This is a genomic window from Streptomyces sp. NBC_01622 (assembly GCF_045209635.1).
Lineage (GTDB): Bacteria > Actinomycetota > Actinomycetes > Streptomycetales > Streptomycetaceae > Streptomyces.
Map to the genome: position 1 here is coordinate 9,661,561 of NZ_CP109293.1, position 57,529 is coordinate 9,719,089.

The window sequence follows — 57,529 nt, forward strand, 5'->3', positions numbered from 1 at the left end:
CGCCGCATCCTCGCGGGCGAGGTCAGCCCCTCGGGCGGCATCGGCCTGTCCAACGTCGACGACCGGCTCCGGCAGGTCTACGGCGACGACTACGGCCTCGTCATCGAGACCGCCGTAGGAGCGGGCATGAAGATCACCGCCCGGCTGCCGAAGTACCAGCCGGGCGTGCACTCGGCGAGCCGCCGCAGTGAGCAGTAGCGGCACGCGCGTAGTGAGCGGCAGCGCGCCTCAGGTGCTGCGCGTGGCCACCATCCCCAGGGTGATGAGCCCCAGCACGACCCAGCCGAACCACAGCCAGCCGTTGCTGCCGAGCGCCACCGTGTAGGCCGTCACCACCACCAGCCCGCCGACGGTGATCACCCCCATGGTCTTCGTGGAACCGGGCATCGCGACACCCTCCTCATGGTTCGTCCCCCTCCATGGTGCCTCCGTTCTGCTTCCGCACGGCGCACACGACGAAATGAGTGCCCGACTTCCACGGTCCCTCACTGGTCCAGGAGGCGGCCTGGTAGACCGACGGATCGAAGCCGTAGTCGGCCGGCGGGACGTCCCGCGCGCACGCGGCGTCCGAGCGCGTGCGGGCCTGGGCCAGCGTGACGTCCGCGCCCAACCGGGTGAACCCGACCACTTCCTGATCGTGCTTGCCGGCGCAGGAGACCAGACTCGCCGCCCGGTTCGAGGGCACGTCCAGACAGTCCCGCTTCTGCATGGTCGACGTGTCCGCGAACGCCGACCCGAGGGTGCGGTGGCCGCCGAGCGGCCCGTAGACCGGCCCGTGCGCGCCCAGCACCAGACAGGCGGTGCGGTGTCCGGCCGCGTCGAAACCGGCGTCGGTCGGTACGACGGCGTAGCCCCGCACGTCCGCGAGCTTCTCCCGGATCTCCTGCGTCCGCTGCGCACACCGGTCGGCGCCGACCTTCCGCGCCTCGGCCGCGGACGCGGTGGACACGAACGCCATCACCTGTCCGTCCGGCACCGAGTTCCGGCAGCCGGCGTCCACGGCGAGCCGCGGCGTCCCCTGGGAGAGGTGCCCGCCCGGCCAGTCGGCGGTGACACAGTCGCCGTCCTTGAGCGGCGCGGAGAGCCCGACGGCCGTGCCGTACGGCGGGCTGTTCGTGCCGGTGTCCTTGCCGGGCGGCTGGTGGGCCATCGCGTACCAGACACCGCCCAGGGCGAGAGCGAGCCCGAGCAGCCCCGCCAGGACGGACTGCAGGACCCGGGGGCGAGGCCGCCGACGCCGACCGGCGGGGGAGGGCTGGAACGCCGGGACCCCGTAGCCGTACGGCGGCGAGGCCTGCGTCGGCACCGCCACCGGCACCGGCGCGGGCCGGCCCTCCCAGGGGGACTCCGAACCCAGGTCCGTCTGGGTCCGGGCGTACGCCTCCGCCTCGGTCTGCGGCGTCACGATCCGCGACAGCGCCGCCTCCGCCTCCGCCGCCGGAATCCGCCGTAGCGGATCCTTCTCCAGCATCGCGTGGATCACCGGTGCCAGCGCGCCCGCGCGGGCCGGTGGCAGCGGGTCCTCCATGACCACGGCGGTGACCTCCGCGAGCGGCGACTCGCGGGTGAAGGGGCCGTGGCCCTCGACCGCGTGGTACAGCGTGCAGCCCAGCGAGAACAGGTCGGCGGCGGCCGTCGGCGGCCCGCCCGTGGCCCGCTCCGGCGCCAGATAGCCCGCAGTGCCGACGAGCACGGACGTCAGCGTGTACCGCGTCTCCCCGGCGTCCGGCTGCACCGAGATGCCGTAGTCGGTGAGCAGGACCCGCGCGTACGGCGAACCCGTGCGGTCCGGCGCGAGCAGGATGTTCGCCGGTTTCACGTCCCGGTGCATGACGCCCCGTTCGTGTCCGGCGGTCAGCGCGTCGAGTACGGCGAGACCGACGCGGGCGCACTCCGCCGGGGCGAGCGGGCCCTGCCGGCCGACCAGGTCGCGCAGGTCGACGGCGTCCGCCACGTACTCCATGACGATCCACGGCAGTCCGTCGTGCTCCAGCACGTCATGGACGGTCACCACATGGGGGTGGCCGCGCAGCCCCGCCGCGTGCCGGGCCTCGGCCTGGGCGCGCGCGACCCGGGCCTCCCGCTCGGCGTCGGCGAAGGCCGGGTTGCTGAACACGATCTCCTTGAGCGCGACTTCGCAGACCAGCCGCTGGTCATGTGCGAGCCACACATGTCCCATGCCTCCACTGCCCAGCCGGTTCAGCAGGAGATAGCGGCCGGCGATGACCCGGCCCACGCCCGACGTCGGCGATCCCTGAGGCATCCGGTGTCCCCCTCCCGGTTCCGCGTCATGTCTCGGTCGTGGTGGGGGTGCCGGTCACGGGGTCTCTGGTGACCGGTTCGCTCGTGCCCGGCACGCTGCTCGTCACGGGGGCGCTGCTGGTGACGGGCGCGCTACTGGTCACCGGGACGCTTGTCACGGGCGCCGCGCTGGTGGTGACCGGCGGGCTTGTCACGGGCGAACTGGTCACCACCGAGGGCGAACCGGTCGTAGGAGAACTGCTCGGCGGCGAACTGCTCGACGGCGGCGGCTCGCTCGTGGGTGAGGACGGAGGCGGCGACGAGGACGGTGAGGCAGGCGGAGAGGAGGTCGTGGGCGGTGCTGTCGGGGACGTGGAGGGTGGTGCCGTGGACGTTGGCGGGCCCAGTGTCGGCCCGGAGGTCGTCGGAGACGGGGGAGTGGACGTCGCCCCTCCGCTCGTCCCGCCGGACACGGTCAGCGTCACGTACTGCCCGAACCGCAGCTCGGTCCCCGCCGGCGGATCAGACGCGGTGACCCGCGCCTCGTCGGACGGCGCCGCGCTCCCTCCGTACCCCACGGCCAGCCCACCGCTCACCAGTTGCCGCCGCGCCTCCCCGAACGTCGCCCCCATGAGGTTCGGCACCGCGTGCTGCCGCCGGGTGTCGAAGGTGGTGTCGTGCCTGCCCGTCGTACCGACCGGACGTGTGATGCCGACGTCGGGATCGTCGACGTCCACGAGGGCCAGCCGCTCCATCGTCCGGGGCGCCGGACGCACGGCCACCACCGAGGACGGCTCATATCCGTGCCACTTCTTGTTGCCGTCCGCGAACTTGACGGAAATCCTCCCCGCGTCGCCCTTGAACGGGCGCAGCGGATTTCCGCACGAGCACTTCGCGGCGGGTTCCCCCTGCTCGTCGACGAGAATCGCGATTCCCGACTGGAGAAGGGAGTTGTAGGGCGTGGCCTTTCCCTTTTTGTAGTCGTGGTTCTGTACGAGAGTGTCGTGACGCAGGAGTACGGGTGTGAGCCGGTCGAGATAGCCCGGGATCTCGTCCGTGCTGATACCGGGCACGGACGACCACGCCACCGCCTTCTGGTGGTTCGCGGGATCGGTCAGGAACCTCTTGAGCTTCGCCACGTCACAGATGGTCGGCTGCCTGGTGCCCCCGTACAGGCCGGGTGTGTCCCCCTGCTGCAAGGTGCCCCGCACCGGCAGCGAGCGGACCTCGGCGTCGTGGCCCAGTCCCTGTTTCTCGTCGAAGAAAGGCGCGAGCGACGGAACTCCGACGGCGACCGCCTTTACGACGAACGTATGTGCGCCCCCGCCGCATCCACTCACGACCAGGACGCAGACGAGCAGCGCGGCGATCCTGCGGATCACCGCAATTCCGGTCCTTTGCACAACCGCGCGACATGTCATTACCGCTCCCCCCGGTCGCGGTTCCCCCATCGCGCTTTATGCTACTGAACGAAATTCCCGTTCAGTGAGCCGCGTGCGTTCAATTGCCTCGTGTGTTCAATGAGGCCAAATAGGCGTTGTACGCCTCGAGTTCCTTGTCGCCGTCCCGGTCGGCGGCCCGGTCCTGCCGCTTGGCCTGCCGCTGCTCCGAGCCGTACCACTGGAACAGCAGGGCGATCAGCACCAGGACGGAGGGGATCTCGCTGAACGCCCAGGCGATACCGCCGGCCGCGTTCTGGTCGGAGAGCGCGTCGATGCCGAGCGAGGCGGCCGGGTGCTTGAACGTCTCGACCATCGGCTCCGACGCCATCATCAGCGCGATGCCGAAGAACGCGTGGAACGGCATCCCGGCGAACAGCTCCAGCATCCGCATCAGATAACCGGGCCGGTTCGGCCCCGGGTCCACGCCCATGATCGGCCAGAAGAACACCACACCCACGGCGAGGAAGTGCACCATCATCGCGATGTGCCCGGTCTTCGAGCCCATCAGGAAGTCGAAGATCGGCGTGAAGTACAGCGCGTACAGGCTCGCGATGAACAGCGGGATCGTGAACGCGGGATGCGTGATGATCTTCATGTACCGGCTGTGCAGGAACATCAGCAGCAGCTCGCGCGGCCCCTTGCGCCCCCTGGCTGCCGGCGGCAGCGCCCGCAGTGCGAGCGTGACCGGGGCGCCGAGCAGCAGCAGGATCGGCGACAGCATGCTGATGATCATGTGCTGCACCATGTGCACGCTGAACATGACCATGCCGTAGTCGTTGAGCTTGGTGCACATCACGAGCCCGACGGTCAGCACACCGATGACGTACGAGATCGTCCGCCCCACGGGCCACGAGTCCCCTCGCTGCCGCAGCCGCACGACTCCCCAGCCGTACAGCCCCAGCCCGACCAGACAGGCCGTGAGGAAGAACGGGTCGGCCGACCAGTCGAGCCCGCGCCCCAACGTGAACGGCGGCAGATCCATCGTCATGCCGTGCCCGCCGTGATCCATCGGACGGCTCCTGATTCGTGGGGGTTGTGCAAGTCTGTCCGCACACAGACTAGAACTGCCCCCGGTCAGGATCATGACCGGGGGCAGTTTCGCTCAGGTACGGGCTACAGCACGCACTCAGCCTCTTCGTACCGATCAGCAGGCACGGTCTTCAGAGTCTCGACCGCGTCCGCCAACGGCACCATCACGATGTCCGTCCCCTGAAGCGCGGTCATCTTTCCGAACTCCCCGCGATGCGCGGCCTCCACCGCATGCCACCCGAACCGGGTCGCGAGGACACGGTCGTAGGCGGTCGGGGTACCACCACGCTGAACGTGCCCGAGGATCACCGGCCGCGCCTCCTTGCCGAGCCGCTCCTCCAGTTCGAGGGACAGCTGCCGCGCGATCCCCGCGAAGCGCTCATGGCCGTAGACGTCCTTCTTGCCCTCGTCGAACTCCATGGAGCCCACGCGCGGCTTCGCGCCCTCCGCCGCGACGACGATCGCGAACCGCTTGCCCGCCTCGAAGCGTTCGCCGACGCGTGCGGCCAACTCCTCGATGTCGAAGGGGCGTTCAGGTACGACGATGGCGTGTGCGCCGGCCGCCATGCCGGAGTGCAGTGCGATCCAGCCGGTGTGGCGGCCCATGACCTCCACGACGAGGACGCGCTGGTGGGACTCGGCGGTCGTCTTGAGCCGGTCGAGCGCCTCGGTCGCGACACCGACGGCCGTGTCGAAGCCGAAGGTGACGTCCGTGACGGCGATGTCGTTGTCGATGGTCTTGGGGACGCCGACGATCGGGAGTCCGGCGTCGTACATCAGCTTGGCGGCCTTGAGTGTGCCCTCGCCACCTATCGGGATGATCGCGTCGAGGCCGAGCTCCTCGACATGGCCCCGGGCCCGTTCCACGCCGTCCCGCAGATGGGAGGGCTGGACACGGGAGGAACCGAGGATGGTGCCGCCGCGAGCAAGGATGCCGCTCACCGCGTCGAGGTCGAGCTTGAGGTAGTCGCACTCCAGGAGGCCCTTCCAGCCGTCCCGGAAGCCGATGACCTCGTCGCCGTGGTCCACGACGGCGCGGTGCACGACGGACCGGATGACGGCGTTCAGGCCGGGGCAGTCGCCGCCGGACGTGAGGACACCAATGCGCATAGCCCGAAAGAACCTTCTCAACGTGGACCGAAACCGGACCACGCTGTCCGGTACGAACCCCGCCACCCTAACGGCAGAAGGGGGCGGGTTCGTAGCGTGCGTCCGCCTGCTGGACGACCCCGCTCACCTGCGCGGACGAGCCGTCAGACGGGCTGGTTTCCGGCACCCGAAGAGGAGGTGTACCGCGGGTTCAGGCGGGCTGCTGAGCTGCGGCGATGCGCTCGTTGCGGAGCGCCTCGTACCAGCGGTCGTCGATCGGGGGCAGCGCGTTGACGTCGAGGGCCAGCTTCAGCAGCAGGTCCGCGATCAGCGGGTTGCGGGCGAGCACGGGCCCGTGCATGTAGGTGCCGAACACCGTGTCGTTGTACGCGCCCTCGGTGCCGTCGCCCGTGCCGTTGCCCTTGCCGAGCCGCACCTGCGCGAACGGGCGCGCGGAGGGGCCGAGACGGGTGACGCCCTGGTGGTTCTCGAAACCGGTCAGCGGGGGCAGGCCCAGGCGCGGGTCGATGTCGCCGAGGACGTCGCCGACACAGCGCTCGCCCTCGCCGCGCACCGACACCACGTCGAGCAGACCGAGACCGGGCTCGCGCTGGCCGAGGTCGTTGATGAACTCGTGGCCGAGGATCTGGTAGCCGGCACAGACCGAGAAGACGATCGCGCCGTTGCCGATCGCCCGGTGCAGGCCGCCGTCCCGGCGCAGCCGCTCGGCCGCGAGCCGCTGCGGGCGGTCCTCGCCGCCGCCGATGAGATAGATGTCGCCCGAGGTCGGGATCGGCTGGTCGCTGCGCACGTCCAGCCGGGCCACGTCGAGGCCGCGCTGCCGCGCCCGGCGTTCCACGACAAGGGCGTTGCCCTGGTCGCCGTAGGTGCTCAGCAGGTCGGGGTAGATCCACACCAGACGGAGCTGGTTGTCGCTCATGGTCATTCGTCCTCTGGGGGTTCTGGGTCTCAGTTGCCGACGCGGCGGCGCAGGTCCTGGAACGCGGTGTAGTTCGCGATGACCTCGATCCGGCCGGGCGGGGCCTGCTGCACGGCCTGGTCGAGGTTGTCGCAGACCTGGAAGTGCTGGTTGGCCACTTCCAGTCGGACCGCGAGGTCCAGCTTGCGGTCGCCGACGACGAAGATGGGGTGACCGGTCAGCCGGGTGTAGTCGACGTCCCACAGCCAGGAGGTGTCGGTGCCGTCGGCGCCGCGCGCGTTCACCGAGAGGATCACCGGGGTCGGCGGCGGATCGATCAGGCTGAACGTTTCGAGCCAGCCCGCCGGGTTCTTCGCCAGCAGCAGCCGCAGGTCGCGCTGCATGAACTGGACGACGTCATAGCGCCCGGCGACGGCCTGCACGCGGTACATGCGCTCCAGGGCGACCTGCGGCGGCACCCCGAACACGGCGGCGACGGCGGCGGAGGACGCGGCGTTGGCCTTGTTGGCGCGTCCCGGGAGCTGGAGGTGGATCGGCCAGGCGGACCCGTGCGGGTCAAGCACATGATCCCCGGAGAGAGCCCAACTCGGCGTAGGCCGCCGGAAGCCGCACTCACCGCAGAACCAGTCGTCACCGGGCCGCTGCATCACGCCACCGCACGAGGGGCACGACCAGGCGTCGTCCTTCCACATCTGACCGGCGGCGACCCAGATCACGTTGGGGGAGGAGGACGCGGCCCACACGACCAGCGGGTCGTCGGCGTTGGCGACGACAACGGCCTTCGAACCGGCAAGCCCCTCACGCCAGTTCTCGGCGAGCATGCGGGTCTCGGCCGCGCGGTCCAGCTGGTCGCGGGAGAGGTTGAGCAGCGCGATGCACTTGGGGTCGGTGTCACGGGCGACGCCGGCGAGGTACTTCTCGTCGACCTCGATGACACCGAACTTGGCGTCCGAGCCGCCGGCCAGCGCCGAGGTGATACCGGCGGGCATGTTGGCACCGAGCGCGTTGGACACGACCGGTCCGGCAGCCCCGAGGGCTTCGGCGATCAATCGCGTGGTCGTGGTCTTGCCGTTGGTGGCCGAGACCAGAGTCACATCCAGACTCTGTGCGAGCCGGGCGAGGAGGTCGGGGTCGAGTTTGAGTGCCACTCGGCCGCCGATCACCGATCCGCTGCCCCGCCCCGCGGCACGCGATGCCGCCGCGACCGCCTTGCCCGCCGTCACGGCCAGCTTGGCCCGCGGCGTGAGCGGGTCCGAGTTGCCTGCCATCAGTTCTCGATCCTCCTTGCGTACGCGCCGCGCCTCTGCCTCCGGCAACGTGGTGTGGACCTCAGCCTATCGAGATCCTTATCGGTGCCCGAACCGCGGCACCGCGAACGCCTCGCGGCGGGCGTGCGCCGTAGAGAACCGTACCCTTGCGCCCATGCGATACGGCTCCATCCCGGGCGCCCACGGGCGAGTCCGTCCCCTCACCCTGCTCGGCGACCCCCTCCTGCATGCCCCGTGCGAGGAGGTGACGAACTTCGGCCCCGAACTCGCCCGCCTCGTAGAGGACTTGTTCGCGACGATGTACGCGGCCCAGGGCGTGGGCCTCGCCGCGAACCAAGTGGGCGAATCCTTGCGGGTGTTCGTCTACGACTGCCCCGACGACGAGGAGACCCGCCACCTCGGCCATGTGGTGAACCCACGCCTGGTCGAGACGGACGGTGTGGTCCTGAGGGGCCCGGAGGGCTGTCTGTCATTGCCTGGCCTGGAGGCGGGAACGGAGCGCTACGACCACGCCGTGGTCGAGGGCTTCACGGTGACCGGTGAGCCGATCACCGTGCACGGGACGGGTTGGTTCGCCCGCTGCCTACAGCACGAGTGCGACCACGTGGAGGGGAAGGTGTACGCGGACCGCGTGACGGGCTGGCGCCACAGCCGCCTGATGAGACAGGTGGGCCGAGCTTCATGGCACCGCTGAGGTGAGCTGCTCAGGGGCGCGGGGCTGTATCGATTTGCGGCTCCGCCGCGTGGGCGCGACCAGCCCCCCCACGCATCTGCACTTTGAATACGACCGTCAGAACCCCGGACCGCCCACTCTGTCCCCGGCGGCAGCCAGACGGCCCCACAACAGATCAGCCAAACTCCGCACCAACTCGGCCCGGGAACAAGGCCGTTCACCAAGCCACCAGTCACCCGCCGCGTGCATCATCCCGACAATCCCATGCCCCCACACCCGAGCGAGCTGCTGACTGTTGGGCCCGAGATCCACCCGCTCCTCGATGACCTGAGCGAGTTCCTCCCCCATCCGCCGAAGCAGCGGAACGGAGTGATTCCCCGTGTCGAACCCTTGGTCCGCGGTCTGCCCACCCTCAACGGGATGCATCAGGAACCGGTACACCTGAGGCAGCGCCTCGATCGCGGCGAGGTAGGTGTCGAGCGTGGCCTCGACCCGTTCCCGCCGCTCGGCGGGTGCGTCCAGCGCGGCCCGCAGCGAGGACAGCAGTGCGTCCGTGTGCCGCTTGGCGAGCGCCGCGTACAGTCCCCCCTTGTCACCGAAGTGCCGGTACAGGATCGGCTTGGTGATGCCGGCCTCCGCCGCGATCGCGTTCATCGAGGCCTGTGGGCCGTCACGCAGCACCACTCTGTCCGCGGCCTCCAACAGCTCGCGCCGTCGGCGGTCGGCGGACCGTTGCTGATCGGTCCGCTGCGTGGTGTCCATGGTCTCTCCCCACCCGTGCTGAATCGGTAACGCCTGCGCAAACTAACACTCAACGTGCCACACACCTCGAACGGGCTGCCGAGACGTCATCGGGAGTTGACTTTTCCTACCCGTCGGTAACAGACTCTGTCGTTACCGCAAGTAACATGCTAGTGCGCTGCTGGAGGAGTCATGGCCGAGTTCACCATGGAACTCAACGACGAACAGAAGGAGGTGCGGGACTGGCTGCACGGCTTCGCCGCCGACGTCATCCGCCCCGCCGCCGCCGAATGGGACGAGCGTGAAGAGACTCCCTGGCCGGTAATCCAGGAAGCCGCGAAGGTCGGCATCTACTCCCTGGACTTCTACGCCCAGCAGTACTTCGACCCCACCGGCCTCGGCATCCCGATGGCCATGGAGGAACTGTTCTGGGGCGATGCGGGCATAGCCCTCTCCATAGTCGGCACCGGCCTGGCCGCCGTCGGCGTCCTCGCCAACGGCACCGAGGAGCAGATCGGCACCTGGATTCCCCAGATGTACGGCGACGCCAACGATGTGAAGGTCGCCGCCTTCTGCTCCTCCGAGCCCGACGCCGGTTCCGACGTGGCCTCCATGCGCACGCGTGCCGTCTACGACGAGGCCAAGGACGAGTGGATCCTCAACGGCACCAAGACCTGGGCGACCAACGGCGGCATCGCCAACGTCCACGTCGTCGTCGCGGTCGTCGACGCGGACCTCGGCTCCAAGGGCCACGCATCCTTCATCGTCCCGGCCGGAACGCCGGGTCTGTCCCAGGGGCAGAAGTTCAAGAAGCACGGCATCCGCGCCTCGCACACCGCCGAGGTGGTCCTGGAGAACGCTCGCGTCCCCGGTTCCTGCCTGCTCGGCGGCAAGGAGAAGCTGGACGAGCGCCTCGCCCGTGCCCGTGAGCGCGCCAAGGCGGGCGGCGGCGAGCGGGTGAAGAACGCCGCGATGGCCACGTTCGAGGCGTCCCGCCCAGCGGTCGGTGCCATGGCGGTGGGCACGGCCCGCGCCGCCTACGAGGTCGCCCTCGACTACGCGAAGACCCGCGAGCAGTTCGGCCGCCCGATCATCGACAACCAGGGCGTCGCCTTCCAGATCGCCGACATGCGTACGTCCATCGACGCGGCCCGGCTGCTGGTGTGGCGCGCGTCCTGGATGGCGGTCAACGGCAAGCAGTTCACGGCGGCCGAGGGTTCGATGTCGAAGCTGTTCGCCAGCGAGACGGCGAAGAAGGTGACCGGGCAGGCGATCCAGATCCTCGGTGGGAACGGGTACACGCGTGAGTATCCGGTCGAGCGGATGCACCGGGATGCGGCGATCTACACGATCTTCGAGGGCACTAGTGAGATTCAGCGGCTGGTGATCGCGAGGACGTTGTCGGGAATGCCGATTCGTTGAGTTTCGGGTGCGGCCCGGTAGACGAACAACTACCGGTGTTTCAAAGGCGTCAACTGCTCGATGTCATAACGAGCCCTCAGTTCCTCGATCGCCGCGTGATCCGGCGGCCCCCCACCCCCGAGGATCTCCAACAGCTCCTCGAAATACCGCTCGTGATCGGGCGGCGGAGACGCCTGGAAGAACATCTTCGCGGGCGTCTCCGTGGGGTTGGCGAACGCGTGCGGACAACCGGGCGGTACGACGATCACCGTGCCCGGTGTCGCCCGTACCACCCGGGTGCCCGAACTCGACTCCCAGCGCTGCCAGTTGTCCGGTGTCCGGATGCGCGGCTCGAAGGCGAGCACGTCCAGCTCGCCTTCGAGCACGTAGAACAACTCCTCGCTGCGCGTGTGCACATGGGCCCCGACGTCGAACCCCGGCGGCACCACCACCTCGAAGGTGGACGCCGTCCGCGAGTGCGAGCCGGTCACCTTGAACGTCACGTGCTGCGCGGGTGTCTGTACGATCCGGCCGTGCCCCGGCGGCACGAGCAGCCCCTCCGTCGCCGTCATCGGCACCTCACCACGTCACGGGCAGTGCCTCGGGACCGCGGATCAACGCGCCCTTCTTGAACGGCACTTGATTGGCCGGAACCGCGAGCCGCAGCCCCGGCAACCGGTCAAGGAGCGCGTCCACCAGCAGCTCGGACTCCATCCGCGCCAGCATGTTGCCGGGACAGAAGTGCGGGCCGAAGCCGAAGGAGACATGCGGGTTCGGGCTGCGCGAGAAGTCGATCTTCTCGGGGTCGGGGAAGACGTCCGGGTCACGGTTGGCGGCCAGGTACGACACGTACACCGGGTCGCCCGCCCGCATCCGCACGCCTCTGATCTCCACGTCCTCCATGGCGATCCGGGACAGCCCGACCGCGTTGCGGTGCGGGATGTAGCGCAGCAGTTCGTCGATGGCCTGGGGCCTCGACTCCGGCTCGGCGCGCAGCCGTTCGACGAGATCGGGACGGGTCAGCAGCAGATAGAACATCTGCCCGCTGTTGTTGGTGACCGCCTCGCCGCCGATCTGCAGCAGCACCGCGAGCCCGACCGCCTCCTCCAGTGTGATCTCCTCCCGGCCCACGGCGGCACCGAGCAGCGAGGCGGCGTCCTCGCCGTCGCTGCCCTCCCGCAGGCCGATGAGATCGCCGAAGTAGGCGCCCATCTCCTCCTTGGCCTGCTCGCTGACCTCGGCGCCGTGCGAGGAGGACAGGATGAGCTGGGTCCAGGTGTGCATGCCGTGCCGGTCGGCCGCCGGCACGCCCATCAGCTCGCAGATCACCGCGATCGGGAACGGACTCAGCACGGTCTCGGTGAGATCGGCCGGCGGTCCGTCCTGGAGCAGTTCGTCGACCAACTCGTCGAGCTGCAGCCGGGATTGCTCCCGCACCCGCTCCACCCCGCGCGCCGTGAACGCCTGGGCGACCGAGCGCCGCAGCCGCGTGTGGTCCGGCGGGTCGAGGAACCCGACCGCGCCACGGGCCGGGATGAAGTGCGGGGCGAGCCGGGTCACCGGCTGGTCCATCACCGCCTCGCGGCTGAACCGGGGGTCATTGGTGACCATCCGCACGTCGTCGTGCCGGGTGAGCAGCCACGCCCAGCCCTCACCGTTGGGCAGCTTGATCCGGTTGACCGGACCCTCCCGCATCAGCTTGGTGAGGACCGGGTCGAAGTCCACCCCGGTCAGGTCGAGGGCCGGCCACGGCCTGACCGGGGGCAGGGTCTCGGTGAGCGTCTCGTCAGTCATGCCGTACTCAAGCCGTCTCTCGGTTGTCGTTGTGCCAGCGGCCCAGGGCCATCTCGGCGGTGATACCGGGTCCGAACCCGGCGAGCAGTCCGCGCGCCCGGTGTTCGGCGCCGCCCTCGTCGAAGAGCCGGCGCAGCGCGTCCAGGACGACGGCGCTGGCGATGTTGCCGTACTCGGTGAGGGTGGCCCGGCTGAACCGGAACGCGTGCGGGTCGACCTGGAGGAACTTGCTCAGGTCGTCGAGTATTCGGGGCCCGCCCGCGTGGACTATGTAGAAGTCCAGGTCGGCCGCGTCCCAGCCGTGCAGTCCCGCGAGGCCCTGGAGCGCCGGTGCGAGGGGCTCCATGGTGGCCGGCACCCGCTTGTCCAGCAGGAAGTGGAAGCCGGTGGCCCGGACGTCGTACATGATCCACTCTTCGGTCTTGGGGATCAGGTACGACCCGTTGCGCTCCAGCTGGATGCCCGTGCCGCCCCGCCCGCGCACCACGGCCGCGGCGATGCCGTCGCCGAACAGCCCGTTGGAGAGCAGGGAGCCGATGCTGAGGTCGGTCGGCTGGTAGCACAGCGAGCAGAACTCGCAGGCCACGATGAGCGCGTTGGCCTCCGGGTACGCCGTGCAGAAGTCGTGCGCCCGGTTGATCGCCGCACCGCCGGCCGCGCAGCCGAGCTGGGCGATGGGGATCTGCCGGGTGGTGGACTCGAAGGCCATCTCGTTGATCAGCCAGGCCGTGAGCGAGGGCATCATGAAGCCCGTGCACGAGACGTAGATGATCAGGTCGATGTCGGTGGTGAGGAGCTCGGCCTCGTCGAGCGCCTGCTGCACCACCGCCGGGACCCGGGCCTTCGCCTCGGCCGCGTAGATCTTGTTGCGGTCCTCGAACCCGGGGTGCTTGAGGGTCTCCTCGATGGGCTGCACGATGTGCCGGGTCCGTACACCGGTGTTCTCGATCAGCCGGAGGGCCAGCGGCAGGTTGGGGTGGTCCGCGTGACGGGAGCGCGCCAACTCCAGCGTCTCCTCCATCGTGATCACGTGCTCGGGAACCGACACCGAGGGTTTGCACAAAGTCGCCATGAACCGTCCCTGCTTTCGCCTTCCGGAAGGCCTTCGCCCGCCCGGTCAGAAGGTGGTTCACCTCAGAGGGTGGTGCACCCACGATCACCCTTGAAGGCGACGATCTCTCGGCGGACTACTCCAATTCAGGGACCCTGTGTAAAGGTCGGATCAGTATCCGGACCCCGGCCGATGAAGGACGCGATGACCACCAACCCTCTGGTAGCCCGGATCGAGACCGGCGCCGCACCCCGGGAAACCCTCGCAATCCTGGCTCTGGAACAACACCGGGTGATCCCGGCCGACCGCCGCGCTTTCCTGCATCTGGCGCAACGCGAGACGGCCACTCCGGAGGCGGCCGACTTCTTCGAGTTCCTGGCGGAGGGCGAGGCGATGGCAGGGGAGCGGCTCATCGCCTTCGCGGAGGCGTGCGGTGTGGACGAGGCACGGTTGCGCTGCGCCGGCACTATGGCTTCACGGAGGAGGCCTGCGGCTTCTTCGATTTCTTCGCCGAGCCATCCCCGGAATTGGATGAGAAGGCGGCGAGGGCGAGGGTGGGAGAGACCAATGAGGGGCTGGTGAACACCTACAGCACCCTGCTCAAGCACTACGAGGCGATGTTCTGGAACACGCTGGGCGCAACCCCCTAGGGGCGCGGGGCTGTGTCAATGTGCGGCTCCGCCGCGTGGGCGCGCGCAGCCACAACGAACCCGCACCCGCCCGACTACGACGACCCCCCACTGCTATGGGCGATGCAAGCCACGTCAATCCGATCAGCCAACTTCGCCAACTCGATGGTCAACGCGGCCACCGTGTCCTCATCAAGCCCCTCCTCGCCGGCCTCGACAAGATGCAGCCAGCGACCACCCACTGTGCGGAGCAGCTTGCTGACATCCGCCGCAGCCACCTGCAAGGTCCCGCGGTCGTCGACGATCAGGGGCAGAGTCACTTCGCGGTTCACACAGGGGATCGTAGCCGCGGAACGCTCACGCTCCGTGCCATACCGTGGTGATGTTGCAGAACTCCCGGATTCCGTGCCCCGACAGTTCCCGCCCGTACCCGGACCGCTTCACCCCGCCGAACGGGAACGCCGGATGGGACGCGGTCATCCCGTTGACGAACACCCCACCGGCCTCCAGATCCCGTACGAACCGGTCGACCTCGCCCTCGTCCCGCGTCCACACGTTGGAACTCAGCCCGAACGGCGTGTCGTTGGCGACGAGGACGGCCTCGTCGAGGTCGGCCACCCGGTACAGCGTGGCGACGGGCCCGAACGTCTCCTCGCGGTGGATGCGCATCTCGCGGGTGATGTCGGCGAGGACGGTCGGCGGGTAGTACCAGCCGTCTCCGTCGGGCCGCTCGCCGCCGCACAGCACGGTCGCGCCGCTCTCCACGGCGTCGTCGACGAGTTCCTCCAGATCGCTGCGGCCCTGTTCGCTCGCGAGCGGTCCGACCTCGGTCTCCTCCGCCAGCGGATCACCGACAGTGAGCGCCTTCATGCCGGCCACGAACCGTTCGGCGAACGCGTCGAAGACGTCCGTGTGCACGATGAACCGCTTGGCGGCGATGCACGACTGCCCGTTGTTCTGCACCCGCGCCGTCACCGCGATCCTCGCGGCCCGGTCGATGTCGGCGGACGGCATGACGACGTACGGGTCGCTGCCGCCCAGTTCCAGCACCGTCTTCTTGACCATGTCCCCGGCGACGGACGCGACCGCCCGCCCGGCGGGTTCGCTGCCGGTGAGGGTGGCCGCCTTCACCCGCTCGTCGCGCAGGATGTCCTCGACCGCGCCGGAGCCGATCAGGAGGGTCTGGAAGGCGCCCTCGGGGAAGCCCGCCCGGTGGAACAGGTCCTCCAGGTAGAGCGCGGTCTGCGGGACGTTCGAGGCGTGCTTGAGGAGGCCGACGTTGCCTGCCATCAGCGCGGGCGCGGCGAAGCGGATGACCTGCCACAGCGGGAAGTTCCACGGCATCACCGCGAGCACCGGGCCGAGCGGCCGGTAGCGGACCAGTGCCCGGGAGGCACCGGAGTCCTTCACGTCGGAGGCGGCGGGCTCCTCGTCGGCGAGCAGTTCCTGTGCGTGGTCGGCGTACCAGCGCATCGACTTCGCGCACTTGACGGCCTCCGCGCGGGCCTGCTTGACCGGCTTGCCCATCTCGGTCGTCATGATCCGTCCGATGTCCTGCTGGTCCTCTTCGAGCAGGTCGGCGGCCCGGTGCATGAGCCGGGCGCGCTCGGCGAAGGCCGACGTCCGGTAGGTGCGGAAGGTGGCATCCGCGAGCCGGAGCCGGCGTTCGATCTCCTCGTCACCCATGGCCTCGTACGTCTTGAGTGTCTCGCCGTTGGCCGGGTTGACCGTCGCGATGGGCATGGCTGACCTCCTGGAGCGGGCTGTGCTTCGACCTTCCCGCGTGGCGGGGACGGCCGCAACGCGTACGGGCTTGCTCAGTCCGAGTGCTCCGCCAGCCGGTCGAGAAACGTGGCCTGTGCCTTGACGATGGCGGCCCGTGCCCGTTCGAGGTCCATCCACTCGACCCGGTCCAGCTCGGGGAACTCCTGGACCTGCCCGGACCTCGGCGGCCACTCCATCCGGAAGGTGCCGGGCACCACAGTCGCCGGATCCAGGTCCGCCTCGATCGCCCACGCGGTGACGACCTTCCCGTTGGTCTGCCGCACCTCGCCCAGCCCGATCGCCTCACCTTCGGGCGGCGCGAGCCCCAGCTCCTCCTGGAACTCGCGCCGCGCCGCGTCCCAGGCGGTCTCGTCGGGCTCGTACTCACCCTTGGGCACACTCCACGCCCCCGCGTCCCGTCGCGCGAAGAACGGGCCGCCCATATGCCCGAGCAACACCTCCAGACCGTGATCGGTGTGCCGGAACAACAGCAGCCCGGCGCTCCGCTTCCCCGTCCCGCTCACGGCTTCACCTCCGGGTGCGCGGCCAGCAGTGTCTCCACGGTGTCGGCCTCCTCGGGTCGTTTGTCCTCGCGGTAGCGCACGACCCGGGCGAAACGGAGCGTGACACCGGCCGGGTATCGGGTCGACCTCTGCAGTCCGTCGTACGCGATCTCTACGACGAGTTCGGGCCGTACGGTCACCACGTGGCCGTCGCTCTCCACGGCCAGCTCCTGGAGGCGCTCGGTCTGCCAGGTCAGCACGGCGTCGGTCATGCCCTTGAAGGTCTTGCCGAGCATCGCGAAGGAGCCGTCGGGGGTGCGGGCGCCGAGGTGGAGGTTGGAGAGCTTGCCGGTGCGGCGGCCGTGGCCCCACTCGGCGGCCAGCACGACCAGGTCGAGGGTGTGGACGGGCTTCACCTTCAGCCAGGAGGCACCCCGGCGGCCCGCGCTGTAGGGGGCGTCGAGGCCTTTGACGACGACTCCCTCGTGGCCGCGCTTGAGGGTCTCGGTGAGGAAGGCCTCCGCCGCGGGGATGTCCTCCGGACCGGAGACGAGCGTGCGGCGGACGCGCATCGGTTCCGGCACCAACTGGGCCAGTTCCGCGTGCCGTTCGACGAACGGCAGGTCGAGCAGGTCGCGGCCGTCGACGGACAGCGCGTCGAAGAACACGGGGGAGACGGGGACGGTCTCGGCGGCCGTGGCCACGTCCACCCGGGAGCCGACCCGGCCCGCCGTCTCCTGGAAGGAACGGGGCCGCCCGTCCTCGTCGAAGGAGATGACCTCGCCGTCGAGGATGAACTGCTTGCCGTTCAACTCCAGGGCGGCAGCGGTGAGTTCGGGGAGGCGGTCGGTGATGTCGTCGAGGGTGCGGGTGTAGAGCCGTACGGTCTCGCCGTCGCGGTGGACCTGGACGCGGATGCCGTCGAGCTTCTCCTCGACCGCGCACTCGCCCAGCTTCTCGACGGCTTCGGCGACCGAGGAGGCGGGGTGCGCGAGCATCGGCAGGACCGGGCGGCCCACGGTCAGCCGGAAGCGGTCGAGCGAGGCCGGGCCCTCGGCGAGCAGGGCCTCCGCCACGGTCTGGAGCGAACCGGCCAGCATCACCGCCCGCCGTACGTCCGCCGGAGGTGTGCCGGTCGCCTCCGCCAGGCCCTCCGCGGCGACCGCGTCCAGCGCGCCCTGCCGGACCTCGCCGGTGATCAGACCGAACAGGAAGCGCTGCTCGTCGGCGGTGGCCGCGCCCATCAACTCGCCGACCAGGCGTGCCCGTTCGGCTTGCGAGCCGGCGCCCGACACCTTGCCGAGAGCGGTGAGGCGGGCGTCCACCCCGCGCACGGTCAGGGTGGGTTCCGATGCTGGATCGACAGGTTGGCTCAGCACCTTCCAGCCGACGCCGAGCCGGCCCTGTGGCAGGCGGCCCGCCAGATACGGGATGACGATCGGGACGTCGTCGGCCTCCGCGTCCCGGAAGAGCTCCGCGAGCAGGGCGATCTTCCGGGACCGCGCCGAGGTGGCGGCGACCTCCTGGGACACATGCGCGAGCCGGGTCAGCAGCATGCAGCCATCGTGCAACGGAGGCGGGCGGTCTACACCCGGACGGCGGCGTCGAGGTCGGTCATCAGTAGCTCCCCGTTGATCGTGGCACCCGCGCGGTAGCCGGCGGAGGCCGCGTTCACGACCTGTTCGCCGAAGCCCATCGCGTTGCCGACCGCCCACACCCCGGGCACGGTCGTCAGGCCCGTCGGGTCGACCACGGGGTACGCGCCGAACGGGGTCTCCTGCATTTCGGCGCCCAGCTTCTCCAGGAGGCCGGTCTGCGGGATCGCGCGGGGTGCGACGAACACGGCCTCGCGGGGGTGCGTGGTGCCTCCCCCAGAGGGGGTACCCCCAGTGAGGCGGACGCCGGTGAGCCGGTCGTCCTCGACGGTCAGTTCTGCGACCTCGCCGGGGACTACGGCGACCCGGGCAGCCGCCAGCCTGCGCAGGTCGTCGTCCGTCAGCTCGGACTCGGCGACCGTGTGCAGGAACAGGGTCACGTCCTTGGACCACTGCGAGACCATCAGCGCCTGGTGCACCCCCATCGGCGACGTCGCGAGCACGCCCAACGCCTGGTCGCGGACCTCCCAGCCGTGGCAGTACGGGCAGTGGATCACATCGCGGCCGAAGCGCTCGGCGACTCCGGGGACGGCCGGCAGCTCGTCCTTGAGACCGGTGGCGATCACCAGCCGCCGGGCGCGGACGGTCTCCCCGCCGGCCCGCGTGACCGCGAAGCCACTGGTGACGTCCACCACCCGGTCCCGGACCAGCTCGACGCCGTAGCGCGCGATCTCCTCGCGGCCCCGGGCCAGGAACTCGGCGGGGGACATGCCGTCCCGGGTCGGATAGCCCTGCATGTGCGCGGCGGGCGCGTTGCGCGGCTCGCCCGCGTCGACGACCAGCGTGCGACGCCGGGACCTGCCCAGGACCAGCGCGGCGGAGAGCCCGGCCGCGCCGCCGCCGATGACGACCACTTCGTATGTGTCGGTCATGGTGACCACCTCCACCCCCGAAGGTCGCCCCATCCCTGCCGTATTGACAAACGTGTTTGCCGAAACTGCAATATCGGTCATGAGCGACGACACGGACGAGGTTCTGGCGGAGGTCGGCCCGCGGCTGCGGCGGATCCGGAAGGAGCGGGGCGCGACCCTCGCCGGGCTGTCGGAGACAACCGGCATCTCGGTGAGCACGCTGTCCCGGCTGGAGTCCGGGCTGCGCAGGCCCAGCCTGGAACTGCTGCTGCCGATCGCGCGGGCCCACCAGGTGCCGTTGGACGAACTCGTGGGGACACCGCGGGTGAGCGATCCCCGGGTGCGGGCCGAGCCGATCCAGCGGCACGGCCGCACCTACTGGCCGCTCACCCGCCAGCCGGGCGGACTCCAGGCCTTCAAGGTGCTGGTGCCCCAGCGGCAGGAGGAACCCGATCTGCGGACGCACGAGGGCTACGAGTGGCTGTACGTGATGTCCGGACGGCTGCGGCTCGTGCTCGCCGAGCACGACGTGGTGCTCGCGACGGGGGAGGCCGTCGAGTTCGACACGCGGGTGCCGCACTGGTTCGGGTCCACGGGAGAGGGGCCCGCGGAGTTCCTGAGTCTGTTCGGGCCGCAGGGGGAGCGGATGCATGTGCGGGCGAAGCCGCGGCGGGCGTGAGGTGTCGCTACGGTTCGTGACACACGCGACTGTTCCCTGATCGGCAAGCGACCGCTTAGTATGCGATCGAGCCCGGTAAGACAGAGCAGTCCGTGGAGGCCCCGCATGCAGGCATGGCAAGTGCACCAGAACGGTGAGCCGAGTGAGGCGATGCGCCTTGAGGAGGTGCAGCAGCCGACACCCGGTGCGGGCCAGGTCCTGCTGAAGGTGCGTGCCGCGAACATCAACTTCCCGGACGTGCTGATGTGCCGGGGCCACTACCAGGTCAGGCCACCGCTGCCGTTCACCCCGGGCGTGGAGATCTGCGGCGAGACCGAGGACGGCCGCCGCGTGATCGCCAACCCCGCGCTGCCGTACGGCGGTTTCGCCGAGTACGCCGTCGCGGACGCCGCCGGACTGCTGCCCGCGCCCGACTCGCTGGACGACGCGGAGACGGCCGCGCTCCACATCGGCTACCAGACGGGCTGGTTCGGCCTCCACCGGCGCGCCCACCTGGAGGCCGGCGAGACCCTGCTCGTGCACGCCGCCGCCGGCGGGGTCGGCAGCGCCGCCGTACAGCTCGGCAAGGCCGCCGGTGCCACCGTCATCGGCGTCGTCGGAAGTGCCGACAAGGCCGCCGTGGCACGGGAGTTGGGCTGCGACGTCGTGATCGACCGGCGTACCGAGGACGTCGTCGCGGCCGTCAAGGAGGCCACCGGCGGGCGCGGTGCCGACGTGGTCTACGACCCGGTCGGCGGCGACGCCTACACGCAGTCCACGAAGGTCGTCGCCTTCGAGGGCCGGATCGTGGTCGTGGGCTTCGCGAGCGGCACCATCCCGAGCCCGTCGCTCAACCACGCCCTGGTGAAGAACTACTCGATCCTGGGCCTGCATTGGGGCCTGTACGCCACCAAGAACCCGAAGCTGATCCTCCACTGCCACGAGCAGCTCACCGACCTGGCCGCCCGGGGTGTCATCAAGCCCCTGGTGAGCGAGCGCGTGCCGCTGAGCGGCGCCGCGGCCGCCGTGCAGCGGGTCGCCGACGGTGTCACGACCGGCCGGGTCACCATCCTGCCGTCGCTGAAGGACACTTCGTCGGAGAACGGAGCCGCCGCATGACCATCGACGCAGCCGAACTCAGGCGTCTCACGGCCGAGTTGCTGGCCGCGCACCCACCCCTGGAGACCGACCGCCTCGACTTCCTCAAGGCCCGTTTCGACGCGGGACTGGCCTGGGTCCACTACCCCGAGGGCCTCGGTGGCCTCGGTGCCCCGCGGGCTCTCCAGGCCGTCGTGGACGCCGAGTTGGAGCCCGCGGGCGCCCCCGACAACGACCCGCGCAGGATCGGCATCGGCCTCGGCATGGCCGCTCCGACGATCCTGAAGTACGGCACGGAGGAGCAGAAGCAGCAGTTCCTACGGCCCCTCTGGGTCGGCGAGGAGGTCTGGTGCCAGCTGTTCAGCGAACCCGGCGCCGGGTCCGACCTGGCCGCGCTCGGCACGCGGGCCGTACGGGAGGGAGACGGCTGGATCGTCAACGGGCAGAAGGTGTGGACGTCCAGCGCCCACCTCGCCCGCTGGGCCATCCTCATCGCGCGCACCGACCCGGACGTGCCCAAGCACGCGGGCATCACCTACTTCGTCTGTGACATGACCGACCCCGGAGTCGAGGTCCGGCCGCTGCGCCAGATCACCGGCGAGGCCGAGTTCAACGAGGTCTTCCTCACCGACGTCCGCATCCCCGACGCCCACCGCCTCGGCGAGGTCGGCGACGGCTGGCGGGTCGCGCAGACCACGCTGATGAACGAGCGCGTCTCCATCGGCGGCATGCGCATCCCCCGCGAGGGCGGCATGATCGGCCCGATCAGCCAGACCTGGCGCGAGCGCCCGGAGTTGCGCACCCACGACCTCCACCAGCGCCTCCTCAAGCTCTGGGTCGAGGCCGAGGTCGCCCGGCTCTCCGGTGAGAGGCTGCGCCAGCAGTTGGTGGCGGGCCAGCCCGGTCACGAGGGCGCCGGCATGAAGCTCTCCTTCGCCCGCCTCAACCAGGAGATCAGCGGCCTGGAGGTCGAACTCCGGGGCGAGGAAGGCCTGTTGTACGACGACTGGACCATGCGCCGCCCGGAACTCGTGGACTTCACCGGCCGCGACGCCGGCTACCGCTACCTCCGCTCCAAGGGCAACAGCATCGAGGGCGGGACCAGCGAGGTCCTGCTGAACATCGTCGCCGAACGCGTCCTGGGCCTCCCGGCCGAGCCGCGCACCGACAAGGACGTCGCCTGGAAGGACCTGGCCCGATGACAGATCTTCTCTACTCGGAGGAGGAAGAGGCGCTGCGCGCCGTCGTCCGGGACCTGCTCACCGACCACAGCGACGCGGCGAGCGTCATCGCGCGCACCGAGTCGGACGCCCCGCACGACCTGTCCCTGTGGAAGTCCCTCGCCGACGGCATGGGCCTGGCCGGCCTCCTGGTGCCCGAGGCACAGGGCGGCCAGGGTGCCACCCACCGCGAAGTCGCCGTCGTACTGGAGGAGTTGGGCCGCGCGGTCGCCCCCGTCCCGTACCTCACGAGCGCGGTCGTCGCCACCGAGGCACTGTTGGAGTGCGGGGCCGAGGACCTCCTCGCCGAGCTGGCGTCGGGGCGCAGGATCGGTGTTCTCGCTGTCTCCCTGAGCGTCGCACCGGGCGCCGCCCACAAGGCCGCACGGCTCGAAAACGGCACCTTGCACGGTGAGTTGACCGGGATCGCGGACGCGGGCGCCGCCGATGTGCTGCTGGTGCCGGGCGAGGACGGCGGACTGTACGCCGTCGAGGCGGGCGCCGTGACCGTCGTACCGCAGGTGTCCCTGGACCTGACCCGGCCGCTGGCGCGCGTGATGTTCGACGGGGCCGCGGGGCGCCGGATCGGTGACGCGGCGCCTGCCGTGCGGCGTGCGCTGCGGGCGGGGGCCGGGCTGCTCGCGTCCGAGCAACTGGGCGTCGCGGACTGGACGTTGACGGAGACGGTCCGGTATCTCAAGGAGCGCAAGCAGTTCAACCGGCCGGTCGGCGGGTTCCAGGCGCTCAAGCACCGGCTCGCGCAGCTGTGGCTGGAGGTCGTCAGCCTGCGGGCCGCCGCACGGAACGCGGCCGACGCCCTCACGACCGGTGACGACACGGACGTGGCGGTGGCGGTCGCGCAGGCGTACGCGGCGTCCGTCGCCGTCCACGCGGCCGAGGAGGCCGTGCAGTTGCACGGCGGCATCGGTATGACGTGGGAGCACCCCGCCCACCTCTACCTGAAGCGGGCCAAGGCCGACTCCATCGCCTACGGCACGGCGGGCGCCCATCGCGAGGCACTGGCGGAACTGGTCGACCTGCAAGCCCCCTGAGCGCCATGAGGTGAAGTCTGCGGAAAGCCCGTCCCACCTGGGGCGGGCTTTTCCGTGCGCTCCCGCCGAAGGAGTGAACAAGCGTGGGCGGTCCGGCCAACTCCTGGCATGTACAGGTTCGTTGGGGGCCGTACAGCCCCATACTCCCTGTGGTTCGAACCCGCCCCACAGGGAGGAACACCATGGCCCTCATCACCCGTCGCAGAGCCCTCACCGCGTTCGGCGCCACCCTCGCGGTCGTGCTCGCCCCGCCCGCCGGCAGCGCGTTCGCCGCCGAACAAGGGCACCGCCGACGCCCGTTGTGGCGCGCCCACGCCCACAACGACTACGAGCACCCCCGGCCCCTCTTCGACGCCCTCGACCACCGTTTCGGCAGCGTCGAGGCCGATATCTTCCTCGTCGGCGACCAACTCCTCATCGGGCACGACGCATCCGAACTCGACCCGAGCCGCACCCTCGAATCCCTCTACCTGGACCCCCTCTCCGCCCTCGTGAAGGCCAACCACGACTCCGTGTACCGGGGTTGGCGCAAGCCGCTGCAGCTCCTGATCGACATCAAGACCGAGGGCTCCTCGACGTACCTCGAACTCGACCGTCATCTCCAGCGCTACAAGCACCTGTTCACCACCTACGCCCACGGACGCGTCCACCAGGGCGCGGTCACCAACGTCATCTCCGGCGACCGCGCGGCCCGCATCCCCATGGAGGCGCAGACCGTGCGCCGCGCCTTCTACGACGGCCGGCTCACCGACCTCGGCACCTCGGCGCCCGCCTCCTTCATCTCGCTCATCAGCGACAACTGGCAGACCAACTTCACCTGGCTCGGCGACGGCGTCTTCCCCGACGCCGAGCGGCAGAAGCTGCGCGACATCGTGCGGCAGGCGCACGCGGCCGGGCAGACCGTGCGGTTCTGGAACACCCCTGACGTGGCGGGCCCCGCCCGTGAAGCGCTGTGGGAGGAGCTGTTCGCCGCCGGTGTGGACTTCCTCAACACCGACGACCTCGCCGGCTTGGAAGCCTTCCTGGACGCCCACCGCACGGCGTGACACCACATGTGGTCACATGACATGGGGTGACACCACACGTTCGGGGGACACGTCGGTAGCCCGGACGATCCCTCCGCTACGCCACACTTGCCGCCGAACGCCGCGAACCAGACACGGCGGCGTGGCGGAGGAGGGTGACGATGGCCATTTCCATCTCTGTGGTGCTGCTGCTCCTGATCCTTGCGGTGATCTTCCTGCGCAGCGGCGGGCTGAAGCTCTCCCATGCGCTGGTCTGCGCACTGCTCGGGTTCTTCATGGCCAGCACCAGCATGGCGCCCACGATCCACAGTGGCCTGACGGCCACCGCGGATCTGGTGAGCGGACTCCATCCATGAGGTCAGCGGGTTGAGAAGACCCCGACGCCGTTCGGTACGGGCCGCTCGGCGCCTCCGCTGGGGTGGTTCCGTACCGTGACGGCGCTCGCGCCGGGTGCGCGGGCGACCAGCGTCGTCGAGCCGCCGCCGTCCAGACCGAAGGCGTCGACCGAGCCCAACTTCCGCATTTCGGCGGCGACTTCGGCGTTCGTCAGACCGCTGCGGTACGCGACCGCGCCGTCCGTCGCGAACAGCAGCAGACGGTGGCCGTGGTTCGCGATCCCGACGGCCGTGCGCACGGCCGAGGTCGAGTTGTCGAGGCCGGACAACGGCTGCCCGCCCCGCAGCACCGGGTAGCCGCCCAGGGCGAAGCGGTACGGGATCCCGGACCTCGACGCCACCAGCCGGTGCAGCACCTGCACCGGCTCCCCCACGGACAGCTTCCGCAGCTGCTGCGCACCCGCCTCACGACCGACGAGTACGGTGGTGCCCGCGGCGATGGCACCACCGCCGGGAGTGTGGGACGCCGACACCACTCGCGCGTGGCGAATGGTGACTTCGTAGGTGTCCTTGCTGCACGCGGCGGCCCGGTTCGTGTCCGTGCCACATGTGGCACGCACCCGGGAGACGCTGCCCCACTGTGTGGTGAACGCACCGATGGAGTTCACCGGCAGCGCGTACTGATTGAACCCGCCGAGCGGCATCCGGCCCTGCGGGGTCCCGACCGTCCCCTTGAGGGTGAGGCTGTCCAGCCGGGCCACGCGGTCGATACCCACGCCGAGCACGTTCCGCGTGTTCGTGCCGGGCGGCAGCGCGGGTCCGAAGCGCTGACCGTCCGGCACGGCCCCCTTGAGCGCGACACCGCTCGCGATGGCAGGTCCGTCGGTGGAACCCGTGGCCGCGACGCCCGGGTGCTGGGTCTCGCTGATGTTGAAGAAGTCGCCGTTGACGCCCGCGACGGCGCCCGCCGAGCCGGCCAGCTCGGAGACGGGCTCCCGGGCCGCCACCGCGCCCGGGTACAGCAGGTTGACGCGCACATGGGTGTCGCGCAGGTCCACCACGACCACATGGGCGTGGGTCACACCCCTGGCCGCCCTGATGTCGAACTGCCGGTAGGTGACACCCGGCGCGAGCCGCGTGGTGCCCGGCACGGCGCCGGCCGGTGCCGCCCCCACCAGGGCCGCACCGGCCAGCGCACCGAATGCCGCGAGAAACGCGAGTGCCGACTCGCATGTTCTGAAACGTTCGGCTCTGAAACGTGCTGCTCTGGAACGCTCTTGACGGCGCGTCACAGTGCCCCCTGATGTCTCGTCAACTCATCCAGGACTCAGGGGAAGTGCATCAGAAGACCATGGCCGGCGGGGCTCCTAGGCGCCGACTACACGGGAACGGGTGAGAAAACGCACCCCCTCGGGTGCTTCCAGCGAGAAACCGCTGCCGCGACCCGCTACGACGTCCACGATCAGCCGCGTGTGGCTCCAGACCTCGTACTGGCTGCGCGAGATCCAGAACGTCACGGGTTCCGGCACGCCCTCGACCTCCAACTCGGCGAGCAGTACGTCCGAGCCGCCCGTACGGAACTCGCCCTCCGGGTAACACATGGGCGCACTGCCGTCGCAGCAACCACCCGACTGATGGAACATCAGCGGGCCGTGCTGGGCGTGCAGTTGGCGCAGCAGGTCCTCCGCGGCGGGGGTGAGTTCGACGCGCGGGGTGTTGTCGTCCATGTCTGCCGTCCCCAGTAGCCGGATGCGATGGCACATCGCAGCACACGCGAGGTTGCGAGAAGGTTGCGGGCTCATTCGGCTCGGAGTGCGGTCGCCGTGCGGACGCGTGCCGCCCAGCCGGCCGGCAACAGGGAGCCGAGGACGGCGACGGCGACTCCGGCGAGCCCGAGCAGGACCAGGTCCCCGGCGCCGTAGACCTCGACGACGAGGTCGGGCAGCCGCAGCCCCGCCGCCCGGCCCATCGCCGGGATCACCGCGTGGTGCACGGCCAGGCCCAGCGGTACGCCGAGGGCGCCGCCGGCCAGTCCGGGCAGGACGACCGAGGCGACGACCATCGTGACCGTGTGGCGGGGTGTCATGCCGAGCGCCTTGTGGATGCCCAGGTCGTGGACGCGCTCGTGGGTGTCGAGCACGACCCCGCCCAGCACACCGAGCCCGGCGACACAGACCAGCAGCACGGTGAGCAGCGCGGTGACATACGCGTCCGTGTCGGTGCCGGGTTTCAGATCGACGTACTCGGTCGTGGACTTGAGGCCGGGTGCGGCGGTCCTGAGTGTGGCGGCGTCGGTGAAGACCCGACGGCCGTCGTTGCCGGTGTCGAACACCTCGCCGGCGATCCGGACCACAGCTGGCTTGCCCTGCACGGTGATTGCGATGGTGTCGCCGACTTTCGTGCCCGTGGCGGTGAGAATCGTGCTCGGCACCACGGCCTCACCCGGCCCGGTGAACCACCGCCCGCCGACCATCGTGAAACCGCCCCAGGAGGCGTCACCGTCGAACGCCGTCAAGGTGACGGGTCCGATCGTCCCCGACACGGCCGCGTCGAGGGAGGCGCTGCCGTAGTAGGCCCGGGTGCCGGGTTGGGCCGCGATGGCGGCGGTGACCGAAGGGGGGAGCGCGGGCGGATCGGCGCTCGCCGCCGGCGCCAGCGGCTTCCTCCTCAAAGACGTCACGCCGGAACACCTCGTGGCCGCCGTCCGCACGGTCCGGGCCGGCGACGCGCTGCTAGCCCCCGCCATCACCCGCCGCCCGGTCGAGCGATTCGCCCGCCGCAGCACGGAACCGCCCTCCCTGCACCGTGACTTGGCCGCTTTCACACCCCGCGAACTGGACGTCCTGCGCCTCCTCGCCCAGGGCCTGAGCAACGCCGAACTGGCCACCGGACTCCACCTGTCCGAGGCCACGGTGAAGACCCATGTCTCCCACATCCTCGGCAAACTCGCCCTCCGCGACCGCGCCCAGGCAGTCGTCGTCGCTACGAGACGGGCCTCGTCAGCCCCGGGTCGTACGACAACGGTGACGGCACGGAGCCGCGTGGGTGGTCGCGCGACGCGTAGGTGTTGTCACCGCGCGTCGCGGAGCCGAAGCAGGTATCCGGCAGTCAGTGCGACGGCGCGGTCCTCGTCCTGTGACAGTTCCACGAGGGCACGGGATGCCGTCGGCCCCGGGATGTCCGCCAGCGCCTGGGTCAGGCGCCCGCGTGCGGGTGCCTCGGTGGTGTCGTCGGCAAGGCGGTCGACGAGCCTGGTCGCGATCCGATCAGCTGTCGCGGTGTCGCCCGCGAGCACGCTCAGCGCATCGGCTGCGTCGGTGTCGTTCCTTCCCGCCACGATCAAGTCGATGAGCGCCGGGACCGCGTCGGCCACACCACGTGCACCGAGCGTCAGAGCCGCATGGCCGCGGACCACGGCGTCGGGGTTCGCGAGGGCATCCCGCAGCCGCGCGGCGGCTTCATCGCCGGGCAGCTCGACGAGGGCTTGAACGGCACGTTCCCGCACCGCGGCCACCGGTGACCCGAGGGCCTCCGCCAGCAGCACCAGGGCGCCGCCGTCCTCCGATCGCGCGAGCGCCCATCGCAGGGCGCCCGCGACGTTCGGCTCCGTCTCGCCGAGTGCCGCCTCGACCAGAGCCTCCGCAGGCACCTCGTCGCCCGAGGAGAGGACCGCGCGCTGACGCGCGTCGGCGCTCTTCGAGCCCAGTGCCTGGAGGAGCGCGACGATCTGGAGCACGTCCTCCCAGCCGGCGGGGTCCGCGGCACGGATCCGGCCGAGCCGTGTGAGCAGCTCGGTCTCGGCCGCGATGCGGTCGCGCGTCTGCCGGATGAGGTCGCCGACGAGCGCCGAGGGCGTGAAACCGGGATCGTCGAGCGCGCGCCCGATGTCACGCAGCGACAGGCCCAGCGACCGTAGGCTCTCGATGTGGAAGATCCGCCGGATGTCCTCCGGGGAGTACTCCCGATAACCGGATCCCGTACGGCCCGAAGGCCGTACCAGGCCGAGGGATTCGTAGTGCCGGAGCATGCGGGCACTGACCCCGGACCGTCTCGCCACCTCACCGATCAGCACGGTTCTCATCGTCCGTCCTGGGCGCGCCGGTGAGGGCCACGACGCGCTTGGCCTCCTCGATCGCCGACTCGAACCCGGCGTCCGGGTCGCGCAGCAGCCTTTGGGTAGCGAGCGCGTGCGCACGTACACGCGGGTCGGAGACTGTCGTCGCAGCGTGCAGAGCCGGCACGATCACCTCACCCAGCGCGACCAGCGCCTGGCTCAGACTCAGCTGTGTCTCCCGCTCACCGCGCCCGAGCTGCGTCGCCAGCACCGTGCCCAGGGCGGACTCCCCGCCTTCCGGCACGAGCACGACCGCGGCCCGCCAGGCGCTCCGCGCCACCTCGTCGTCGGCGTCGGACAACAGCGCCCGGGTGATCGCCGGCCATGCCTGCCGGTCCCCGATCTTGGACAGCGTGTGCAGCGCCTGGCCGCGTGCCTGCGCACGCTCCGAGCGGACTTCGCGGAACAGTTCGGGGAGCGTCAGGGACACCGGGTGGCGGGTGAGCGCCCAGGTCAGCATGTCCCGGACGAAGAACTCGGGCTCGATCGCGCATCGCTCGACGAGCTTGCCGACGAAGCACGGGTCAGGCACCGTCCCGACCGCCAGAGCCGCCCGCAGCCGCACGGACGAACTCGTGTCCTCCAGCGCCTGGAGCGCGCGTATCGCATCCGTGTCCTGTCTCGTCATGGTCATCGGGACCACCTCCTTGGGCAGCAGTGAAGACCTTGCCACCGTGTCAAGGTCAAACGGCACCACCCGCAGAGCCTCCTGGACTCGCTCCCGCGAGCGGGTAGGCGCGCACGGGTGTCAGGCCGGGGAGGACGCCGGGCCAGACGGTGATCACGCCGGTCTCACCAGCGCGAGCCCGTCCGCGTCGAAGCGCCGGACCTGTTCCCAGCCGGCGCTCAGCAGGCGGATCTCGTCCTCGTCCAGGGCGATGTCCCGTTTCTCGGCAGGGGTGTTCGCCGCGAGCGGGGTGATCACTACGATCGCGCCGTCCTCACGCAGCCGACTCCCGAGGTCGTGCAGGACGCGGATGCGGTCGCCGAGGAAGGCGTACGTGAGGCGGAGCGTGATCAGGTCGTACGTGTTCTCCTCCAGGGGTGTGAGGTCGTCTCGCTCGATGTCCAGGCGTAGCCGGCGCACGTCGGCCCGGCCCGGACTGCCGGCGCGGGCGTGTTCGAGGGCGGTTTCGGACCAGTCCACGGCGTCGACGGTGTAGCCCGTCGACGCCAACTCGCCCAGGCCGCAGCCGATTTCGAGGGCTCTGCTGCCGTTGCCGGGGGACGGTACGTGCTCGGCCGGCAGCGTCCGTTCCGCGTTCCCGAGGGAGCGGAAGCGTCGCCCCTGCGCGTGGTGGGTGTTCCATTCGCCCGGCTGCAGGTATCCCAACGGGGTTGCTCCCTCTCGCCGTTCGGGCGGCGGGTGGGTCAGCGGTCGGTGGACAGGGCGAGGAGGTCGGCGAACAGGCCGCCTCCGGCGGCGAGTTGGTCGTGGGTTCCCTGTTCGGCGATTCGGCCGTGGTCCAGGACGAGGATCCGGTCGGCGATCTTGGTGTTGACGAGCTGGTGGGTCACCACGATCGTGATGCAGTCGCCGGAGAGCGCCTTGATCTTCCGGAGGATGGTGTGCTCGCCACGGGCGTCCATCTCCGAGGTCGGCTCGTCCAGGATCAGCAGTCCGGCCCTTCGGTAGAGGGCGCGTGCGCAGGCCAGGCGCTGCCACTGGCCGCCGGAGAATTCGCTGCCGCCCCAGACGTCCCGGGCCAGCAACGTGTCCATTCCGGCCGGGAGTTGGTGCACGGCCTCGGTCAGGCCGACCGCGTCGATCGCCTCCCACACCAGGGCGTCGCCGTCCTCGCGCGGCTGGCCGAGGGTGACGTTGTCCCGTACCGAGAGCGGCCACTGCGCGAAGGACTGAGGCACCAGCCCGGACCGGACCCACAGGCTGTCGGGGTCGAGGCGGGTGACGTCCTCGCCGTTCCAGGAGACCGTGCCCTTGTCGGCCAGGAAGATACCGGCGAGCAGCCGGACCAGGGTGGACTTCCCGGACCCGTTCTCACCCACCAGCGCGAGGATCTCCCCCTGGCGCACGGTCAGCGACACTCCGGCGACGGCGGGGGCCTCCTTGCCCGGATACCGGTACGCGGCCTGCTCCACCCGGATCTCCGTGACCGGCCCGGTCACCGTCAACTCACCTCGTTTCGGGGCGTGTTGGTCGGCGTAGTCGAGGAAGGAGTCCATGTCGGCGAGGTAGAGCGAGGTGTGGAACATGGCCGCGCCGTAGATGACGACCTGGGAGAGCGCACCGAGGGTGGTCTGCACGGCGACGACCGCGGTCCCGGCGATCGCCGGCTCGATCCTTCCGGTGCTCACCAGCCACGCCAGCGCCGCCCAGGTCGCGACGAGGAAGGTCCCGCCGATCGCCGAGCTCGCGAGCACGATCCTCAGCATCCGGGGAGCGGCGGTCAGCGTGCGGGCGTCGATCCGCTCGGAGATCGTCCGGTACCAGAAGTTGAGATAGCCGGTCATCGTGTTGGCGCGGATCTCGTCGGTGAACTTCGCGCTGGTGGCCCAACCCCGCAGGTTCTGGCGGACGTTGCGGTCGCCGACGTTCGCGTAGTGCGTCTCGTAGGTGACCCGGGCGTGCAGCACCGCGCCGACGCCGGCGGGGACCACGGCGAGCAGCAGCAGGGGCAGCAGCAGTGGGTGCAGCACCGTCAGCACCCCGCTCGCGGTGACCATCCGGATGACGGCGGCGGTGAGACGGGTGGCGTCCTGGACCATGACGTGGCTGCGGACCACGCCCATCTCCGCGGCCTCCTGCCGGTCCGCGCACCCGTCCTCGGCGCGCGCGGCGGCCTCGATGCGGCACACCGCCGCCACCAGGGAGCTGTCCGCCTCCGTGGTCAGCACCGGTGTGATCCGGCCGTCGGCGTACGAAGACAGCGCGGTCGCCGTCCTGCTGATGATCGCGGCCACTGTGATGACGAGGAGGGCGGGCAGGGCCTGGTGGAGGCGGTCGGGTACCGGGCCGGTGCCGAAGACCGCGCGCATCGCGTGCGCGGTGGCCGTCAGCTGGACCGCGGCGCCGGCGCCGACGGCCAACTGGCAGCCGACGAGCAGCAGTACGGCCTGCCTGTCGATCGCCCAGGCCATCCGCGCGGTCCGCGACAGCACCGACGGCAGCCGCCGCACCATCGCCGCGAACGCGGCCTCCTCCAACGGGTTCTTGCTGTACTTGCCGCCGTAGCGCAGCTCGGCGGGCGGCGGCGGAGCGACCCGCCCCGCCCCTACGGGCATCGTCGGCCGGGACGCGGCGCTCACCGGGCCGCTCCCCGTGCCTCGCCCGGGCAGCACACGGATGCCCGGCTGGACGGGACGGCGTTCGGGCCGGGCCTCACACGCCCACCTCGCTCTTGAGCCGGTCCAGTGCCGTCCGGGCCGCCGCCCGGTCTCCGCACGTCAAACCTTCCGCCAGTGACCGCACCGCGTGCAGCCCCGTCAGACAGCGCAGGGCCTGTTGCTCCTCGGCGCCCAGGGCGCGGCCGTAGCCGTCGAAGAACGCGGTCCGCAGCAGCGGCCGTTCGGCCCACAGCCCGTAGGCGAGGTGGACGAAGTCGACGGCGACCGGGGCGAAACGCGCCCGGTCGAAGTCCTGGAGGGCCGGCCGCGCAGCACCGGACCAGCGGAGGCCGGCTTCGATGCCGCCTCCGTGGATGAAGCCCAGGGGCAGCCGGTCCAGGACACGCAGGTGGTCGGCGAGTGCCATGACGAACTTCCGTTCCGTCAGCGACAGTTGGTCACCGACCGCGTCGGCATGGTGTGCGGCCGCGTCGGCGAGACGGGACACGAACGCGGATGCCTCACGGCGCGCGGCGGGGGTGGGCCGTCCGGCCTGGTGCAGCTCGGCGACCAGCGTTCCGGCCCGCCGGTGGACCGTCTGCAGCGCGGCCTCCGTCAACCGCGCCTGCGACAGGGGCGTGCCGGGCAGGGCGGTCAGGATCATCGCCAGGTGCCGGGCCGAAGTGGCCACCAGGCGCGGGGCGTTGCCGGGACCGAGGGCGGGCACGGCGTGCCGGTAGGCGAACGTCTCCCGGGTGAAGGCCCGAGGCGACGGCGCGGTCTTGAGCTGGAAACGGGCGTCGTCCGACCCGCGGACCACATGCCATACGGCCGCGGGCGACGAGCCGGGCGGGAGACGGCGTAGGCCGGTGAGCGGGCCCAGGGTCTTCTCGGCCCAGGAACGGAGCGGGGACGCAAGGAAGTTCGGGTCGGTCATGCCCCCCACCTCGGTGTCGGGCGTGACATATCAGCGACGGGCGATACGGCGGCACTGGCACCGGACGTCGTAACGGCGGCACCGGCACCGAAGGCCGTACGGGGACCGGCAGCCGCCCGAGTGGCCTCGGGCCGTCCGGGGACGGGATGGGCGCAGACGACGGGGGTGGGGTTCATGGTTCCTCCAGTGGTCGGTCAGGTGGGCGAACGAAGCGTGGACCGGTGGCGGTGCGTACGGCGGCCACCGGCATTCGTCACCAACAGGGCTGCGTACAGGCCGGTTTGGGGACGACTGATGATGACCGGGACAACGAGCCCGCCGCTGGTTTCGAACACGCGTGTTTGAGTCGCTTCCTCGCCGCGTGGTTGCGGGGTGCCTCGGTCGGCCATCCCCGAATTGCGGGGCGCACGGGGGTACCGGTCGTGGCCGAATCGCCGCCCTGCCTTTCTATCGACCCGAAGACTCGATGGACTCCCACGCGCGAGATAGAGTCTCATTCGCGAGGCGGCGCCTCAATCATTGGCCGGATGTGGCGCACGCCGAGTCGGCATCGAACACGCCTTCCAAGGAGCAACGCGCAAAGGTGCAGCGGTACGGACTCCTCGATTAAGTCTTGTTTATGAGTCACGGTCACACAAAGGAAACGTGATACCATTTGATCATGGTTACCCCTCCGGACGAGCCCGTGCTGTCGCTGCGGGAGCGCACGCGGCTGGCGGTCAAGGCGCAGGTCGCCGAGATCGCGCTGGAGATGTTTCTGTCGCGCGGCTTCGAGCAGACCACGATCGAGCAGATCGCCAAGGCCGCGGGTATGTCCCGGGCGACGTTCTTCCGCTACTTCCCCACCAAGGAAGACGTCCTCCTGGTCATGACGGAGGACCACGCCCGGCACGCGCAGGACGCCCTCGAGCAGCGGCCGGACGACGAACCGGTCTGGACGGCACTGCGGCACGCCCTGGAGCCCGCCGTTCGGCAGGGCAAGGACAGTGCCGCCGCACTCCAGACGGCCCGGGCGATCGTCCAGTCGCCCTCGGTGCGCAGCCGCTACCAGGAGCGCTACCTGCAGATGCGGGAACTGCTGCGCCCCGAGGTGGTCCGCCGGACCGGCACAGCGGCCGACCCGGCCGCGTCGGCTCTCATCGCCGGCGCCCTCGGCTGCCTCGACGCGGCCATCGAGACCTGGGTCGAGCGCGACGGCACCGTCCCCCTGCCCCAGCTTCTCGACCAGGCCATGGGCGCGGTTCACCCGCTCGCCCCGTAGCCCTGCCCCACCTGTCGCGCGCCCCGGTGTCCGGGGCTCCCGAGCGCTGCCCGCCCCCGGCCTCGACCCACTCGACCACCGGTAACAACCCGGAAACCTGGACCTTGCAAGTTGCGTTGCTCGCAACCTAGTGCGTATGGCGATACCCGTATTAGCATGCCTCGCGTATCTACGGCGCGAGCGAGACGAGAGATCATGGCTCCCCTGCAATACGACTTCGTCATCGTCGGCGGTGGATCGGCCGGCAGCGCACTGGCGAACCGGCTCTCCGCGGACCCGGGCAACCAGGTGCTCGTCCTGGAGGCCGGCCGGCCCGACTACCCGTGGGACGTCTTCATCCACATGCCCGCCGCGCTGACCTACCCGATCGGCAGCCGGTTCTACGACTGGAAGTACGAGTCGGAACCCGAGCCGCACATGGGCGACCGGCGCGTCTACCACGCCCGCGGCAAGGTGCTGGGCGGCTCCAGCAGCATCAACGGCATGATCTTCCAGCGCGGCAACCCCATGGACTACGAGCGCTGGGCAGCCGACGCCGGCATGGAGAGCTGGGACTACGCGCACTGTCTGCCGTACTTCCGGCGGATGGAGAACTGCCTGGCGGCCGAGCCCGACGACGAGTTCCGCGGCCACGACGGCCCGCTCGTCCTCGAACGCGGCCCCGCCACCAACCCGTTGTTCGGCGCCTTCCTCAACGCCGTGCAGGAAGCGGGCTATCCGCGCACCGACGACGTCAACGGCTATCAGCAGGAGGGCTTCGCACCCTTCGACCGCAACGTCAGCCGGGGCCGCAGACTCTCCGCCTCCAAGGCCTACCTGAAGCCCGTACGGAAGCGGCCCAACCTCACCGTCACCACCCGCGCGATGGTCAACCGCGTCCTCTTCGAGGGCAAGAAGGCCGTCGGCGTCGAGTACCGGCACCGCGGCAAGATCCACCAGGTGCGCGCCCGCGAGGTCATCCTCTGCGGCGGCGCCATCAACTCCCCGCAGCTGCTTCAGCTTTCGGGCGTCGGCAACGCGGAGGAGCTGAGCGCGCTCGGCATCGACGTCGTCCACGACCTGCCGGGCGTCGGCGAGAACATGCAGGACCACCTGGAGGTGTACATCCAGTACGCCTGCAAGCAACCCGTCTCCATGCAGCCGTACATGGCGAAGTGGCGCGCCCCCTTCATCGGCCTGCAGTGGCTCTTCCGCAAGGGACCCGCCGCCACGAACCACTTCGAGGCCGGCGGTTTCGCCCGCAGCAACGACGACGTCGACTACCCCAACCTGATGTTCCACTTCCTGCCGATCGCGGTCCGCTACGACGGCTCCTCGCCGGCCGGCGGTCATGGCTACCAGGTGCACGTCGGGCCCATGTACTCCGACGCCATCGGCTCGGTGAAGATCAAGAGCAAGGACCCGCTGGAGCACCCTGCGCTGCGCTTCAACTACCTCTCCACGGAACAGGACCGGCGCGAGTGGGTCGAGTCGGTCCGGGTCGCCCGCAAGCTGCTCAACCAGCCCGCGCTGGCCCCGTACAACGACGGGGAGATCTCGCCCGGCCCGTCCGTGGAGAGCGACGAGGAGATCCTCGCCTGGGTCGCCAAGGAGGGCGAGACCGCCCTGCACCCCTCCTGCACCTGCAAGATGGGCACCGACGAGATGTCCGTAGTGGACCCGACCAGCATGCGGGTGCACGGCGTCGAGGGGCTGCGGGTCGTCGACGCGTCGGTGATGCCGTACGTCACCAACGGCAACATCTACGCGCCCGTCATGATGATCGCCGAAAAGGCGGCCGACCTGATCCTGGGGAAGGAGCCGCTGGCTCCCTCCAAGGCCGTGTACTACCGCCACAGCGACGCCCAGAAGCAGGCCGGGTAGGCCGGGTTGGGCGGTGAAGGTCTCAAGGCGCTGCTGTCGAGCGTCCGTTACGAGGTGCTGCCCGCGAAGGCGACCGAGGAGAAGGTCCTCGCCCATGTACCGCGCGATGTCGTCGTCACCGTGACGGCGTCGCCGGTCAAGGGCCTGGAGCCGACCCTCGACCTCGTCGGACGGCTCGCGGCACACGGTTACCGCGTGGTCCCGCACGTGCCCGCGCGGCTGCTGCGGGACGACGCGCACCTCAAGGACGTCGTCGACCGGCTCCGAGAGGCCGGTGTCGACGACGTGTTCGTCCCGGCCGGCGACGCCGATCCGCCGGTTGGGGTCTACGACGGGGCGCTGCCGGTGCTGCGCAGGCTCGGCGAACTGGACAGCCGGTTCGCCCGCGTCGGCATCACCGGCTACCCCGAGAGCCACCCCCTCATCCACGACGACCTCACCATCCAGGCCATGTGGGACAAGCGCGCGCACGCCACGTACATCGTGAGCAACCTGTGCTTCGACGCGCGCGTGCTGGGGGAGTGGGTCGGCCGGATCCGCCGCCGTGACGTCACGCTGCCGCTGTACGTGGGAGTCGCGGGGCCGGTGCAGCGTGCGAAGCTGTTGGCCATGGCGACGAAGATCGGGGTGGGGGAGTCGACCCGCTTCCTCACGAAGCACGCGTCCTGGTTCCTGCGGTTCGCGACGCCCGGCGGCTACTCGCCCGACCGGTTGCTCGCGCGCAGCGCGGAGGCGCTGACCGCTCCAGGGACGGAGGTGGCGGGGCTGCACGTCTTCACGTTCAACCAGCTCGCGGAGACGGAGCGGTGGCGCCGGGCCGCGTTGGAGCGGTTGGGCGACTAGCCGACGGAGTCGGCCAGTTCCCGTATACGACCGTCGATCACCGGAACACCACCGTACGATTCCCGTCCACCATCACCCTGCTCTCGCTGTGCCACTTCACCGCGTGCGCCAGCACCTGCGCCTCCACGTCCCGCCCCACCGTCACCAGCTCCTCCGCGTCGAGCGAGTGGTCGACGCGGACCACGTCCTGGTCGATGATCTGGCCCTCGTCCAGCTCCGGCGTCACATAGTGCGCGGTCGCGCCCACGAGCTTCACCCCGCGGTCGTACGCCTGCTGGTAGGGGCGGGCGCCCTTGAAACTGGGGAGGAAGGAGTGGTGGATGTTGATGGCGTGACCTTCGAGCTGCTTGCAGAGGTCGTCGGAGAGGATCTGCATATAGCGGGCCAGCACCACCAGGTCGATGTCCAACTCCCGTACCAGTTCCAGGAGTCGGGCCTCGGCCTCGGCCTTCGTGTCCCGGGTGACCGGGATGTGGTGGAAGGGAATGCCGTAGGTGTCCGCGAGGCCCTCGAAGTCCCGGTGGTTGGAGACGATCGCCGGGATCTCGATGTTGAGGGCACCGGTGCGCTTGCGGAAGAGCAGGTCGTTCAGGCAGTGGCCGAATCTGGACACCATGATCAGGGTCCGGGTCGGCGTCGAGGCGTCCCGGAGGGTCCAGGAGATGCGGTAGGCCTCGGCGACCGGACCGAATCGGTAACGCAGTGTTTTCAGGTCGGCGTTTGGATCGGAAACATCGAAGTGGACCCTCATGAAGAAGCGGCCCTTGAGCCGATCATCGAATTGCCGGCTCTCCAGGATGTTGCCGGAGTTCCGGACGAGGAAGCCGCTCACGGCATGGACCAGTCCGGTGGTGTCCGGGCACGAGAGGGTGAGGACGAATTCGCGGCCAGGGTGCGGTCGAGGGGACATGGACGGCCTCCGTCGGTGCGTGTTGCGCAACATGGTGAGCGATACGCAACATGGTTGGGCCGGGCGCCGCCCGCGGTCAAGAGGTGGCCGGGCAATGGGCCGCATGGCGAAATCGTCATCCGCCAACCCCTTGACGTATGTCTGCACATTCGCCAGGGTGTTCCACCACAAGCAATACGGTGCACAATGCGCAACGGAATTCGCTCGAAGGGCTCCACACGTGGCAGACCTGTATGTGGACGGAGAATGGCGCGACGCGGTGGCCGGCGGTCACCGTGAGATCCGCTGTCCCGCCGACGGCACGCTCACAGCGACCGTGTCCGAGGGAACACGTCCCGACACCGAGGCCGCGATCGCCGCCGCCCGCCGCGCCTTCGACGAGGGACTCTGGCCGCGCACCCCCGAGCGGGAACGCGCCGCCCTGCTGCTGCGCACCGCCGACATCCTTGAGCGCGACGCCAAGGAGTTCGCCCGCGCCGAGTCGCTGGACACCGGCAAGCGGCTGGTGGAGAGCGAGTACGACATCGCCGACGTCGTCTCGTGCTTCCGCTACTACGGCGGGATCGGCGGCACCGACGCCGGGCGGGTCATCGACACCGGGCGCGATGACGCCGTAAGTCGGGTCGTCTACGAGCCCGTCGGTGTGTGCGGGCTGATCACGCCCTGGAACTACCCGCTGCTGCAAGCCAGTTGGAAGGTCGCTCCGGCGCTCCTCGCGGGCAACACGATCGTCCTCAAGCCCAGCGAGCTGACGCCCTCCACCTCCATCCTCCTGATGAAGGCGCTGGAGGAGGCGGGGCTGCCCGCCGGTGCCGCCAACCTCGTCCTCGGCACCGGGCCCGAGGTGGGCGCACCGCTCTCCGAGCTCCCCGCCGTCGACATGGTCTCCTTCACCGGCGGGCTGGAGACCGGCAAACGCATCATGGCCACCGCCGCCGCGACCGTGAAAAAGGTGGCGCTGGAGTTGGGCGGCAAGAACCCCAACGTCATCTTCGCCGACGCCGACTTCGAGACGGCCGTGGACTTCGCGCTCACGGCCGTCTTCCTGCACTCCGGCCAAGTCTGCTCGGCCGGCGCCCGGTTGATCGTCGAGGACTCGCTGCACGACCGCTTCGTCGACGAACTCGTGCGCCGCGCCCGGCAGATCAGGCTCGGCGGGCCCTTCGACCCCGAGGCCGAGACCGGGGCGCTGATCTCCGCACAGCACCGGGAGAAGGTCGAGGCGTATGTCGCGGCCGGGATCGCCGAGGGTGCCGTACTGCGCTGCGGCGGTGAACGGCCGACCGAACCCGCCCTCGCCGAAGGGCACTTCTACCCGCCGACGGTCCTCGACGGCTGCACGCAGGACATGCGGGTGGTGCACGAGGAGTCCTTCGGACCCGTGCTGACCGTCGAGCGCTTCACCGACGAGGACGACGCTGTACGCATCGCCAACGACACCGAGTACGGACTCGCCGGCGCCGTCTGGACCCAGGACGCGGGCAAGGCCCAGCGGGTCGCCCGGCGGCTGCGGCACGGCACGGTGTGGATCAACGACTACCACCCCTATGTGCCGCAGGCGGAATGGGGTGGCTTCGGACACTCGGGCGTGGGACGGGAGTTGGGACCGACCGGCCTGAACGAGTACCGAGAGCCCAAGCACATCTGGCAGAACATCCACCCCCGGCCGCAGCACTGGTTCCGCGGCTGAACGCCGAAAAGAGGTCGATCGTGACCCCAGCACAGACCGAGGTGCCGCAGCGGCGCGGCACGCTCCAGGACTCGGGCCCCACCCCGGTCATATCCGTGCGCAAGCTGTGGAAGGTGTTCGGGCCGAAGGCGGACCAGGTACCCGACTCAGAGGAACTGTGCGGGCTCACCCGCCGTGAGCTGATGGACCGCACCGGCTGCACCGCCGCCGTACGCGATGTGAACTTCGAGGTCTCGCCCGGCGAGGTCTTCGTCGTCATGGGGCTGTCCGGCTCCGGGAAGTCCACCCTGGTGCGATGTCTGACCCGGCTGATCGAACCCACCGCGGGTGAGATCGTCTTCGAGGGCGAGGACATCCGGGACGCGGACGCCAAGCGGCTGCGCGAGCTGCGGCGCCGTAAGTTCTCCATGGTCTTCCAGCACTTCGGGCTGCTGCCGCACCGCCGGGTCGTCGACAACGTCTCCTTCGGCCTGGAGATCCGCGGTATGAGCAAGGCCGAGCGCACCCAACGGGCCCTGGAAGTCGTCGAGTTGGTGGGCCTGTCGGGATACGAGAACTCCTACCCCGACCAGCTCTCCGGCGGTATGCAGCAACGCGTCGGTCTGGCCCGGGCGTTGGCGGGTGACCCGGACGTCCTGCTCTTCGACGAACCGTTCTCCGCGCTCGACCCGCTGATCCGCCGCGACATGCAGAACGAGGTCATCCGGCTGCACCACGAGGTCGGCAAGACCATGGTGTTCATCACCCACGACCTCTCCGAGGCGCTGAAGTTGGGCGACCGCATCCTCATCATGCGCGACGGCAAGATGGTCCAGTGCGGCACCGGTGACGAGCTGGTCGGCGCGCCCGCCGACGACTACGTGCGCGAGTTCGTGAAGGACGTGCCGCGCGGTGACGTCCTCACCCTGCGCTGGATCATGCGTCCCGCCGTCGACGGAGACGCCCTGGACGGCCCCGAGCTGGGCCCGGACGTCGTCGTACGCGAGGCCACCCGTGCCGTCCTGGCCGCCGACAAGCCGGTCAAGGTCGTGGAGAACGGCAAGCTGCTCGGCATCGTCGGCGACGAGGAGATCCTCGCGGTCGTCGCCGGGCAGGAAGGCGACGCGTGATGACCGTCGCCGTGGAGAAACCGGAGCCCGCACAGCAAGTCGCGGACGCCGCACCGGACTTGAAGGGCCCGCGACGCAAGGTCACCCGGCCCATGATGGTCGGCGCCATCCTCGTCGTCTGGCTGGTGCTGTTCGCCGTGCTGCGCGGGAAGCAGACACTGACGCTCGCGGCGGCCGATCTCACCGGACTGCACCGCTGGTTCAACGACCTCAACGACTCGGTCGGCGCCAACCGCAACTCCAACCCGCTCTTCCTCTACTTCTTCAACGAGATCCGCCTGGTCATCGACAACCTGGTGACCTTCGTCCAGGACCTGATCTCGCAGCCGAGCGGTGACCGCCCGCTGCCGCAGATCGGCTGGCTCGGGGTCGTCGGCATCACCGGCTTCGTGTCCTGGGCCCTCGGCAACTGGCGGGTCGCGCTCCTCGCCATGGCCGGCTTCGCCTTCTTCGGGCTCCAGGGCCTGTGGCAGGAGAGCATGGACACCCTGGCGCTCACCCTCTCCGCCGTGCTCGTGGCGCTGGTGTTCGCGATCCCGCTGGGGGTGTGGGCGGGCCTGTCCGACCGGTTCAACCGGATCATCACGCCCTTCCTCGACTTCATGCAGACGATGCCGACCTTCGTCTACCTGGCCCCGCTGACCCTGATCTTCCTCATCGGCCCGGCCTCCGCCGTGATCGCCACGGTGATCTACGCGGCCCCGCCCGCGATCCGCATCACCGCGCACGGCATCCGCAACGTGCCGGAGACCACCGTCGAGGCGGCCGACTCGATGGGTTCGACCCGCTGGCAGTCACTGCTCAAGGTGCTGCTGCCGATGGCCAAGCGGACCGTGGTGATGGGCGTCAACCAGACCATCATGGCCGCCCTCGCGATGGTCACCATCGCCGCCCTGATCGACGCGCCCGGCCTCGGCAAGACCGTCATGCAGGCCCTGGAGTCGCTCGACGTCGGTACGGCGTTCAACGCGGGCCTGGCCATCGTGATCATGGCCATCGTCCTCGACCGGGTCACCACCGCGTCCAGCACCCGGGCGGAACAGGCCCGGAACTCGTCGGGCCGCTTCCTCAAGTGGCGCCGCCCGCTGCTCGGTTCGGGCGCCGTGGGTGTCGTAGTCCTGGTCTATCTGTCGCACACGTACCTCTGGGCGGCGCAGTTCCCCGGCGACGGCACCACCGGCAGCCATATCGCCAACGCGGCGGACAGCGTGACGACTTGGGCGCAGGACAACCTCTCCGGTGTCACCAACGCCTTCCGGGACGCGATCACCAACGGTCTGCTCAACCCGTTCCAGTCGCTGCTCACCGACTCCCCGTGGTGGCTCGTCGGCGCGGCTCTGATCGGGTTCGGCGTGGTGCTCGGCGGCTGGCGCGCCGGGGTCACCACCGCCGTGTGCGTGGGCCTTCTGGTGGGCACGGGCGTGTGGTCGGACAGCATGACGACGCTGGCCTCGACCGTCGTGGCGACCGTGCTGGTGATGGTGTTCGGCATCGTCTTCGGTGTGTGGATGGGGCGCAGCATGCTGGTGGACCGGCTGCTGCGGCCCACTCTGGACGCTGCGCAGGTCATGCCGCCGTTTGTCTATCTTGTGCCGTTCCTCGCACTGTTCGGCCCGACACGCTTCACGGCCATCGTCGCCGCGGTCGTCTACGCGGCGCCGGTCGCCATGAAGATCATCGCGGACGGGGTGCGGGCTGTGCCCGAGACCACCGTCGAGGCGGCCACCGCTGCCGGGTGCAACACCTGGCAGCTCATCACCAAGGTTCAACTGCCGATGTCACGCGGTGCCCTGACTCTTGCGACCAACCAGGGCCTGATCTACGTGCTGTCGATGGTTGTTGTGGGCGGTCTGGTGGGAGCCGGCGCCCTCGGCTACGACGTCGTGGCCGGATTCGAGCAGGGACAGCTGGTCGGCAAGGGGCTGGCGGCGGGGCTCGCCATCGTACTGCTCGGAGTCATGTTCGACCGGATCACTCAGGCGGCGGCGCGCCGAACCAGCGCTTAAAGGAGCACGACACCATGGCAAGACACTGGCGAACCGGCGCGGCCGGAGTGGCCGTCCTCGGCCTCACCCTCACCGCCTGCGGCGGGGCGAAGGTCGGCGACACCTCTTCGGGATCGAGCAGCAGCTCGGGCAAGTGCGGCACCTTCAACCTCGCGGTCAACCCGTGGGTGGGTTACGAGGCGGACGCGGCGGTCGTCGCGTACGTCGCGCAGCACGACCTCGGCTGTACGGTCAAGAAGAAGGACCTGAAGGAACAGATCGCCTGGCAGGGCTTCGGCACGGGCGAGGTCGACGCGATCCTGGAGAACTGGGGCCACGACGACCTGAAGAAGAAGTACATCACCGGGCAGAAGACGGCTGTGGAGGCGGGGCAGACCGGCAACAAAGGCCTCATCGGCTGGTACGTGCCACCGTGGCTGGCCAAGGCCCACCCCGACGTCCTCAAGTGGCAGAACCTGAACAAGTACGCGTCCCAGTTCAAGACCTCGGAGTCGGGCGGCAAGGGCCAGCTCCTCGACGGCGACCCGTCGTATGTCACCAACGACGCGGCGCTGGTGACCAATCTGAAGTTGAACTTCAAGGTGGTGTACGCGGGCAGCGAGACCGCGCTCATCCAGGCCTTCCGCACCGCCGAGAAGAACAAGCAGTGGGTCATCGGTTACTTCTACGAGCCGCAGTGGTTCCTGTCCGAGGTGGCGCTGAAGAAGGTCGCGCTGCCGGCGTACACGACGGGGTGTGACGCCGTCGCCACGAAGGTCGCCTGCGACTATCCCGTGTACAACCTGGACAAGGTCGTCAGCGCCGGATTCGCCAAGTCCGGCAGCCCCGCGTACAACCTGGTGAAGAACTTCAACTGGACGAACGACGACCAGAACACCGTGGCCAAGTACATAGCCCAGGACAAGCTGTCCGACGACGCCGCGGCGAAGAAATGGGTCGACGCCAACCCCGACAAGGTCAAGGCCTGGCTCAAGTAGCACCGACATCCTTCCCTGAGTGGTCTTGGGGCCCGGCTGCGTGGCGCGTGGTCACGTGGCCGGGATTCTTGTGCGGCTCCGAAATCGGCGCGGCGAAGTTTGATGAATGGTCAAACTGCGGCAAAGGGATTTCTGAGGCAAGTGGTGAACGTGCCTCCACGGTAAGATCCATCCTGGAATGGAACGCGGTAGGAAGATACCCGAATCCATTCATTCACGGGGAGGATTGTGTCATGGCACGTATTTTTGAAATCGGTTCCCGGCCCGCCCGTAAGGCGGCTGTCTTCGCGGCTGCGGCCGCGATTGCCTTGGGTGTGGCCAGTCCCGCCCACGCGGCGGCAAGTAATCGCCTGCCCAATGGAAGCAAGCTGAAGGCGGGGCAGTGCATCACTGATGGTCCTTCATCCAGGAAGGCCAAGTTCTGTGTCGGGAAGTACTACAACATCTACATGACCTACAAGTCCTTGACCTGTACGGTGTACGCGGCCAATGGGCACCTCAGCGGCCCGTCCGCGTACGTGCGGGTCGCAAAGAGCGGTGATGTGGAGTTCTATCAGTACTCCGGTGGCCGACGCCTGTGGCACTCCAAGACCACGGAGTTCAAGGGCGCGGATCTCGTCATCGGCAGTTCGAGGCCTGGAGAGCAGGCGAAACTTGGTGTGGATCAGCCCGGAAAGGCGTTCTTCATCATCAAGGACTGCCCGTTCCATGACTGATCCTGGATTCACCGGGTGATGATCGGCCGGTGAACGGGAGAACGGCAGGAGGCGCCTGCTGGTCTGCGACACATGGGAGTTCACATGCTTCCGGAAGTCGTACCCAGTAAGGCGCCTCTTTGGTGAGAGTTTCCCGCAGGACTGCAACGCTGTTGTCTGCGGAGGTCCCGTTCACCGCATTCACCGGTGAGAAGAAAGTGTTTCCGCCGCCCGGTTTATGGTGCGGGCGTGTCCACAGTGCCGCTCCCGCCGATCGCTCCGCGAAACCGTCCCAGGTCACGTGACCGCGCGCCATGCAGCCGGGTCCCGGGACCAACTCGACGGAAGCGGCGTCACACCAGCAGTCCGGAGTTGCGACTCGGTCGAACATGTCCGGCGGGCGGTGCGCATCCTTGCGCGCCGCCCGCCGGAATCGCTGTGTTCCGGGGTGTGTTTCGGGCTGTTTTCCGACGTCACGGACCCCTTGACACCCGCTCCTCGCGCCGGGCACATTGAGTTGCGCAACCTGAAGCATGTTGCGCAGACAGCAACCGGATTGCTTTCTAGCCGGAGGTGCGGCGATGGCGGGACCCCGAGTGGTCATCATCGGAGCGGGTGTCGTGGGGGCGGCGCTCGCGGACGAGATCTCCGCGCGAGGCTGGACCGAAGTGACCGTGGTCGACCAGGGCCCGCTGCCCGCCACCGGCGGCTCGTCCTCGCACGCTCCCGGGCTGGTCTTCCAGACCAACTCCTCGAAGACCATGACCGAGTTGGCCCGCTACACCGTCGAGAAGTTCTGCTCCCTCGACGTCGACGGCAAGCCCTGCTTCCTCCAGGTCGGCGGCCTCGAAGTCGCCACCACCCCCGAGCGCGTCGCCGAACTCCACCGCCGCCACGGCTGGATCACCGCCTGGGGCATCGAGGCCCGCCTGCTCACCCCCGAGGAGTGCGTCGCACGGCACCCGCTCCTCAACCCCGACAAGGTGCTCGGCGGCCTCCTGGTCCCCACCGACGGCCTCGCGAAGGCCGTCCTCGCCGTGGAGGCCCAGATCCGCCGGGCCACGGAACGCGGCGTGGCCTTCCTCGCCCGCCATGAGGTCCTGGACGTACAGCGGGCCGACGGCCGCGTCACCGGCGTCCTCACCGACCAGGGCGAGATCCCCGCCGACATCGTCGTGTGCTGCGCCGGCATCTGGGGCCCGAAGATCGCCCGCATGGTCGGCATGAACCTCCCGCTGACCCCGCTCGGCCACCAGCTCGCCTGGACCGGACCGGTGCCCGCCCTCGCCGGCCAGACCGAGGAGGCCGTCCGCCCGATCCTGCGCCACCAGGACGCCGACCTCTACTACCGCGACCGCTTCGACGCCATCGGCATCGGCTACTACGGCCACCGCCCGATGCCCATCTCGGCCGACGGCATCCTCTCCGTCGACGAGGCCGACGACATGCCGTCCGTCCTCAAGTTCACCGAGGACGACTTCGCGGACGCCTGGACGGAGACCCAGTCCCTGCTCCCCGCGACGAAGGACGCGAAGGTCGAGGAGGGTATCAACGGCCTCTTCTCCTTCACCACCGACAACTTCCCGCTTCTCGGCGAGTCCCCTGAGGTCAAGGGCTTCTGGGTCGCCGAGGCGGTCTGGGTCACGCACTCGGCGGGCGTCGGCCGCGCGATGGCCGAGTGGCTGGTCGACGGATACTGCTCGTCCTTCGACCTCCACGAGTGCGACGTCAACCGCTTCGAGCAGCACCAACTGGCCCCGGAATACGTCCTGGCCCGCGACTGTCAGAACTTCGTCGAGGTCTACGACATCCTCCACCCCCTCCAGCCGTCCGGGAAGCCGCGCCCGATCCGCACCAGCCCCTTCCACACCCGCCAGCAGGAACACGGCGCGTTCTTCCTGGAGGCGAACGGCTGGGAGCGCCCGCAGTGGTACGAGGCCAACTCGGGCCTGGTGGAAGGCCGTTCGATCCCCACCCCGAACGACTGGGCGGCCCAGTACTGGTCGCCCGTCGTCGGCGCCGAGGCCCAGGCCACCCGCGAGACGGTCGCGATGTACGACATGACGGCCCTCAAACGCCTCGAAGTGACCGGCCCGGGTGCCGCCGACTTCCTGGAGGGCCTGGTCACCGGCAAGGTCGCCAAGTCGGTCGGCTCGGTGACGTACACCCTGCTCCTCGACCAGGACGGCGGCATCCGCAGCGACATCACCGTCGCGCGCCTGTCCCGCGACCTCTTCCAGGTCGGCGCCAACGGCAACCTCGACCTCGACTGGTTCACCCGCCACCTCCCGGCCGACGGCACGGTCCAGGTCCGCGACATCACCCCCGGCACCTGCTGCATAGGCCTGTGGGGCCCATTGGCCCGCAAGGTCCTCCAGCCCCTGACGGACGAGGACTTCACCAACGAAGGCCTCAAGTACTTCCGCGCCAAGAAGGCCTACATCGGTACGGTCCCCGTCACCGCGATGCGCCTGTCCTACGTCGGCGAACTCGGCTGGGAGCTGTACACCACCGCCGACCAGGGCCAGAAACTCTGGGACACCCTGTGGCAGGCCGCGCAGCCGCTCGGCGGAGTCATCGCAGGACGCGGCGCCTTCAACAGCCTCCGCCTGGAGAAGGGTTACCGCTCCTTCGGCACCGACATGACCTACGAGCACGACCCCTACGAGGCCGGCGTCGGCTTCGCCGTCAAGCTCGACAAGGGCGACTTCGTAGGCAAGGCGGCCCTGGAACGCCGAAAGGCCGATGTACAAAGGCAGTTGACCTGCCTGACCATCGACGACCCCCGCTCGGTCGTCATGGGCAAGGAGCCGGTCTACGACGGCGAGCGCGCCGTCGGCTACGTCACCAGCGCCGCCTACGGCTACACGATCGGCAAGGGCATCGCGTACGCCTGGCTGCCGACCGAACTCGCCACCCCCGGAACGACGTTGCACATCGGCTACTTCGGCGAGCGCGTCGAGGCGGTCGTCGCGGCGGAGCCACTGTTCGACCCGACGATGTCCCGCCTCCGCGGTTAGCCGGAAGGACGAGAACGCCGAATGAACGCGCTGAACACCCCCCTGGCGGAACTGGACCCCGAGGTCCACGCCGCGCTCCGTGCCGAACTGCACCGCCAGCAGTCCACGTTGGAGATGATCGCCTCCGAGAACTTCGCCCCCTCCGCCGTACTGGAGGCACAGGGCTCGGTCCTCACCAACAAGTACGCGGAGGGCTACCCCGGCCGCCGCTACTACGGCGGCTGCGAACACGTCGACGTCACCGAGCGGTTGGCCATCGAGCGCGTCAAGTCCCTCTTCGGCGCTGGCTTCGCCAACGTGCAGCCGCACTCGGGCGCACAGGCCAACACGGCGGTCTTCTTCGCCCTGTTGAAGCCCGGCGACACGATCCTCGGCCTCGACCTCGCGCACGGCGGACACCTCACGCACGGCATGCGCCTCAACTACAGCGGCAAGATGCTGAACGTGGTGCCGTACCACGTCTCCGAGACCGACAACCTGGTCGACATGGACGAGGTGGAGCGCCTCGCCAAGGAACACGGCCCCAAGATGATCATCGCGGGCTGGTCGGCGTACCCACGGCAGTTGGACTTCGCGGCCTTCCGGCGGATCGCCGACGAGGTGGGCGCCCTGCTGATGGTCGACATGGCGCACTTCGCGGGCCTGGTAGCCGCGGGCCTGCACCCCAACCCCGTCCCGCACGCCCACGTGACCACGACGACAACGCACAAGACCCTCGGCGGCCCGCGCGGCGGAGTCATCCTCACCAACGAGGCCGACCTCGCCAAGAAGATCAACTCTGCGGTGTTCCCCGGCATGCAGGGCGGCCCCCTGGAGCACGTCATCGCCGCGAAGGCCGTGTCGTTCAAGGTCGCGGCCTCACCCGAGTTCGCCGAACGCCAGGCCCGCACACTCGCCGGCTCCCGCCTCCTCGCCGAACGCCTCACCCGAGCCGACGCGTCGGCCGCAGGGGTGAAGGTCCTCACGGGCGGCACGGACGTCCACCTGGTCCTGGTCGACCTGCGCGACTCCGACCTGGACGGCAGGCAGGCGGAGGACCTCCTCCACGAGATCGGCATCACCGTCAACCGCAACGCCGTGCCCTTCGACCCGCGCCCGCCCATGGTCACGTCGGGATTGCGCATCGGCACCCCGGCACTGGCCACGCGAGGCTTCACGGAGGAGGACTTCGCCGAGGTCGCGGACGTGATCGCGCTCGCCCTCCAACCGGAGCCGGACATGGGCGAGTTGCGCACCCGCACGGAAGCCCTCGCGGCGAAGCACCCGCTCTACCCGCACCTGTCCGAGGAGGACGACCCCCGATGACCCCCCGCACCCCGGGCGCCGACCTCCCCGAACACCCCGACTGGCTCTGGCGCACACCCGAGCCGAAACGCTCGTACGACGTGATCGTGGTCGGCGGCGGAGGCCACGGCCTGGCCACCGCCCACTACTTGGCGAAGAACCACGGCATCACGAACGTCGCGGTGCTGGAGAAGGGCTGGCTGGCGGGCGGCAACATGGCCCGCAACACCACGATCATCCGCTCCAACTACCTGTGGGACGAGAGCGCGGGCATCTACGAGCACGCGCTGAAGTTGTGGGAGGGACTGGAAGAGGAACTCGACTACCCGATCCTCTTCTCCCAGCGCGGTGTGCTCAACCTCGCCCACAGCCTCCAGGACGTCCGAGACAGCGTGCGCCGAGTCGAGGCGAACCGTCTGAACGGCGTGGACGCGGAGTGGCTCGACGAACGGCAGGTCAAAGAGGTCTGCCCGATCGTCAACGTCTCGCCGGACGTGCGCTATCCGGTGATGGGGGCCACCTATCAGCCACGCGCGGGCATCGCCAAGCACGACCACGTCGCCTGGGGCCTGGCCCGCTCCGCCGACGCCGCCGGCATCGACATCATCCAGAACTGCGAAGTCACCGGCCTGGACATCGTCGACGGCAGGGTGACCGGCGTACAGACGACACTCGGCCCGATGGCGGCGGGCAAGGTGGCCCTGTGTTCGGCAGGCCACACGTCGGTCCTCGCGGCCATGGCAGGCATCCAACTCCCGCTCCAGAGCCACCCGTTGCAAGCACTGGTGTCGGAGCTGCTGGAGCCGGTCCACCCCACGGTCGTCATGTCCAACGCGGTCCACGTGTACGTAAGCCAGGCGCACAAGGGCGAGTTGGTGATGGGCGCGGGCATCGACTCGTACAACTCCTACACGCAGCGCGGCGCGTTCCACATCATCGAGGAGCAAATGGCGGCGGCCCTCGAACTCTTCCCGGTCTTCGCCCGAGCGCACGTCCTGCGCACCTGGGGCGGCATCGTGGACGTCACCCCCGACGCCTCACCCATCGTGGGCCTCACCCCGGTCGACAACCTCTACCTGAACTGCGGTTGGGGAACGGGCGGTTTCAAGGCCACCCCGGGTGTCGGCTGGGTCTACGCACACACCATCGCCCACGACACGCCCCACCACCTCAACGCCCCCTTCTCGCTCGACCGTTTCACCACCGGCGCGCTCGTCGACGAGCACGGTGCCGCCGCGGTGGCCCACTAGGGAGCCCGAACCATGCTGCTGATCCCCTGCCCCTGGTGCGGGCCCCGCGACGAAGCCGAGTTCCACTACGGCGGCCAGGCCCACGTGGCCTACCCGGAGAACCAGGCCGACCTGACCGACGAGGAGTGGGCCCGCTACCTCTTCTTCCGCGCCAACCCCAAGGGCCCCTTCGCGGAACGCTGGAGCCACGCGGCGGGGTGCCGCCGCTGGTTCAACGCGGTACGGGACACGTCGACGAACGAGATCCTGACGGTGTACCGGGCGGGGGAGTCACAACCGACCGCAGAATCAGCCCGTCCGGCGTTTGAGGACGAGGCCCTTTCGGGGCCGACGGGGGTCCAGGGGGCGGAGCCCCCTGGGAGCGGGGTCGAAGGGGCAGAGCCCCTGGAGGACGGGACGGGCAGGGGCGGCGGGGGCGCTGCATCCATCAGCGGCTCCGCCGCGGGCCATCCGTTCCGCCACCCCACCCGCGGCCGAATCCACCGAGACACCCCCCTCACCTTCACCTTCGACGGCACCGAATACACGGGCTACAAGGGCGACACCCTCGCCTCCGCCCTCCTCGCCAACGGCGTCATCCAAACCGGCACCAGCATCAAACTCGGCCGCCCCCGAGGCATCTTCACCGCCGGAGTCGAAGAACCCAACGCCGTCATCCAGATCGAGGCCCCCTTCCCCGAACCGATGCTCCCCGCGACAACGGTCGAGCTCTACGACGGCCTGGTCGCGGCCGGCCTCCCCGGCCAGGGCCGGCTGGCCACCGAACCGGACCCGTCCCGCTACGACGCCGTCCACGCCCACTGCGACCTCCTGGTCGTGGGCGCAGGCCCCGCCGGTCTCGCAGCCGCCGCAGCCGCCGCCCACAGCGGAGCCCGAGTCATCCTCGCCGACGACCGCCCCGAACTGGGCGGCAGCCTGCTGGACACGGCCCAACTCCTCGACTGGGTAACGGAGTTGAGCGGGGAACTCACCTCCGCGCCCGATGTACGCGTGCTGCCCCGCACCACCGTCTTCGGCCACTACGACGACAACCACCTCCTCGCCGTGGAACGCCGCACCAACCACCTCGGCGCAGCGGCCCCCACCCACGTCTCCCGCGAACGCGTCTGGCGCATCCGAGCCCGCCGAGTCGTCCTCGCAACGGGCGCGCACGAGCGCTCACTTGCCTTCGCGGACAACGACCGCCCCGGAGTGATGCTTGCCGCCTCGGCCCGCGCCTACGTCAACCGGCACGGCGTCCTGCCAGGCAGCCAGGCCGTCGTCTTCACCACCAACGACAGTGCGTACGCGGCCGCGTTGGACCTCGCAACGGCCGGAGTCCAGATCGCGGCAATCGTGGACACCCGCCCGTCCGCGCCGGAGGAGTGGGCGCACCGAGCCCGCGAGGCCGGCATAGAGGTACTGACCGGACACGCCGTCGTCGGCACCGAGGGCGCCCCGCGACTGACCGCCGTGACGGTCGCCCCGTACGGCGAAACCACGGGCACGACACGGCACTTCGCGACCGACCTTCTCCTGGTCTCCGGCGGCTGGAACCCGGTCGCCCACCTCTTCAGCCAGGCGGGCGGCAAACTCCGCTACGACGACACCCTCGGCTCCTTCGTCCCCGACATCTGCCGCCAGGCGGTCGAGGTCGCGGGCAGCGCGAACGGCGCCCTCGACCTGGCCGAAGCCCTCGCGCAGGGCGCAGCCGCAGGCGCCCGCGCGATCCAGGCCGAGGGCTACACCGCCGAGGCACCGAACCTGCCCCAGGTGCCCACCGAACCCGGCACCACCCCCGCCATGCAGGTCTTCCTCGTCCCCTCCGCCACCGAAGCCCCCCGCTTCGTGGACCTCCAACGCGACGTCACCGTAGGAGACTTGACCCGCGCAACCGGTGCCGGGCTCAACTCGGTCGAGCACACCAAGCGCTACACGACGGCCGGCACCGCCAACGACCAGGGCAAGACCTCCGGCATCCTGGCCAGCGGCGTGGTCGCCGAACTCCTCGGCGTGGACGTGTCGTCGCTCGGCACAACAACATTCCGCCCGCCCTACACTCCCGTCTCCTTCGCCACCCTCGCCGGCCGCGACCGGGGCGCGCTGCACGACCCGATCCGTACGACCGCGCTGCACGACTGGCACGTCATGCAGGGCGCCCTGTTCGAGAACGTCGGCCAGTGGAAGCGCCCTTGGTACTACCCGCAGGACGGCGAGGACATGGAGACCGCGGTGCTGCGCGAGTGCGCGGCGGCCCGCGAGGGCGTCGCCTTCATGGACGGTTCCACCCTCGGCAAGATCGACGTACAGGGCCCGGACGCACCTGTCTTCCTCGACCGGCTCTACACCAACATGATGAGCAACCTGAAGGTCGGCATGATCCGTTACGGCGTCATGTGCCGCCCGGACGGCATGGTCTTCGACGACGGCACCGCCATCCGCCTCGCACCGGACCGCTACCTGGTCACCACGACCACGGGCAACGCCGCCGCCGTACTCGACTGGATGGAGGAGTGGCACCAGACCGAGTGGCCCGAACTCCGCGTCCACTGCGCCTCGGTGACCGAACAGTGGGCCACCGTCGCCCTGGTCGGCCCCCGCTCCCGCGAGGTACTCGGCTCGCTCGCGCCCCAACTGGCCGTGAGCAACGGCGACTTCCCGTTCATGGCCTGGCGGGACACCACCGTCGCGGGCATCGAGGCCAGGGTGTGCCGGATCAGCTTCTCCGGCGAACTCGCCTACGAGATCAACGTGTCACCGTGGGAGGCCCTCGCCCTCTGGGAGGCGCTCTACGAGGCCGGTGCCCCCTTCGGCATCACCCCGTACGGCACCGAGACCATGCACGTCCTGCGCGCCGAGAAGGGCTACCCGATCATCGGCCAGGACACCGACGGCACGGTAACTCCCCATGATCTGGGCATGAGTTGGGCGGTGTCGAAGAAGAAGCCCGACTTCATCGGCAAGCGCTCCTACGCCCGCGCCGACGCCGTCCGCCCCGACCGCAAGCACCTGGTCGGCCTGCTCCCGGACGACCCCGCCGCCTTCCTCCCCGAGGGCACCCAACTGATCGCCGACAGCGTGCTGCCCGCCCCGCCTGTCCCGATGCTCGGCCACGTCACCTCCAGCTACCGCAGCGCCGCCCTCGGCCGCACCTTCGCTCTCGCCCTGATCAAGGGCGGCCGGGACCGCATCGGCGAACGCCTCTACGCCCCGGTGGGCGACCGGCTGATCCCGGTCACCGTCGCAAGCCCCGTCCTCTACGACCCCGAAGGAGCCCGCCGCGATGGCTGACACCGCGCTCTCCGTGCCGCGCCGCAGCCCCCTCGCGGGTGCCGCGGGCCGGCTGGCCGCCGCGACCCGCTCCTCCGGCGGTGCGGTCCGGCTGGCCGAGCTGCCTTTCCTGGCCCAGGTGAACGTCCGGCTCGACGCGAAGGGCGCGGCGGCGGACGCCGTAGGGCTCGCTCTTGGTCTGTCCCTGCCCCTGGAGCCCAACACGGTCGTGCGGGCGGGGGAGTTGAGGGCGCTGTGGCTCGGGCCCGACGAGTGGCTGCTGGTGGGGCCGCCGGGCACGCAGCGGGATGTGGAGAGCAGGATCCGGGCGGCGAGCGGTGATGAGCATGTGGCCGTCACCGATGTGTCCGCCCAGCGAACCACCCTTCTCGTCTCGGGCACCCGGGCAAGCGACCTGCTCGCCCACGGCTGCCCCCTGGACCTGCACCCACGTGCCTTCGGCGCCGGGCGCTGCGCCCAGACCACCGTGGCCCGCACCCAGGCCGTGCTGGTCGGCCGGGACGAACCCGGCGCCGGATTCTGGGTGTTGGTGCGTTCGTCCTTCGCCGGGTATCTGACGGACTGGCTGCTGGACGCGGCGGCGGAGTACGTGCGGAACGACTGAACCGGCCGTATGCCGAAGGCCGTTCGCCCGTCGCCGGGAGAACGGCCTTCGCGGCGTACTGACTTCAGGCCGCCTGGCCGACCTCCACCTCGTCGAGGCGCTTGCTCCTGGGGATCAGGGCGACGAGCACCGCGCCCGCGGCGACGCAACCGACCACCAGCCAGAGCCCGTTGGTGAATCCGGCGTCGAGATAGAACTGCGTGCCCTTGAGGACCGCCCCGTGCTGGGCCATCACGACGAAGGCCAGCTGGGAGACGACGATCTGGGCGACGCCCTGGCCGAGGGTCTGGACGCCGTTGGCCAGCGCCTGTTCCTCGGGGGTGACCACCTCGATGATCATGATGGGCACGATCGCCATCACGATGCCCGTGCCCAGTCCCGCGATCACGCCCATCTCGATGATCTGCGGGGCGCTGTGGTGCAGATGGGTGCCGATGCCGTAGCCGAGGACCGCGAGCGCGGCGCCGGTGCCCAGCAGGATGCGGGCGTCCATCCGACGGGAGAGCAGTCCGGTGCCGACGGCCCCCACGATGATCATGGCGCTGATCGGGCTGGTGACGATGGCGTTGTGCGTACCCGACCAGCCCAGGCCCTCGGAGATGGTGGGGATCTTCGGCATCAGGATCAGCAGCTGGATCACCACGCCGACGGCGCTCAGCGAGCCGGCCGCGATGGACGTGGCCAGCAGGACCGTCCACACCGGGCGGCGGCGGGTCATGGAGAGCGGGAAGAGGGGTTCGGCGACCCTGCGCTCCACGAAGACGAAGACGGCCAGGGCGATCGCCGCTCCGACGACCCAGCCGATGAACTTGCCGCTGCCCCAGCCCCAGTGCGTGCCCTGGCCGACGGCGTAGATGAGCGCCGTGACCCCGCCGCCGAGGAGGATTCCGCCGGCCCAGTCCATCCGGCCGGCCGCCGCACGGATCGGACTCTCCGGCACGAAGGCCAGAACCAGCAGGAAGCTGACGGCCGTGCTGATGGCCATGAACCACAGGACACCGCGGAAGCCGTAGTCGTCCAGCAGCCAGCCGGACAGGAACGGCCCGCCGAACGCGACGAGACCGACACCGCCGGCCAGGATCCCGCTGGCGACCCCGACCCACTTGCGGGGGAAGACGTCGCGGGTGATGGCGTAGGCGAGCGGGGCGCTGGCGGCGTAGATGCCCGCGATGCCGCGGCCGATCAGCAGGGTTCGGTAGTCGGTGGCGACGGCGGCGATCAGGTCGCCCGTGAAGCCGAGCCCCGTGGCGACGAGCAGGACGCGCTTCTTGCCGAAGACGGCCGCGGCCTTGACCGCGAACGGCAGGAAGAACGTGCCGGTCAGCAGGGTCATCAGGGTGAACCACGCGATCTCGGTGGTCCTGAAGTGGATCGCGATGTCGGCCTGCGCGATGCCGGACAACGCGGCGATCAGCGCGACCAGTTGGACGGTCCATACGAGAGCGACGATGACGAGGACGTTGCGGGTCGTCGAGGGTGATCTCTCATCATCCCGTGGGGGAGTGAGCTGGGTCTGGGAGGACATCGGCGGCCTTCCGTCAGTGAGCGGAGCGAAGGTCCAGTGAGCCGATAAATTAGACCTAACGGTCGGTACAATCAATAAGTTACGCAGAAAGAAAACTGATGTTGCGGCGGGCGTCGGCTCCCGCCCTGGTCGGCGATATCGGGCCAGACTCTTCGACAAAATCGTCAACAATAGAGTCGACGCTATTGCCTGCGGATTAAGGGAGAGCTACGTTCCTCGCCGTGCCGCCGCACGACCCCCATCCGGCGAGCGAACGGAGTACTCAGCATGCCCAAGTTGTTCAGATGGTGTCGGTGGAACTCGGCGACCTTCCTGGCCACCCTCGCGGCAGCCGTGGCACTGGTGACCGGCGCGAGCGTGGTGCTGGCCAACAGCGTGACCGGCGGCGCGCAGGCCGCCGACTCGGCCCCGGCGAAGGCCGTTTCGGCGAACACCGCGACCTCGGGCATCGCACCGGCCATGTCCTGCTCCGGCGTCGCCCAACTCGACCTGGCCGCAGCCGTCCCCGGTGTGCCCTTCGAGATCGGCTCGGCCACCGAACTCGCCGCGAGCGCCAACACCCTTGGCAACTGGGCGGCTTGTGACGTCAAGGGCGTCATCGCCCCGCAACTCCACTTCGAGATCAAACTCCCCGAGACCGGCTGGCAGGCCAACTACCTCCAGCTCGGCTGCGGCGGCCTGTGCGGCAGCACCGGCGTCACCAACGCCCCCGCTTCGACCGGCTGCGTCCCGCTGACCACCGGCGCCTTCGCCGTCGCCTCCAGCGACGAGGGTCACTACCAGGGCGGCGGCCTCTTCTCCAGCGACCCCACCCTGAGCGCAGACTTCGGCTACAAGTCCGACCATGAACTGGTCCAGGCGGCCAAGGCGATCATCAAGCAGTACTACGGCCAGGCGGCCACCCACTCCTACTTCGACGGCTGCTCCCAGGGCGGTCACCAGGGCCTCACCGAGGCGCAGCGCTACCCGACCGACTTCGACGGCATCATCGCCGGCGCCCCGGCCAACAACTTCACCGCGCTGAACACCTTCTCGCACGCCTGGACCGCCCAGTCCGTGTACCTCGACGGCGGCCCGGCGACGATCACCAACGCGGACCTCGCCGACCTGCACAAGGCCGTCCTCAAGGGCTGCGGCGCCCCCGCCGACGGCATCATCGCCGACCCGCTCAGCTGCACCTGGGACCCAGGCACGATCCAGTGCAGGACCGGCCAGACCTCGACGTCCGACGCGTACTGCCTGACCGCCGACCAGGTCACCACCCTGCGCCGCATCTACGCGGGACCGACCGACGAGCACGGCCAACTCCTGTACCCGGGTTACCAGTTGCGCGGCTCCGAGCTGAACTGGGCCGGCATCATCACACCGGCCACCGCGACCGGCGCGAGCGGCGACATCGGCTTCGTCCGGGAGACCCTGCGCTACCAGATCTTCGACAGCCCCCAACCGGCCCTGACCTACAAGGACATCAAGTTCACAGCCGCCTACTACGACAGGGTGATGCGGCCCAACGAGGGCATGTACGACGCCACCGACCCCGACCTCACCGCGTTCAAGAAGGCCGGCGGCAAGCTCGTCCTCTGGCACGGTCTCGGCGACCAGCACATCCCGGCCGTGGGAACGATGGCCTACTACAAGGCAGTTGAGAAGGCCGTCGGCGGCGAGGCGGCCACCAGGTCCTTCGCCCGGCTGTTCCTGCTCCCCGGCGTCGCGCACTGCGGCGGCGGCCAGGGCCCGAACACCTTCGACGCGCTGACCGCGATCACCGACTGGGTCACCGAGGGCGCCGCCCCGGCGAGCCTGACGACCAAGTCCGTCGACGGCAGCGGCAACGCCACCGCCTCCCGCCCGGTCTACCCCTTCCCGTACTACGCCAAGAACACCACGGGCGGCCCGGACACCGACGCGAGCAGCTACACCCCCGTCAAGTCCACCGCCGAGGCCGACCTGAAGCTCCACTGGCTCGGCTCCTTCCGCTCCGGCTACGAGACGGTCGGCAACTGGGTGGGCCGCAAGTGGGTCGTCACCAAGGGCAAGAACTGACGTACAGGAGAAGTTGATGGGGACGTCGTGGCCCCTGCCTTCGAGGCGGGGGCCACGACGTTGTGGGTCGGGCGAAGACGATCGTGCGGTTGTCGAGCCCGGACACCGTCCGCCGGAAGAACGCCCCGCCCCGCGGATCCGCCGCGCTCGCGCGCCGCCGTACGGGCCAGGGGAGGCGCTTGACCGCCCGTGCGGCGGCCACACGCAGGTCGAGGTCTTCGTTGGATCAGGCCTTGCGGTCCTGCTGCGGGAGGTAGGGGGCGAAGTGGTCGGCGACCAGCCCGGCGCCCGCGTCGGTGTCCTGGTGACCGTCGATCTCGATCACGCGGATGCCGAGCCGGCGGGCGGAGCGGGCGGCGTCCTCGGCGACGAGACGGTCGCGGG

At 69.7% G+C, this 57,529-nt stretch carries 50 protein-coding genes and 1 pseudogene (2 of these 51 running past the window's edge); 24 read left to right on the plus strand and 27 right to left on the minus strand.

Translation table 11 applies throughout. From position 1 onward, the window contains the following. Window positions 1-198, plus strand: the end of a protein-coding gene (locus OH768_RS44875; RefSeq protein WP_359610381.1) for a histidine kinase. The gene continues 1,020 nt to the left of window position 1, outside the view; the window shows 198 of its 1,218 coding nt (coding positions 1,021-1,218); the start codon falls outside the window, past its left edge; it ends in the stop codon at window positions 196-198. 30 nt (window positions 199-228) lie between these two features. Here OH768_RS44875 and OH768_RS44880 read toward each other — a convergent pair whose 3' ends face one another. From OH768_RS44880 to OH768_RS44910, 7 genes are all read right to left on the minus strand, one after another. Continuing rightward, window positions 229-387, minus strand: a complete 159-nt coding sequence (locus tag OH768_RS44880; protein WP_019070924.1) for a hypothetical protein — start codon at window positions 385-387, stop codon at window positions 229-231. 13 nt (window positions 388-400) lie between these two features. Further along, window positions 401-2,263 carry a protein kinase domain-containing protein gene (locus OH768_RS44885; protein WP_406462500.1) on the minus strand — a complete coding sequence of 621 codons (1,863 nt, stop codon included), beginning with the start codon at window positions 2,261-2,263 and terminating at the stop codon, window positions 401-403. A gap of 25 nt (window positions 2,264-2,288) precedes the next feature. Then, window positions 2,289-3,623, minus strand: a complete 1,335-nt coding sequence (locus tag OH768_RS44890; RefSeq protein WP_406462502.1) for a DUF6777 domain-containing protein — start codon at window positions 3,621-3,623, stop codon at window positions 2,289-2,291. 118 nt (window positions 3,624-3,741) lie between these two features. Beyond that, window positions 3,742-4,692 (minus strand): cytochrome c oxidase assembly protein, encoded by a 951-nt coding sequence (locus OH768_RS44895; RefSeq protein WP_406462504.1) that lies wholly within the window; start codon window positions 4,690-4,692, stop codon window positions 3,742-3,744. A gap of 104 nt (window positions 4,693-4,796) precedes the next feature. After that, on the minus strand, window positions 4,797-5,822 hold the full coding sequence (locus OH768_RS44900) for a 6-phosphofructokinase (RefSeq protein WP_406462505.1): 1,026 nt from the start codon (window positions 5,820-5,822) through the stop codon (window positions 4,797-4,799). A gap of 190 nt (window positions 5,823-6,012) precedes the next feature. Beyond that, the gene (locus tag OH768_RS44905; RefSeq protein ID WP_406462507.1) at window positions 6,013-6,741 is read right to left on the minus strand and encodes a type 1 glutamine amidotransferase; all 729 of its coding nucleotides are present in this window, start codon (window positions 6,739-6,741) and stop codon (window positions 6,013-6,015) included. Between the two features lie 29 nt (window positions 6,742-6,770). After that, the gene (locus OH768_RS44910; protein WP_406462508.1) at window positions 6,771-8,009 is read right to left on the minus strand and encodes a MurT ligase domain-containing protein; all 1,239 of its coding nucleotides are present in this window, start codon (window positions 8,007-8,009) and stop codon (window positions 6,771-6,773) included. Between the two features lie 154 nt (window positions 8,010-8,163). On the opposite strand from OH768_RS44910, the gene def reads away from it, so the two are divergent. Further along, window positions 8,164-8,703: a peptide deformylase gene (gene def / locus OH768_RS44915; RefSeq protein WP_406462510.1), complete on the plus strand. Its 540-nt coding sequence runs from the start codon at window positions 8,164-8,166 to the stop codon at window positions 8,701-8,703. A gap of 96 nt (window positions 8,704-8,799) precedes the next feature. Here def and OH768_RS44920 read toward each other — a convergent pair whose 3' ends face one another. Next, complete coding sequence (locus tag OH768_RS44920; protein WP_366321813.1) at window positions 8,800-9,444, minus strand: TetR family transcriptional regulator; 645 nt, start codon at window positions 9,442-9,444, stop codon at window positions 8,800-8,802. A gap of 171 nt (window positions 9,445-9,615) precedes the next feature. On the opposite strand from OH768_RS44920, the gene OH768_RS44925 reads away from it, so the two are divergent. After that, window positions 9,616-10,845, plus strand: coding sequence for an acyl-CoA dehydrogenase family protein (locus OH768_RS44925; protein WP_406462512.1), 1,230 nt, complete (start codon window positions 9,616-9,618; stop codon window positions 10,843-10,845). Window positions 10,846-10,874: 29 nt separating this feature from the next. Here the strand turns inward: OH768_RS44925 and OH768_RS44930 are convergent, their stop codons facing one another. The 8 genes from OH768_RS44930 to OH768_RS44965 all read right to left on the minus strand — a co-directional run bounded on the left by OH768_RS44930 (window position 10,875) and on the right by OH768_RS44965 (window position 19,092). Continuing rightward, complete coding sequence (locus tag OH768_RS44930) at window positions 10,875-11,396, minus strand: cupin domain-containing protein (protein ID WP_019070914.1); 522 nt, start codon at window positions 11,394-11,396, stop codon at window positions 10,875-10,877. 7 nt (window positions 11,397-11,403) lie between these two features. Next, on the minus strand, window positions 11,404-12,618 hold the full coding sequence (locus OH768_RS44935; protein WP_406462514.1) for a cytochrome P450: 1,215 nt from the start codon (window positions 12,616-12,618) through the stop codon (window positions 11,404-11,406). Window positions 12,619-12,625: 7 nt separating this feature from the next. Continuing rightward, entirely contained in the window at window positions 12,626-13,690 is a 1,065-nt protein-coding gene (locus tag OH768_RS44940; protein WP_406462515.1) for a type III polyketide synthase, read from the minus strand. A 703-nt stretch (window positions 13,691-14,393) separates the two neighbouring features. Continuing rightward, window positions 14,394-14,630: a DUF6213 family protein gene (locus OH768_RS44945; RefSeq protein WP_317880821.1), complete on the minus strand. Its 237-nt coding sequence runs from the start codon at window positions 14,628-14,630 to the stop codon at window positions 14,394-14,396. A gap of 25 nt (window positions 14,631-14,655) precedes the next feature. Next, window positions 14,656-16,041 carry an NADP-dependent succinic semialdehyde dehydrogenase gene (locus OH768_RS44950; RefSeq protein ID WP_406462517.1) on the minus strand — a complete coding sequence of 462 codons (1,386 nt, stop codon included), beginning with the start codon at window positions 16,039-16,041 and terminating at the stop codon, window positions 14,656-14,658. Between the two features lie 74 nt (window positions 16,042-16,115). Then, complete coding sequence (locus tag OH768_RS44955) at window positions 16,116-16,586, minus strand: NUDIX domain-containing protein (protein WP_406462519.1); 471 nt, start codon at window positions 16,584-16,586, stop codon at window positions 16,116-16,118. Then, entirely contained in the window at window positions 16,583-18,121 is a 1,539-nt protein-coding gene (locus OH768_RS44960) for an ATP-dependent DNA ligase (RefSeq protein ID WP_406462521.1), read from the minus strand. Before OH768_RS44960 ends, OH768_RS44955 begins: the two co-directional genes overlap by 4 nt. A 29-nt stretch (window positions 18,122-18,150) precedes the next feature. Further along, window positions 18,151-19,092 carry an NAD(P)/FAD-dependent oxidoreductase gene (locus OH768_RS44965; RefSeq protein ID WP_406462523.1) on the minus strand — a complete coding sequence of 314 codons (942 nt, stop codon included), beginning with the start codon at window positions 19,090-19,092 and terminating at the stop codon, window positions 18,151-18,153. Between the two features lie 79 nt (window positions 19,093-19,171). On the opposite strand from OH768_RS44965, the gene OH768_RS44970 reads away from it, so the two are divergent. The 6 genes from OH768_RS44970 to OH768_RS44995 all read left to right on the plus strand — a co-directional run bounded on the left by OH768_RS44970 (window position 19,172) and on the right by OH768_RS44995 (window position 24,480). Continuing rightward, window positions 19,172-19,750 carry a helix-turn-helix domain-containing protein gene (locus OH768_RS44970; protein ID WP_406462525.1) on the plus strand — a complete coding sequence of 193 codons (579 nt, stop codon included), beginning with the start codon at window positions 19,172-19,174 and terminating at the stop codon, window positions 19,748-19,750. Between the two features lie 105 nt (window positions 19,751-19,855). Continuing rightward, the gene (locus OH768_RS44975) at window positions 19,856-20,848 is read left to right on the plus strand and encodes an NADPH:quinone oxidoreductase family protein (protein WP_406462527.1); all 993 of its coding nucleotides are present in this window, start codon (window positions 19,856-19,858) and stop codon (window positions 20,846-20,848) included. Beyond that, on the plus strand, window positions 20,845-22,029 hold the full coding sequence (locus OH768_RS44980; protein WP_406462529.1) for an acyl-CoA dehydrogenase family protein: 1,185 nt from the start codon (window positions 20,845-20,847) through the stop codon (window positions 22,027-22,029). Before OH768_RS44975 ends, OH768_RS44980 begins: the two co-directional genes overlap by 4 nt. Then, window positions 22,026-23,099: an acyl-CoA dehydrogenase family protein gene (locus OH768_RS44985; protein ID WP_406462530.1), complete on the plus strand. Its 1,074-nt coding sequence runs from the start codon at window positions 22,026-22,028 to the stop codon at window positions 23,097-23,099. Before OH768_RS44980 ends, OH768_RS44985 begins: the two co-directional genes overlap by 4 nt. A gap of 182 nt (window positions 23,100-23,281) precedes the next feature. After that, window positions 23,282-24,145, plus strand: coding sequence for a phosphatidylinositol-specific phospholipase C/glycerophosphodiester phosphodiesterase family protein (locus OH768_RS44990; RefSeq protein ID WP_406462532.1), 864 nt, complete (start codon window positions 23,282-23,284; stop codon window positions 24,143-24,145). A 140-nt stretch (window positions 24,146-24,285) separates the two neighbouring features. Further along, the gene (locus OH768_RS44995) at window positions 24,286-24,480 is read left to right on the plus strand and encodes a hypothetical protein (RefSeq protein ID WP_406462533.1); all 195 of its coding nucleotides are present in this window, start codon (window positions 24,286-24,288) and stop codon (window positions 24,478-24,480) included. 2 nt (window positions 24,481-24,482) lie between these two features. On the opposite strand, the gene OH768_RS45000 is transcribed toward OH768_RS44995, so the two are convergent. From OH768_RS45000 to OH768_RS45010, 3 genes are all read right to left on the minus strand, one after another. Then, window positions 24,483-25,634, minus strand: coding sequence for a phosphodiester glycosidase family protein (locus tag OH768_RS45000; protein ID WP_406462534.1), 1,152 nt, complete (start codon window positions 25,632-25,634; stop codon window positions 24,483-24,485). 192 nt (window positions 25,635-25,826) lie between these two features. Beyond that, window positions 25,827-26,186, minus strand: coding sequence for a DUF779 domain-containing protein (locus tag OH768_RS45005; protein ID WP_362983051.1), 360 nt, complete (start codon window positions 26,184-26,186; stop codon window positions 25,827-25,829). Window positions 26,187-26,257: 71 nt separating this feature from the next. Continuing rightward, window positions 26,258-27,139, minus strand: a complete 882-nt coding sequence (locus tag OH768_RS45010) for an ABC transporter permease (RefSeq protein ID WP_406462535.1) — start codon at window positions 27,137-27,139, stop codon at window positions 26,258-26,260. On the opposite strand from OH768_RS45010, the pseudogene OH768_RS45015 reads away from it, so the two are divergent. Next, a pseudogene (locus OH768_RS45015) lies at window positions 27,093-27,523 on the plus strand (LuxR C-terminal-related transcriptional regulator); the annotation flags it as partial. The gene OH768_RS45010 and the pseudogene OH768_RS45015 sit on opposite strands and share 47 nt — an antisense overlap. 6 nt (window positions 27,524-27,529) lie before the next feature. Here the strand turns inward: OH768_RS45015 and OH768_RS45020 are convergent. The 5 genes from OH768_RS45020 to OH768_RS45040 form a co-directional block, all read right to left on the minus strand. Continuing rightward, complete coding sequence (locus tag OH768_RS45020; RefSeq protein ID WP_406465696.1) at window positions 27,530-28,531, minus strand: MerR family transcriptional regulator; 1,002 nt, start codon at window positions 28,529-28,531, stop codon at window positions 27,530-27,532. Beyond that, window positions 28,518-29,207, minus strand: coding sequence for a HEAT repeat domain-containing protein (locus tag OH768_RS45025; RefSeq protein ID WP_406462536.1), 690 nt, complete (start codon window positions 29,205-29,207; stop codon window positions 28,518-28,520). Before OH768_RS45025 ends, OH768_RS45020 begins: the two co-directional genes overlap by 14 nt. Window positions 29,208-29,354: 147 nt before the next feature. Beyond that, window positions 29,355-29,906 carry a class I SAM-dependent methyltransferase gene (locus OH768_RS45030; RefSeq protein ID WP_406462537.1) on the minus strand — a complete coding sequence of 184 codons (552 nt, stop codon included), beginning with the start codon at window positions 29,904-29,906 and terminating at the stop codon, window positions 29,355-29,357. 38 nt (window positions 29,907-29,944) lie between these two features. Continuing rightward, entirely contained in the window at window positions 29,945-31,816 is a 1,872-nt protein-coding gene (locus tag OH768_RS45035; protein ID WP_406465697.1) for an ATP-binding cassette domain-containing protein, read from the minus strand. Between the two features lie 97 nt (window positions 31,817-31,913). Next, window positions 31,914-32,795: a phosphotransferase gene (locus tag OH768_RS45040; protein ID WP_406462539.1), complete on the minus strand. Its 882-nt coding sequence runs from the start codon at window positions 32,793-32,795 to the stop codon at window positions 31,914-31,916. 661 nt (window positions 32,796-33,456) lie between these two features. On the opposite strand from OH768_RS45040, the gene OH768_RS45045 reads away from it, so the two are divergent. From OH768_RS45045 to OH768_RS45055, 3 genes are all read left to right on the plus strand, one after another. Further along, window positions 33,457-34,056: a TetR family transcriptional regulator gene (locus tag OH768_RS45045; protein ID WP_406462540.1), complete on the plus strand. Its 600-nt coding sequence runs from the start codon at window positions 33,457-33,459 to the stop codon at window positions 34,054-34,056. 195 nt (window positions 34,057-34,251) lie between these two features. Next, window positions 34,252-35,919, plus strand: a complete 1,668-nt coding sequence (betA, locus tag OH768_RS45050) for a choline dehydrogenase (protein ID WP_406462542.1) — start codon at window positions 34,252-34,254, stop codon at window positions 35,917-35,919. Between the two features lie 6 nt (window positions 35,920-35,925). Continuing rightward, a complete protein-coding gene (locus OH768_RS45055; RefSeq protein ID WP_406462544.1) occupies window positions 35,926-36,762 on the plus strand; it encodes a 5,10-methylenetetrahydrofolate reductase in 837 nt (278 codons plus the stop codon). Between the two features lie 37 nt (window positions 36,763-36,799). Here the strand turns inward: OH768_RS45055 and purU are convergent, their stop codons facing one another. Then, entirely contained in the window at window positions 36,800-37,672 is an 873-nt protein-coding gene (gene purU, locus OH768_RS45060; RefSeq protein ID WP_406462545.1) for a formyltetrahydrofolate deformylase, read from the minus strand. Between the two features lie 220 nt (window positions 37,673-37,892). Here purU and OH768_RS45065 point away from each other — a divergent pair, with 220 nt between their 5' ends. From OH768_RS45065 to OH768_RS45110, 10 genes are all read left to right on the plus strand, one after another. After that, window positions 37,893-39,362, plus strand: a complete 1,470-nt coding sequence (locus OH768_RS45065) for an aldehyde dehydrogenase family protein (protein ID WP_406462547.1) — start codon at window positions 37,893-37,895, stop codon at window positions 39,360-39,362. A 20-nt stretch (window positions 39,363-39,382) separates the two neighbouring features. Next, window positions 39,383-40,471, plus strand: a complete 1,089-nt coding sequence (locus OH768_RS45070; RefSeq protein ID WP_406462548.1) for a glycine betaine/L-proline ABC transporter ATP-binding protein — start codon at window positions 39,383-39,385, stop codon at window positions 40,469-40,471. After that, on the plus strand, window positions 40,471-42,477 hold the full coding sequence (locus OH768_RS45075) for an ABC transporter permease (RefSeq protein ID WP_406462549.1): 2,007 nt from the start codon (window positions 40,471-40,473) through the stop codon (window positions 42,475-42,477). The genes OH768_RS45070 and OH768_RS45075 overlap by 1 nt, the downstream gene beginning before the upstream one ends. Window positions 42,478-42,491: 14 nt before the next feature. Continuing rightward, window positions 42,492-43,454: an ABC transporter substrate-binding protein gene (locus OH768_RS45080; RefSeq protein WP_406462551.1), complete on the plus strand. Its 963-nt coding sequence runs from the start codon at window positions 42,492-42,494 to the stop codon at window positions 43,452-43,454. A gap of 233 nt (window positions 43,455-43,687) precedes the next feature. Further along, a complete protein-coding gene (locus OH768_RS45085) occupies window positions 43,688-44,170 on the plus strand; it encodes a hypothetical protein (RefSeq protein WP_406462552.1) in 483 nt (160 codons plus the stop codon). A gap of 560 nt (window positions 44,171-44,730) precedes the next feature. Next, a complete protein-coding gene (locus tag OH768_RS45090) occupies window positions 44,731-47,169 on the plus strand; it encodes an FAD-dependent oxidoreductase (protein ID WP_406462554.1) in 2,439 nt (812 codons plus the stop codon). Window positions 47,170-47,190: 21 nt separating this feature from the next. Then, window positions 47,191-48,474 (plus strand): serine hydroxymethyltransferase, encoded by a 1,284-nt coding sequence (gene glyA, locus OH768_RS45095; protein WP_406462556.1) that lies wholly within the window; start codon window positions 47,191-47,193, stop codon window positions 48,472-48,474. Next, window positions 48,471-49,703 carry a sarcosine oxidase subunit beta family protein gene (locus OH768_RS45100; protein WP_406462557.1) on the plus strand — a complete coding sequence of 411 codons (1,233 nt, stop codon included), beginning with the start codon at window positions 48,471-48,473 and terminating at the stop codon, window positions 49,701-49,703. The genes glyA and OH768_RS45100 overlap by 4 nt, the downstream gene beginning before the upstream one ends. Window positions 49,704-49,715: 12 nt before the next feature. Beyond that, on the plus strand, window positions 49,716-52,973 hold the full coding sequence (locus OH768_RS45105; RefSeq protein ID WP_406462559.1) for a sarcosine oxidase subunit alpha family protein: 3,258 nt from the start codon (window positions 49,716-49,718) through the stop codon (window positions 52,971-52,973). After that, the gene (locus OH768_RS45110) at window positions 52,966-53,577 is read left to right on the plus strand and encodes a sarcosine oxidase subunit gamma (RefSeq protein WP_406462561.1); all 612 of its coding nucleotides are present in this window, start codon (window positions 52,966-52,968) and stop codon (window positions 53,575-53,577) included. The genes OH768_RS45105 and OH768_RS45110 overlap by 8 nt, the downstream gene beginning before the upstream one ends. Window positions 53,578-53,641: 64 nt before the next feature. Here the strand turns inward: OH768_RS45110 and OH768_RS45115 are convergent, their stop codons facing one another. Continuing rightward, window positions 53,642-55,102: an MFS transporter gene (locus tag OH768_RS45115; RefSeq protein ID WP_406462562.1), complete on the minus strand. Its 1,461-nt coding sequence runs from the start codon at window positions 55,100-55,102 to the stop codon at window positions 53,642-53,644. Between the two features lie 267 nt (window positions 55,103-55,369). Between OH768_RS45115 and OH768_RS45120 the strand changes: the two genes are divergently transcribed. Then, on the plus strand, window positions 55,370-57,145 hold the full coding sequence (locus OH768_RS45120; protein WP_406462564.1) for a tannase/feruloyl esterase family alpha/beta hydrolase: 1,776 nt from the start codon (window positions 55,370-55,372) through the stop codon (window positions 57,143-57,145). Window positions 57,146-57,371: 226 nt separating this feature from the next. Here the strand turns inward: OH768_RS45120 and OH768_RS45125 are convergent, their stop codons facing one another. After that, window positions 57,372-57,529: the 3' end of a hypothetical protein gene (locus OH768_RS45125; RefSeq protein ID WP_406462565.1), read on the minus strand. Its footprint extends 538 nt past the window's final position; only the last 158 of its 696 coding nucleotides appear in the window; its start codon lies beyond the right edge, outside the window; its stop codon occupies window positions 57,372-57,374.

Bases quoted from the DNA above. Each gene is read 5' to 3' on its own strand.
- OH768_RS44880 (WP_019070924.1), bottom strand. From the start codon at position 387: ATGCCCGGTTCCACGAAGACCATGGGGGTGATCACCGTCGGCGGGCTG.
- OH768_RS44940 (WP_406462515.1), bottom strand. From the start codon at position 13,690: ATGGCGACTTTGTGCAAACCCTCGGTGTCGGTTCCCGAGCACGTGATC.
- OH768_RS45025 (WP_406462536.1), bottom strand. From the start codon at position 29,207: ATGACCATGACGAGACAGGACACGGATGCGATACGCGCGCTCCAGGCG.
- OH768_RS44930 (WP_019070914.1), bottom strand. From the start codon at position 11,396: ATGACGGCGACGGAGGGGCTGCTCGTGCCGCCGGGGCACGGCCGGATC.
- OH768_RS44900 (WP_406462505.1), bottom strand. From the start codon at position 5,822: ATGCGCATTGGTGTCCTCACGTCCGGCGGCGACTGCCCCGGCCTGAAC.
- OH768_RS45115 (WP_406462562.1), bottom strand. From the start codon at position 55,102: ATGTCCTCCCAGACCCAGCTCACTCCCCCACGGGATGATGAGAGATCA.
- def (WP_406462510.1), top strand. From the start codon at position 8,164: ATGCGATACGGCTCCATCCCGGGCGCCCACGGGCGAGTCCGTCCCCTC.
- OH768_RS45120 (WP_406462564.1), top strand. From the start codon at position 55,370: ATGCCCAAGTTGTTCAGATGGTGTCGGTGGAACTCGGCGACCTTCCTG.
- OH768_RS45045 (WP_406462540.1), top strand. From the start codon at position 33,457: ATGGTTACCCCTCCGGACGAGCCCGTGCTGTCGCTGCGGGAGCGCACG.
- OH768_RS44910 (WP_406462508.1), bottom strand. From the start codon at position 8,009: ATGGCAGGCAACTCGGACCCGCTCACGCCGCGGGCCAAGCTGGCCGTG.
- OH768_RS45085 (WP_406462552.1), top strand. From the start codon at position 43,688: ATGGCACGTATTTTTGAAATCGGTTCCCGGCCCGCCCGTAAGGCGGCT.
- OH768_RS44960 (WP_406462521.1), bottom strand. From the start codon at position 18,121: ATGCTGCTGACCCGGCTCGCGCATGTGTCCCAGGAGGTCGCCGCCACC.
- OH768_RS45035 (WP_406465697.1), bottom strand. From the start codon at position 31,816: ATGCCCGTAGGGGCGGGGCGGGTCGCTCCGCCGCCGCCCGCCGAGCTG.
- OH768_RS44935 (WP_406462514.1), bottom strand. From the start codon at position 12,618: ATGACTGACGAGACGCTCACCGAGACCCTGCCCCCGGTCAGGCCGTGG.
- OH768_RS44970 (WP_406462525.1), top strand. From the start codon at position 19,172: ATGAGCGACGACACGGACGAGGTTCTGGCGGAGGTCGGCCCGCGGCTG.
- OH768_RS44895 (WP_406462504.1), bottom strand. From the start codon at position 4,692: ATGGATCACGGCGGGCACGGCATGACGATGGATCTGCCGCCGTTCACG.
- OH768_RS45040 (WP_406462539.1), bottom strand. From the start codon at position 32,795: ATGACCGACCCGAACTTCCTTGCGTCCCCGCTCCGTTCCTGGGCCGAG.
- OH768_RS44995 (WP_406462533.1), top strand. From the start codon at position 24,286: ATGGCCATTTCCATCTCTGTGGTGCTGCTGCTCCTGATCCTTGCGGTG.
- OH768_RS45110 (WP_406462561.1), top strand. From the start codon at position 52,966: ATGGCTGACACCGCGCTCTCCGTGCCGCGCCGCAGCCCCCTCGCGGGT.
- OH768_RS44920 (WP_366321813.1), bottom strand. From the start codon at position 9,444: ATGGACACCACGCAGCGGACCGATCAGCAACGGTCCGCCGACCGCCGA.
- OH768_RS44965 (WP_406462523.1), bottom strand. From the start codon at position 19,092: ATGACCGACACATACGAAGTGGTCGTCATCGGCGGCGGCGCGGCCGGG.
- purU (WP_406462545.1), bottom strand. From the start codon at position 37,672: ATGTCCCCTCGACCGCACCCTGGCCGCGAATTCGTCCTCACCCTCTCG.
- OH768_RS44950 (WP_406462517.1), bottom strand. From the start codon at position 16,041: ATGCCCATCGCGACGGTCAACCCGGCCAACGGCGAGACACTCAAGACG.
- OH768_RS44925 (WP_406462512.1), top strand. From the start codon at position 9,616: ATGGCCGAGTTCACCATGGAACTCAACGACGAACAGAAGGAGGTGCGG.
- OH768_RS44905 (WP_406462507.1), bottom strand. From the start codon at position 6,741: ATGAGCGACAACCAGCTCCGTCTGGTGTGGATCTACCCCGACCTGCTG.
- OH768_RS44980 (WP_406462529.1), top strand. From the start codon at position 20,845: ATGACCATCGACGCAGCCGAACTCAGGCGTCTCACGGCCGAGTTGCTG.
- OH768_RS45105 (WP_406462559.1), top strand. From the start codon at position 49,716: ATGCTGCTGATCCCCTGCCCCTGGTGCGGGCCCCGCGACGAAGCCGAG.
- betA (WP_406462542.1), top strand. From the start codon at position 34,252: ATGGCTCCCCTGCAATACGACTTCGTCATCGTCGGCGGTGGATCGGCC.
- OH768_RS44975 (WP_406462527.1), top strand. From the start codon at position 19,856: ATGCAGGCATGGCAAGTGCACCAGAACGGTGAGCCGAGTGAGGCGATG.
- glyA (WP_406462556.1), top strand. From the start codon at position 47,191: ATGAACGCGCTGAACACCCCCCTGGCGGAACTGGACCCCGAGGTCCAC.
- OH768_RS45100 (WP_406462557.1), top strand. From the start codon at position 48,471: ATGACCCCCCGCACCCCGGGCGCCGACCTCCCCGAACACCCCGACTGG.
- OH768_RS45090 (WP_406462554.1), top strand. From the start codon at position 44,731: ATGGCGGGACCCCGAGTGGTCATCATCGGAGCGGGTGTCGTGGGGGCG.
- OH768_RS45075 (WP_406462549.1), top strand. From the start codon at position 40,471: ATGACCGTCGCCGTGGAGAAACCGGAGCCCGCACAGCAAGTCGCGGAC.
- OH768_RS45080 (WP_406462551.1), top strand. From the start codon at position 42,492: ATGGCAAGACACTGGCGAACCGGCGCGGCCGGAGTGGCCGTCCTCGGC.
- OH768_RS44885 (WP_406462500.1), bottom strand. From the start codon at position 2,263: ATGCCTCAGGGATCGCCGACGTCGGGCGTGGGCCGGGTCATCGCCGGC.
- OH768_RS45005 (WP_362983051.1), bottom strand. From the start codon at position 26,186: ATGGACGACAACACCCCGCGCGTCGAACTCACCCCCGCCGCGGAGGAC.
- OH768_RS44985 (WP_406462530.1), top strand. From the start codon at position 22,026: ATGACAGATCTTCTCTACTCGGAGGAGGAAGAGGCGCTGCGCGCCGTC.
- OH768_RS44990 (WP_406462532.1), top strand. From the start codon at position 23,282: ATGGCCCTCATCACCCGTCGCAGAGCCCTCACCGCGTTCGGCGCCACC.